General features: G+C 56.9%; 53 protein-coding genes and 1 riboswitch (2 of these 54 cut by a window edge). Of the genes, 34 read left to right on the forward strand and 19 right to left on the reverse strand.

Annotated features, from left to right (window positions below):
• Positions 1-375: the final stretch of an ROK family transcriptional regulator gene (locus tag FCN45_RS21610; RefSeq protein ID WP_137387222.1), read on the forward strand. It extends 795 nt beyond the left edge of the window; 375 of the gene's 1,170 nt are visible here — the last part of the coding sequence; the start codon falls outside the window, past its left edge; it ends in the stop codon at positions 373-375.
• A gap of 8 nt (positions 376-383) precedes the next feature.
• Here the strand turns inward: FCN45_RS21610 and FCN45_RS21615 are convergent, their stop codons facing one another.
• Positions 384-1,811: an amino acid permease gene (locus tag FCN45_RS21615; RefSeq protein ID WP_137387223.1), complete on the reverse strand. Its 1,428-nt coding sequence runs from the start codon at positions 1,809-1,811 to the stop codon at positions 384-386.
• Positions 1,812-2,303: 492 nt separating this feature from the next.
• Here FCN45_RS21615 and FCN45_RS21620 point away from each other — a divergent pair, with 492 nt between their 5' ends.
• A complete protein-coding gene (locus FCN45_RS21620) occupies positions 2,304-3,578 on the forward strand; it encodes a Glu/Leu/Phe/Val dehydrogenase (protein ID WP_110866711.1) in 1,275 nt (424 codons plus the stop codon).
• Positions 3,579-3,653: 75 nt separating this feature from the next.
• Here FCN45_RS21620 and FCN45_RS21625 read toward each other — a convergent pair whose 3' ends face one another.
• Positions 3,654-3,944 carry a hypothetical protein gene (locus tag FCN45_RS21625; protein ID WP_101761060.1) on the reverse strand — a complete coding sequence of 97 codons (291 nt, stop codon included), beginning with the start codon at positions 3,942-3,944 and terminating at the stop codon, positions 3,654-3,656.
• A 362-nt stretch (positions 3,945-4,306) separates the two neighbouring features.
• On the opposite strand from FCN45_RS21625, the gene FCN45_RS21630 reads away from it, so the two are divergent.
• On the forward strand, positions 4,307-4,519 hold the full coding sequence (locus FCN45_RS21630; protein ID WP_137387224.1) for a hypothetical protein: 213 nt from the start codon (positions 4,307-4,309) through the stop codon (positions 4,517-4,519).
• 81 nt (positions 4,520-4,600) lie between these two features.
• Positions 4,601-5,038: a tautomerase family protein gene (locus FCN45_RS23780; protein ID WP_246862569.1), complete on the forward strand. Its 438-nt coding sequence runs from the start codon at positions 4,601-4,603 to the stop codon at positions 5,036-5,038.
• A gap of 109 nt (positions 5,039-5,147) precedes the next feature.
• Here the strand turns inward: FCN45_RS23780 and FCN45_RS21645 are convergent, their stop codons facing one another.
• Genes FCN45_RS21645 through FCN45_RS21655 form a run of 3 tightly spaced genes read right to left on the reverse strand, consistent with a single transcriptional unit; the run spans position 5,148 to position 9,534 of the window.
• Positions 5,148-6,950: an ABC transporter ATP-binding protein gene (locus FCN45_RS21645; RefSeq protein ID WP_101761058.1), complete on the reverse strand. Its 1,803-nt coding sequence runs from the start codon at positions 6,948-6,950 to the stop codon at positions 5,148-5,150.
• On the reverse strand, positions 6,947-8,389 hold the full coding sequence (locus FCN45_RS21650; protein WP_137387226.1) for a M81 family metallopeptidase: 1,443 nt from the start codon (positions 8,387-8,389) through the stop codon (positions 6,947-6,949). The genes FCN45_RS21645 and FCN45_RS21650 overlap by 4 nt, the downstream gene beginning before the upstream one ends.
• Before the next feature lie 11 nt (positions 8,390-8,400).
• Positions 8,401-9,534 carry an ROK family transcriptional regulator gene (locus FCN45_RS21655; RefSeq protein ID WP_137387227.1) on the reverse strand — a complete coding sequence of 378 codons (1,134 nt, stop codon included), beginning with the start codon at positions 9,532-9,534 and terminating at the stop codon, positions 8,401-8,403.
• A 201-nt stretch (positions 9,535-9,735) separates the two neighbouring features.
• Here FCN45_RS21655 and FCN45_RS21660 point away from each other — a divergent pair, with 201 nt between their 5' ends.
• The 5 genes from FCN45_RS21660 to FCN45_RS21680 all read left to right on the forward strand — a co-directional run bounded on the left by FCN45_RS21660 (position 9,736) and on the right by FCN45_RS21680 (position 15,398).
• Positions 9,736-11,271 (forward strand): ABC transporter substrate-binding protein, encoded by a 1,536-nt coding sequence (locus FCN45_RS21660; protein WP_137387228.1) that lies wholly within the window; start codon positions 9,736-9,738, stop codon positions 11,269-11,271.
• An 18-nt stretch (positions 11,272-11,289) separates the two neighbouring features.
• Complete coding sequence (locus FCN45_RS21665) at positions 11,290-12,210, forward strand: ABC transporter permease (RefSeq protein WP_137387229.1); 921 nt, start codon at positions 11,290-11,292, stop codon at positions 12,208-12,210.
• Positions 12,210-13,076, forward strand: coding sequence for an ABC transporter permease (locus tag FCN45_RS21670; RefSeq protein WP_137387230.1), 867 nt, complete (start codon positions 12,210-12,212; stop codon positions 13,074-13,076). The genes FCN45_RS21665 and FCN45_RS21670 overlap by 1 nt, the downstream gene beginning before the upstream one ends.
• Complete coding sequence (locus tag FCN45_RS21675; RefSeq protein ID WP_137387231.1) at positions 13,073-14,017, forward strand: ROK family protein; 945 nt, start codon at positions 13,073-13,075, stop codon at positions 14,015-14,017. Before FCN45_RS21670 ends, FCN45_RS21675 begins: the two co-directional genes overlap by 4 nt.
• Positions 14,018-14,165: 148 nt before the next feature.
• Entirely contained in the window at positions 14,166-15,398 is a 1,233-nt protein-coding gene (locus FCN45_RS21680; protein ID WP_101761051.1) for an MFS transporter, read from the forward strand.
• 104 nt (positions 15,399-15,502) lie between these two features.
• On the opposite strand, the gene FCN45_RS21685 is transcribed toward FCN45_RS21680, so the two are convergent.
• Entirely contained in the window at positions 15,503-16,384 is an 882-nt protein-coding gene (locus tag FCN45_RS21685) for a LysR family transcriptional regulator (RefSeq protein ID WP_137387232.1), read from the reverse strand.
• 123 nt (positions 16,385-16,507) lie between these two features.
• Between FCN45_RS21685 and FCN45_RS21690 the strand changes: the two genes are divergently transcribed.
• Positions 16,508-17,233, forward strand: coding sequence for a pirin family protein (locus tag FCN45_RS21690; RefSeq protein ID WP_137387233.1), 726 nt, complete (start codon positions 16,508-16,510; stop codon positions 17,231-17,233).
• A gap of 129 nt (positions 17,234-17,362) precedes the next feature.
• On the opposite strand, the gene FCN45_RS21695 is transcribed toward FCN45_RS21690, so the two are convergent.
• Positions 17,363-17,800 carry a 6,7-dimethyl-8-ribityllumazine synthase gene (locus FCN45_RS21695; RefSeq protein WP_007891239.1) on the reverse strand — a complete coding sequence of 146 codons (438 nt, stop codon included), beginning with the start codon at positions 17,798-17,800 and terminating at the stop codon, positions 17,363-17,365.
• A 175-nt stretch (positions 17,801-17,975) separates the two neighbouring features.
• Positions 17,976-18,095: riboswitch (TPP riboswitch) on the forward strand.
• A 129-nt stretch (positions 18,096-18,224) separates the two neighbouring features.
• Here FCN45_RS21695 and FCN45_RS21700 point away from each other — a divergent pair.
• The 8 genes from FCN45_RS21700 (at position 18,225) to fepB (ending at position 24,608) form a co-directional block, all read left to right on the forward strand.
• Complete coding sequence (locus FCN45_RS21700; protein ID WP_137387234.1) at positions 18,225-19,169, forward strand: FAD-dependent oxidoreductase; 945 nt, start codon at positions 18,225-18,227, stop codon at positions 19,167-19,169.
• Positions 19,153-19,350 (forward strand): sulfur carrier protein ThiS, encoded by a 198-nt coding sequence (gene thiS, locus FCN45_RS21705; RefSeq protein ID WP_110866723.1) that lies wholly within the window; start codon positions 19,153-19,155, stop codon positions 19,348-19,350. Before FCN45_RS21700 ends, thiS begins: the two co-directional genes overlap by 17 nt.
• A gap of 3 nt (positions 19,351-19,353) precedes the next feature.
• Entirely contained in the window at positions 19,354-20,112 is a 759-nt protein-coding gene (locus FCN45_RS21710) for a thiazole synthase (protein ID WP_137387235.1), read from the forward strand.
• A gap of 11 nt (positions 20,113-20,123) precedes the next feature.
• Complete coding sequence (locus FCN45_RS21715; protein WP_137387236.1) at positions 20,124-21,089, forward strand: HesA/MoeB/ThiF family protein; 966 nt, start codon at positions 20,124-20,126, stop codon at positions 21,087-21,089.
• Positions 21,086-21,802 (forward strand): ABC transporter ATP-binding protein, encoded by a 717-nt coding sequence (locus FCN45_RS21720; protein WP_137387237.1) that lies wholly within the window; start codon positions 21,086-21,088, stop codon positions 21,800-21,802. Before FCN45_RS21715 ends, FCN45_RS21720 begins: the two co-directional genes overlap by 4 nt.
• A complete protein-coding gene (locus tag FCN45_RS21725; RefSeq protein ID WP_137387238.1) occupies positions 21,786-22,520 on the forward strand; it encodes an ABC transporter permease in 735 nt (244 codons plus the stop codon). Before FCN45_RS21720 ends, FCN45_RS21725 begins: the two co-directional genes overlap by 17 nt.
• A gap of 9 nt (positions 22,521-22,529) precedes the next feature.
• On the forward strand, positions 22,530-23,459 hold the full coding sequence (locus FCN45_RS21730) for an ABC transporter substrate-binding protein (protein WP_137387239.1): 930 nt from the start codon (positions 22,530-22,532) through the stop codon (positions 23,457-23,459).
• A 198-nt stretch (positions 23,460-23,657) separates the two neighbouring features.
• Positions 23,658-24,608 (forward strand): Fe2+-enterobactin ABC transporter substrate-binding protein, encoded by a 951-nt coding sequence (gene fepB, locus FCN45_RS21735; RefSeq protein WP_137387240.1) that lies wholly within the window; start codon positions 23,658-23,660, stop codon positions 24,606-24,608.
• Here the strand turns inward: fepB and entS are convergent.
• From entS to fes, 4 genes are all read right to left on the reverse strand, one after another.
• Positions 24,605-25,867, reverse strand: a complete 1,263-nt coding sequence (gene entS, locus FCN45_RS21740; RefSeq protein ID WP_137387241.1) for an enterobactin transporter EntS — start codon at positions 25,865-25,867, stop codon at positions 24,605-24,607. The two genes, fepB and entS, sit on opposite strands and share 4 nt — an antisense overlap.
• Before the next feature lie 105 nt (positions 25,868-25,972).
• Positions 25,973-34,366: a non-ribosomal peptide synthetase gene (locus tag FCN45_RS21745; RefSeq protein WP_137387242.1), complete on the reverse strand. Its 8,394-nt coding sequence runs from the start codon at positions 34,364-34,366 to the stop codon at positions 25,973-25,975.
• 161 nt (positions 34,367-34,527) lie between these two features.
• On the reverse strand, positions 34,528-34,749 hold the full coding sequence (locus FCN45_RS21750) for an MbtH family protein (RefSeq protein WP_137387243.1): 222 nt from the start codon (positions 34,747-34,749) through the stop codon (positions 34,528-34,530).
• Positions 34,742-36,100, reverse strand: a complete 1,359-nt coding sequence (gene fes, locus FCN45_RS21755; RefSeq protein WP_137387244.1) for an enterochelin esterase — start codon at positions 36,098-36,100, stop codon at positions 34,742-34,744. The genes FCN45_RS21750 and fes overlap by 8 nt, the downstream gene beginning before the upstream one ends.
• 278 nt (positions 36,101-36,378) lie before the next feature.
• Between fes and FCN45_RS21760 the strand changes: the two genes are divergently transcribed.
• Complete coding sequence (locus FCN45_RS21760) at positions 36,379-38,565, forward strand: TonB-dependent siderophore receptor (protein WP_137387245.1); 2,187 nt, start codon at positions 36,379-36,381, stop codon at positions 38,563-38,565.
• Between the two features lie 173 nt (positions 38,566-38,738).
• Complete coding sequence (locus FCN45_RS21765) at positions 38,739-39,224, forward strand: hypothetical protein (protein WP_101761737.1); 486 nt, start codon at positions 38,739-38,741, stop codon at positions 39,222-39,224.
• A gap of 69 nt (positions 39,225-39,293) precedes the next feature.
• On the opposite strand, the gene FCN45_RS21770 is transcribed toward FCN45_RS21765, so the two are convergent.
• Positions 39,294-39,923 (reverse strand): LysE family translocator, encoded by a 630-nt coding sequence (locus FCN45_RS21770; RefSeq protein ID WP_137387246.1) that lies wholly within the window; start codon positions 39,921-39,923, stop codon positions 39,294-39,296.
• 93 nt (positions 39,924-40,016) lie between these two features.
• A complete protein-coding gene (locus FCN45_RS21775) occupies positions 40,017-40,328 on the reverse strand; it encodes a PTS lactose/cellobiose transporter subunit IIA (protein WP_110866737.1) in 312 nt (103 codons plus the stop codon).
• A gap of 168 nt (positions 40,329-40,496) precedes the next feature.
• On the opposite strand from FCN45_RS21775, the gene FCN45_RS21780 reads away from it, so the two are divergent.
• The 4 genes from FCN45_RS21780 (at position 40,497) to FCN45_RS21795 (ending at position 44,447) form a co-directional block, all read left to right on the forward strand.
• Positions 40,497-41,831 (forward strand): PTS sugar transporter subunit IIC, encoded by a 1,335-nt coding sequence (locus tag FCN45_RS21780; protein WP_061719102.1) that lies wholly within the window; start codon positions 40,497-40,499, stop codon positions 41,829-41,831.
• A gap of 9 nt (positions 41,832-41,840) precedes the next feature.
• The gene (locus tag FCN45_RS21785) at positions 41,841-43,268 is read left to right on the forward strand and encodes a glycoside hydrolase family 1 protein (protein ID WP_137387247.1); all 1,428 of its coding nucleotides are present in this window, start codon (positions 41,841-41,843) and stop codon (positions 43,266-43,268) included.
• Between the two features lie 9 nt (positions 43,269-43,277).
• On the forward strand, positions 43,278-43,595 hold the full coding sequence (locus FCN45_RS21790; protein WP_008110135.1) for a PTS sugar transporter subunit IIB: 318 nt from the start codon (positions 43,278-43,280) through the stop codon (positions 43,593-43,595).
• Between the two features lie 78 nt (positions 43,596-43,673).
• Positions 43,674-44,447, forward strand: a complete 774-nt coding sequence (locus tag FCN45_RS21795) for an FCD domain-containing protein (protein ID WP_036650080.1) — start codon at positions 43,674-43,676, stop codon at positions 44,445-44,447.
• Between the two features lie 110 nt (positions 44,448-44,557).
• Here FCN45_RS21795 and FCN45_RS21800 read toward each other — a convergent pair whose 3' ends face one another.
• The 3 genes from FCN45_RS21800 to FCN45_RS21810 form a co-directional block, all read right to left on the reverse strand.
• Positions 44,558-44,857, reverse strand: coding sequence for a helix-turn-helix domain-containing protein (locus tag FCN45_RS21800; RefSeq protein ID WP_137387248.1), 300 nt, complete (start codon positions 44,855-44,857; stop codon positions 44,558-44,560).
• Complete coding sequence (locus FCN45_RS21805; RefSeq protein ID WP_137387249.1) at positions 44,799-45,212, reverse strand: type II toxin-antitoxin system RelE/ParE family toxin; 414 nt, start codon at positions 45,210-45,212, stop codon at positions 44,799-44,801. The genes FCN45_RS21800 and FCN45_RS21805 overlap by 59 nt, the downstream gene beginning before the upstream one ends.
• 149 nt (positions 45,213-45,361) lie before the next feature.
• Positions 45,362-46,282, reverse strand: a complete 921-nt coding sequence (locus FCN45_RS21810) for a LysR family transcriptional regulator (RefSeq protein WP_137387441.1) — start codon at positions 46,280-46,282, stop codon at positions 45,362-45,364.
• A gap of 142 nt (positions 46,283-46,424) precedes the next feature.
• Between FCN45_RS21810 and FCN45_RS21815 the strand changes: the two genes are divergently transcribed.
• Both FCN45_RS21815 and nfsB read left to right on the forward strand, forming a co-directional pair.
• Positions 46,425-47,426, forward strand: coding sequence for a zinc-binding alcohol dehydrogenase family protein (locus FCN45_RS21815; RefSeq protein WP_137387250.1), 1,002 nt, complete (start codon positions 46,425-46,427; stop codon positions 47,424-47,426).
• A 115-nt stretch (positions 47,427-47,541) separates the two neighbouring features.
• Complete coding sequence (nfsB, locus tag FCN45_RS21820; protein WP_110866742.1) at positions 47,542-48,195, forward strand: oxygen-insensitive NAD(P)H nitroreductase; 654 nt, start codon at positions 47,542-47,544, stop codon at positions 48,193-48,195.
• A 73-nt stretch (positions 48,196-48,268) separates the two neighbouring features.
• Here the strand turns inward: nfsB and FCN45_RS23785 are convergent, their stop codons facing one another.
• On the reverse strand, positions 48,269-48,544 hold the full coding sequence (locus FCN45_RS23785) for a HAMP domain-containing sensor histidine kinase (RefSeq protein ID WP_246862570.1): 276 nt from the start codon (positions 48,542-48,544) through the stop codon (positions 48,269-48,271).
• 447 nt (positions 48,545-48,991) lie between these two features.
• Here FCN45_RS23785 and FCN45_RS21830 point away from each other — a divergent pair, with 447 nt between their 5' ends.
• The 4 genes from FCN45_RS21830 (at position 48,992) to FCN45_RS21850 (ending at position 52,537) form a co-directional block, all read left to right on the forward strand.
• Positions 48,992-49,684: a hypothetical protein gene (locus FCN45_RS21830; RefSeq protein ID WP_137387251.1), complete on the forward strand. Its 693-nt coding sequence runs from the start codon at positions 48,992-48,994 to the stop codon at positions 49,682-49,684.
• A 224-nt stretch (positions 49,685-49,908) separates the two neighbouring features.
• A complete protein-coding gene (locus FCN45_RS21840) occupies positions 49,909-50,388 on the forward strand; it encodes a type VI secretion system tube protein TssD (RefSeq protein WP_137387252.1) in 480 nt (159 codons plus the stop codon).
• Positions 50,389-50,619: 231 nt separating this feature from the next.
• Entirely contained in the window at positions 50,620-51,390 is a 771-nt protein-coding gene (locus FCN45_RS21845) for a transporter substrate-binding domain-containing protein (RefSeq protein ID WP_137387253.1), read from the forward strand.
• A 73-nt stretch (positions 51,391-51,463) separates the two neighbouring features.
• Positions 51,464-52,537, forward strand: a complete 1,074-nt coding sequence (locus tag FCN45_RS21850; RefSeq protein WP_137387442.1) for a DUF2817 domain-containing protein — start codon at positions 51,464-51,466, stop codon at positions 52,535-52,537.
• Here FCN45_RS21850 and FCN45_RS21855 read toward each other — a convergent pair.
• The gene (locus FCN45_RS21855) at positions 52,532-53,302 is read right to left on the reverse strand and encodes a 2OG-Fe(II) oxygenase (RefSeq protein ID WP_137387254.1); all 771 of its coding nucleotides are present in this window, start codon (positions 53,300-53,302) and stop codon (positions 52,532-52,534) included. The two genes, FCN45_RS21850 and FCN45_RS21855, sit on opposite strands and share 6 nt — an antisense overlap.
• Positions 53,303-53,401: 99 nt before the next feature.
• On the opposite strand from FCN45_RS21855, the gene FCN45_RS21860 reads away from it, so the two are divergent.
• Genes FCN45_RS21860 through FCN45_RS21875 form a run of 4 tightly spaced genes read left to right on the forward strand, consistent with a single transcriptional unit; the run spans position 53,402 to position 56,979 of the window.
• The gene (locus FCN45_RS21860; protein ID WP_137387255.1) at positions 53,402-54,301 is read left to right on the forward strand and encodes a LysR substrate-binding domain-containing protein; all 900 of its coding nucleotides are present in this window, start codon (positions 53,402-53,404) and stop codon (positions 54,299-54,301) included.
• Between the two features lie 58 nt (positions 54,302-54,359).
• Positions 54,360-55,658, forward strand: coding sequence for an SLC13 family permease (locus FCN45_RS21865; protein WP_137387256.1), 1,299 nt, complete (start codon positions 54,360-54,362; stop codon positions 55,656-55,658).
• Between the two features lie 21 nt (positions 55,659-55,679).
• Positions 55,680-56,537 (forward strand): AraC family transcriptional regulator, encoded by an 858-nt coding sequence (locus FCN45_RS21870; protein ID WP_137387257.1) that lies wholly within the window; start codon positions 55,680-55,682, stop codon positions 56,535-56,537.
• A gap of 34 nt (positions 56,538-56,571) precedes the next feature.
• Positions 56,572-56,979 (forward strand): DUF2000 family protein, encoded by a 408-nt coding sequence (locus FCN45_RS21875; protein ID WP_101761723.1) that lies wholly within the window; start codon positions 56,572-56,574, stop codon positions 56,977-56,979.
• Between the two features lie 63 nt (positions 56,980-57,042).
• On the opposite strand, the gene FCN45_RS21880 is transcribed toward FCN45_RS21875, so the two are convergent.
• Positions 57,043-57,671, reverse strand: partial view of an amidase gene (locus tag FCN45_RS21880; protein ID WP_137387258.1) — the end only. The gene runs 694 nt beyond the window's last position; 629 of the gene's 1,323 nt are visible here — the last part of the coding sequence; its start codon lies off the right edge, out of view; it ends in the stop codon at positions 57,043-57,045.

The raw sequence follows: 57,671 nt of genomic DNA on the forward strand, positions 1-57,671 counted from the left end.
GTTTCACTGCAGGCGGCGTACGAGTTTTGCGGGCTCGATCCGATGACCGCTTTGCCGGAAGATTTGCTGGAAGTCGATCCGGCGCTGTTCGATAAATGGATCGATAGCGTGTTAACGCCGCTGCGTCAGGCGATTAACCTGCTGGAATGCATCTTCGATGCCGAGAGCGTGATAATCGGCGGCATGATGCCTGCGGTGCTGCTGGATAAAATCATGCGTCGCCTGCCGCCGCTCTATCAGTCAGTGCGCGGTCGCTACCTCACCGGAACACGCGTAAAGATCGGTATGACCGGCAGCGATACCGCCGCGCTGGGTGCCGCCGCGCTGCCGATTTTCGACGAGTTCAATCCACAGTTTAACGTGTTGATGAAGTAGCGGCCTAATCATGCCGCTACCTTCACTGCCGTTTTCCGCTTCTCCTTCATCTTCCAGCAAAGCCACAGCGCAATGAACCACACCGGCGAAGCGGCTAGCGCGGCGAGCGTGTCGGAATCAAATATCATGATCACTACCGAAAACAGGAAGAACATCAGCGTCGCCCACGCCATCATCCTGCCGCCGGGCATCTTAAATTTGGATTTTTGATGCAGATCCGGACGCTGCCGGCGGTACACCAGATAAGAGACCAGAATCATACCCCAGCAATAGATCACCAGAATGGCGGCCAGCGTCGAAACGATGGTGAACAGTGTTGTCACATTCGGCACCAGGAACAGCAGCAAGGTGCCGCTCAGCATGCAGAAGCAGGAGAACAGCAGGCTGCGCAGCGGGATACGCGTGGTACGTGAAAGAATACGAAACTGCCAGTGGGCATGCTTCTCGACGGACAAGCCGTATAACATGCGGGTGCTGGAGTAGACGCCGCTATTGGCGGAAGACATCGCCGAGGTGAGTGCGACGAAATTAATGATCGCTGCCGCCGCAGGCAAGCCGGCTTTGGCAAACAGCGTCACGAACGGGCTGGTATCCGGCGATACCCCTTGCCAGGACGTCACCGCGATGATCACCATCATCGAGAGCATGTAGAAAATCACGATTCGCAGCGGCAGGGAGTTGATCGCGCGCGGCAAAATTTTCTCGGGGTCGCGCGTCTCTGCCGTCATGGTGCCGAGCAGCTCAATGCCGGTGTAAGAGAAAATCGCGATCTGGAAACCAGCCAGAAAACCGGTGATGCCATGCGGCATGAACACCGCAGGATCGGTGAGGTTGTGCACCGAGGCTTTAACGCCATCCGGCGAGGTCCAGCCGGTAAATACCATCCATCCGCCGGTGATGATCAGCGCGATGATGGTGATCACTTTGATCAGCGCAAACCAGAATTCAGCTTCACCAAAAGCCTTCACCGACAACATGTTAAACAGACACAAAATACCGAGGGTAAATAACGCGGGTATCCACGCCGACATTTCCGGGAACCAATACTGCATATACGCGCCGCATACCACCACATCGGCGATGCAGGTCACCACCCAACTTAGCCAGTACGACCAACCGAGAAAGAAGCTGGCTTTGGGGCCGAGATAATCACTGACAAAATCGGCAAAAGAGCGATAGTCGAGCCGGCTAAGCAGCACTTCCCCCATTGCCCGCATCACCATATAGCTAAAAAAACCCACTAATAGGTAGATGATTAATATCGAGGTTCCGGCTACCGCAATATTGCGTCCCGCGCCCATAAACAGCCCGGTACCGATCGATCCGCCCAGCGCGATCATCTGAATATGGCGTTCGCTCAGCCCTCGCTGCAGTTTTTGCGGGGCGTCGTGAGCCCGAGCAGGCTGAATCTGCCCTTGTGTAGGTTTGTTAGACACAATGATTCCTTCAGTCTGGCGAAAAGACGCATGACGATGCCTGCCCGCAAGCATCAATGGCAAATATGGGTTGAACCTTAAAGAGGCACGTTTAAATAGATGAAAGAAAAGCGAAATTAATAAAACGCTAATTCATGATGGAGGTTTCCAGCTGGGTTTTACTCATCGTGGTGGCGAGTGTTAACAAAGTCAATGCGGAAAAATAACAGTTTATTCACTTTTTGATGACCATCAAAGAACTGAAAAATAGGGATAAAATCAAAATTTATGCAATTAAGTGCATAATTAATGCATGGATATGCGCCATATGTGGCTCTTTTTTAATGCTTAGTTATTCATTTATTCAGGCATTTTTGTGTCGAAAAAGTTAAACCCCTCTTATTTGGCCTGACCCGCTTGTCTGAAAAGGTGTTAAATTACTTTCCGTCTAGTGCAATGCATTACCTTTCCACGTCTTTTCAATATAAATAACTCTGAACCTACAGGCTTCTCATGGAAAAGTTATCTTACGCTTCTGAAAGCAGTACATCTCCCTGGACTACCTACCTGAGCCAAATTGACCGTGTTGCGCCTCATCTTGGTGAATTGTCTCGCTGGATAGAAACCCTGCGTCACCCCAAAAGAGCACTGATTGTCGACATCCCGGTGCAGATGGATGACGGCTCGATTCGCCACTTCGAAGGCTATCGCGTACAGCACAATCTCTCACGCGGGCCGGGCAAAGGGGGCGTGCGTTACCATCCTGCTGTCGACCTGAATGAAGTGATGGCGCTATCCGCCTGGATGACCATCAAGTGTGCGGCGGTTAACCTGCCTTATGGCGGCGCCAAAGGCGGCATCCGTGTCGATCCGCACTCGCTGTCTGAAGGTGAACTGGAGCGATTAACCCGCCGCTACACCAGTGAAATCGGCTTGATTATTGGCCCGCAGAAAGATATTCCCGCACCCGATGTCGGCACCAATGGCAAAGTGATGGCGTGGATGATGGATACCTACTCCATGAATCACGGCACCACCATCACCGGTGTGGTCACCGGTAAACCGATCCATCTTGGCGGCTCGTTAGGGCGTGAGAAAGCGACGGGGCGTGGCGTATTTATTACCGGTCGGGAAGTGGCACAACGCTCCAATATCACCATTGAAGGCGCACGCGTGGCGCTGCAGGGCTTTGGTAATGTCGGTAGCGAAGCCGCGCGTCTGTTCGCCGAAGCCGGTGCGCGTGTGGTGGTGATTCAGGATCACACCGCAACCTTACTCAATGAAGGCGGTATTGACTTAGCCGCGTTGACTGCATGGCAGATCGAACATAAACAGATTGCTGGCTTCCCTGGCGCGCGAGAGATCGACAGAGAGCAGTTCTGGACCACCGCCATGGATATTCTGATCCCGGCGGCGCTGGAAGGACAAATTACCCGCGAGCGCGCAGAAGTTATTAGTGCCAAACTGGTATTGGAAGGGGCAAACGGCCCAACTTATCCGGATGCAGATGATATGCTCGCGAGTCGCGGCGTGCAGGTGGTGCCAGACGTAATCTGTAACGCTGGCGGGGTAACGGTGAGTTACTTCGAATGGGTGCAGGATATGGCGAGTTTCTTCTGGAGCGAAGATGAGATTAACCAGCGTATGGACCGCATCATGACCGAAGCCATGGTTCACGTTTGGGACAAGGCCGCCGAAAAGCGCTGCTCGCTGCGCACTGCCGCTTATATCGTTGCCTGCGAACGTATTTTACTGGCACGTAAAGATCGCGGTATTTATCCGGGCTAATTAATTATATTTTAAGTTTATTTAAATTAAAGGATAAACGCCTTCGTAGTGGGCAGAGGGCGTTTATCTTCGCTATTAAGCGAGGTTTACGCCGCGTAAACCTGACCAGCACCTTGCGGCGGATTGAGTAATCATCACCGAAGGATCCTCACTGAACTCGCTCACCAAAGTCACCACCCGGTCGGTTAAACTCCTTATATTCTCGCTGCCTACATAAACGTATTCATTGGTGGGTAACACATAAGTGTAGCCTTTCTCGCACACCAAGCTACGCGCGAAACCATTCTCAAGCATCGCATAGAGCAATTCAATTTGCGCGCCAGCGGTGGGTTCTTTCAATTCGATACGGATAGTATAACTGAGCATGATATTATCTCCGGTGGTTTAATTTAAGTTTACTTAAGTTTAATTGACCAGAAATGAATTTCATTTTTTTAAGATAAATCTTAGCGCGAATTTATAAGTGATGACCGCCGTTAACAGTAAATACTGGCCCTATTAAGCGCAGCGACAAAAAGGGTTAAATAATAGTTATTAAATTACTCTTTTATTACGTTCGGCTTAAATAAGTTTATTTTTAATTAAAGACAGCCGACTCCACGAAGACTATAATTATTTTATGGCCCATTTTGGGCTGATTACTAAAAAGTGTACAAATAGTATCCGCAACGGGCGATTTTAAAGATTTTTATTAATTAGTATTTATCTCTGCCCATGAGGAGTAGCGGATGAACTTAAGCATCACGGATTTTTATGTCTTTAGTCAGGCAGATACAGAAGGGTGCTGCAATCTACACCGCGATAGTTGCCGCCTGGCTCCTGCCTATGATAATCGTGTGTTCATGGGATCATTTTATTCTCCTGACCATGCCTGGCAATATTTCCACACGCATTATCCCAACAGCCGAGCGGTATATTGCTTGTTATGCATGAAAGAATAATGTGTGAAAAACCTTCTGCCTGAAAAATAGCGGCAGAAGGTTGTATTTAACTTTAACGAGCAGGACAGAAACTGGCCAGCAATGGATGTTTTACCCGCTAGCACAACGCATCTAAGCCGTTCCAACCTCACTGTGATGAATATAGCCTGCCACCGCACGCCGCGTAAGCTGCGCCAGCATCTGCTGCGCACCATCTGCTGCATTGTGCTGACACAGTGCGATGCCCATATTTCCCGCCGCGGGCAGCAACGCATTCAGGTGATTGAATCGCTGGCGGCGCCGCGCTTTATCTACGATCGCCATTATCTCAGCGGTGGTCGTAGCGATCGCTATGTTTTGCTGAACATCGTGGCAGGCAAACCGCGCAGCGCGGAACAGAAGCGGGCAACCTATCGGGTGTTGAGTGAACGGCTGCAACAGCGGCTCAATCTCGATCCCAATGATTTAATGATCATCATCCAGCAAACCCAGCCCGAAGACTGGAGTTTTAGCGGCGGGAAGATGTTGGATTTGGGATGATAGTTTAGAGCCGCACAAATCGTAGCGGCGCGATATATCGCGCATTGGTGCATAAACTTCATGCGTAATAAATCGCGCCGCTACAGCGTGTACGCTTTGTAAAAAGCAGTCATTCCATTACCCAATGCCCCTCACTCACCTCACGATAACGTCGCGCTTCGGGCACAAATCCCAATGCACGCACCGGGCTTTTCAGCTCGCTGATGTCAATCTGGCGCTTCACATGACGTCGCGCCGGATCGGGCACCGGCACCGACGACAGTAATTTGCGCGTGTAATCATGCTGCGGATTTTCAAATATTGCCGCGCGCGGGCCGATCTCGACGATTTCACCCAGCAGCATCACCGCCACGCGATGACTGATGCGCTCAACCACCGCCATATCGTGGGAAATAAACAGATACGACAAGCCGAGGCTCTGTTGCAGGTCGAGCAGCAAATTGATGATTTGCGCTTTCACCGTGACATCCAGCGCCGACACCGATTCATCGGCGATGATCATTTTCGGATCGAGCATCAGCGCGCGAGCGATGCAGATACGCTGGCGCTGGCCGCCGGAAAATTCGTGCGGATAGCGTTTCATCATGTCAGCGGATAACCCGACGCGCTCCATCAGCGAGGCGGCTTTCGTGCGCGCCTCGGTTTTGCTGCCTAAACGATGTTGCAGAAAAGGCTCGGTCAGCGCTTCCAGCACCGACATGCGCGGATTGAGGCTGGCAAACGGATCCTGAAAAATCATCTGCATGGCGCGGCGCAAAGTGCGCAGCTCATGAACAGAAAGATTCAGTACGTCGTAACCATCAAAGGCCACTTCACCCGCGTCGGGTGTGACGAGGCGCGTCAGTGAACGTCCGGTGGTGGATTTTCCACAGCCCGATTCACCAACCAGCGACAAGGTTTCGCCCGGCATTAGATCAAATGAGATGTTCTCCACCGCATGTACCGCGCCGGTTTTGCGGCTGAATACGCCTTCGTGGATGCTGAAGCGGGTGCTGAGATTTTTAACCGACAGCAGCGGCTGCTGCGATGTCGATACAGCGTTGGTCTCAGATGCGTCGCGCTGGTCAAAGGAAAACTTACGCGGTCCAGTAATGCCGCGCATCGCACCAAGCTGCGGCACGGTCGCAATCAGCGTGCGGGTGTAATCCGCAGCGGGCGCGGAAAAAATCGCGGCGGTGGTGCCGGTTTCCATCACATCGCCTTGATACATCACCAGCGTGCGATCCGACACCTCTGCCACCACGCCCATATCGTGGGTGATAAACAGCACCGCCGTGCCTTCCTCTTCCTGCAACGTCTTGATCAGGTCAAGAATCTGCCCCTGAATGGTGACGTCCAGCGCAGTGGTCGGTTCATCGGCAATCAGCAGTTTTGGCCGCAGCGCCAGCGCCATCGCAATCATCACGCGCTGGCGCATGCCGCCGGAAAAGTGGTGCGGATAATCATTGAAGCGTTTCGCCGCGTTGGGAATACGCACTTTCTCCAGCAGCCGAATGGTCTCTTCACGCGCGACGCGTTTACTGATTTTGCGGTGATTGATCAGCGCTTCAGCAATTTGATTGCCGATGGTGAACGACGGATTCAGGCTGGTCATCGGCTCCTGAAAAATCATCGCCACCGCATTGCCGCGAATGTCACGCATGGCGGATTCGCTCAGCGTCAGCAGATCGACGCCGTTCAGCAGCACTTTGCCGCTGACGCGCGCGTGGCGCATGTTGAGTAAGCGCATGATCGCCATCGAGGTGACGCTTTTCCCCGAACCGGATTCACCGACAATCGCCAGCGTTTCACCGGCATTAACGGTGAGCGACAGGTTCTTTACCACCTCGCGCCAGTGATCCTCAACGCGAAAGGCGACGGTCAGATTTTCGATGCGCAGCACCGGTTCGACTGCTGAAGCGGGCGCGTTCATTTCGCTGCCATAAAGCGTGCCGATAAGTGGCTAACCGGCAGATAAGTGAAATCGGTATCGAACGGATAGGCGGGCTGCAATTTGCGCTTGCGAGTTAAGCGTTCCACATATTGATCAACCACGCCTTCCGACAGCGCCATCAGGTTGGGATTGGCCAGGGGTGCCAGCTCCGGCGACAGATAACCGGACTTCACTACCACGATTTTGGCCGCTGCGGGATCGAGGCCGAGCAGGGCGAAATCCGCCAGGTTGTGATAAGGACGGCGACGGTCGGCCACCACCAGCGTAATGCCGCCGGTTTGCAGCAGCGCCTGTTTCGCCAGCGAACGCGCATCATCGCTGAGATGTTTCACCACAAATTCGGCCTGCACTTTGCCGCCGGCCGGATCGAGTGATGCGCCGACATTCAGCGTTAAGCTTGCGCCAACGCCAGCAGCAAAGGCCGCGTCAGTGGCCGGTTTATCGGTGATACCAGCCACGATCACCTGCTGCGCACCCTGGCGAATCAGTTCCGCCAACACATCCGCGCGATCGCCGACGCCACCGCCGGTGGGATTATCCCCAGAATCAGCCAGAATCACCGGCGCAGTTTCGCTGGCGATGGCCATGCTGACGCACTCTTCAATGCTGCCGGTGACGCAGCCAAAACTGAATTCATCGCGCGCCTGCCAGTAAGCCAGCGCCAGTTTAGCCGCCTGTTCCGCCAGCACATCGGCATCGGTGCCGGTCATGATCGCGGCGGCGGTAGCGCGCGGTTCATCGGCCCAGACGTAACCGACCATCAGCGACGCATCCCAGATATGCTCCAGCTGGTTTATCGCGGGCAAACGGGCATACAAACTTTTGGCGGGTTCATCTTCGGTGCTGGTGCGTTCACCGGGTAACACCACCGGAATCGGCGCCCACACCACGCCGGGTTTGACGCCGGTTTGCAGGCTTTTCACCAGCATCGATACCGAGCGGCGCATGGTCTCTTCCACATCAATGTGCGGCGCAGTGCGATAGGTCGAGAACATATCGATGGCATCGATGATGCATTGCGTAACGTTGCCGTGCAGATCGTAGCTGACGGTGATCGGGCACTCCGCGCCGACCAGCTCGCGCGTGGCGCTGATCCAGTCGCCTTCGGCATCTTCCATACCTTCAACATAAACCGCACCGTGCATCGCGAGATAAACGCCATCCACCGGCAAATGTGCCGCGAGGCGCGTCAGGAAATCCTGCTTAAAATCGTCGTAGGTGACGCGCGCCACCGGACCACCGGCGATGGCGCGCGCGTGGAAGGTCGGCAGAAACTCGGCATCATAATCCTGCAAAAAGGCGAAATAAGGATTGGTGGTCAGTTCATCCCCGCGCACGATGCGGAAGTCGTCGGCATAATTCAGCACCGGATTATAAGTACTGCACTCAGTATGAATGCCACCAAAAGCAATGCGCATAGCAGCCTCCGCTAGTCGGGTAAGTGAATGATAAAACGATACGCCGCCACACTGGCTGCGGCTCTGGCCCAGCTCTCTTCGTTGATCACCATGCTGGCGATCGGTGTTTTGCCGATAATCGACGGCAGCACATGGCTGTCGATGGCCTGCATCACCACGGTTTTAAGCAATCCATCAAACGCATTGGGCTGATGCGCAATCACAATCAACTCGGGATCGTTCATCTGGATAATATTGGCGATGGATAAGCCCAGCGCATGACCGGCCTGATGCAAAATGGCAATCGCCGCGCTGTTACCTTTCACCGCCAGCGCTTCCAGTTCGGTAATCGATTCACACTCCAGCGCTTTATCACGCACGCTTTCGCGGATGGCGGTTAACGAGGCCAGCGTATCGAGGCAGCCGCGTTTGCCGCAGCGGCAGGGACGTCCGCCGGGCTCGATGGTGCAGTGGGCGATTTCACCGGCAGCGCCGTGTGCGCCCCGATGTAGTTGGCCCTGAAAGAAATGCGCCGATCCAATGCCGTCACCGTGCGAGATCAGGGTGAAGTTGCGCGTCTTTTTTGCCACGCCGAAAATCTTCTCGCTCACCGCCAGCGCTTTGGCATCGTTCTCTAACGACACTTCCAGCCCGGTTTGCTGTTTTAGCAGTTCCGCCAGCGGCACGTTCTTCCAGCCCAGCAGCGCCGACTGCACGCAAATCGCCTGATGTTCATCGACAAAGCCGGAAAGCGTCACGCCCAGACCAATCAGCTGATCCTGCGTAATTGATTTCTGCGCAATCAGGTCCGGGATCGCCGCCGCAATGGTTTTTGCCAGCTGCGGTGGATCGAGATTCAACGGCATCTGGGTGGCGGCCAGCGTGCGGCCGTGCATATCAATCAGCACTAATACCACGCGTTCGTCCAGCAGCGAGGCACCAAGAAAATAGGCGCTGTCGGCACGCATTTTTAATAACACCGATGGGCGACCCTGGCCGCTGGATTCCGGAATACTCTCTTCCAGCAATCCGGCCTGCAGCATCTCTTTCACCAGCGTGCTAATTGCGGCTTTGCTTAATTTCATTTTTTCCGCAAGCACGGTGCGGCTCATGCCATGCGACGCAATAAGTAAGCGCAGAATTTGTTGCTGGTGGGCATTGAGCATTAAGGTTCTCACAGCGTTAGCACTATGCGCTGACAATAATAAGGACAGAAAACAAATACAACGCTATTTAGTTAAATTTCTGAATGTAGATCTGATTATAAGTAAATTATATGAACCAACCTATTGGCTTTTGTTTAGTGAGTGTGGCTTATATAGCGTGGATATTTCACCGATCGTTTCAATGATTCATTGAGGGCCTTCATGGAAAGCATAAATAAGCATTTCAAGGTACTGACGCTGGCTGGCTGTTTACTGGCGTCGATGGCGAGCGCCTCCGTTTTTGCCAGCCAGCTGGTGATCATGCAGAACGAACCACCGCGCAGCATGGATCCTGGCAACCAAACCGCGACCTTTACCGGCACGGTGCTGGACCCAATGTACGAAGGCCTGACGCGTCTCGGTGATGACGGCAAAATCATTCCGGCACTGGCATTATCCTGGACATCCGATGACAGCGGACTTAACTGGACCTTTACCCTACGGCCCAATGTGAAATTCCACGACGGCACGTCCTTTAATGCCGATGCGGTAGTGGAAAACTTCCAGCGTCATTTAAATACGCAGCGCGGTTTAGCGGGTAGTGGGAAAATTCGCACCTTTATTCAGGACGTGAAGAAAAAAGACGATCTTACCGTCACGTTTCAGCTGAAAAAAATTAATCCGGCTTTTTTAACTGTTTTAGCCTCCGGCCCGGGTTTAATGGTGAGCCCAAAAGCGGACAAGGCGGGCAGTATTAACAATAAAGCCGACGGCACCGGGCCTTATAAACTGGTGCAGTACAAATCCGGGGAATATGTACTTGAACAAAAGAATCCCGATTATTGGGGGAAATCTTCCGGGCCGGATGAAATTAAATGGACGTGGAGCAGCGAGCCTTCAGTGATGAATATGGCGCTGCAATCGGGTCAGGTTGATATTATTAACCCGGTGCCGCCGCAGTTTGCCGGCATGTTAAAAAACAACGCCAACGTAAATCTTAAACAGTCGCCGGGCGCGGCGGTGTTCTGGGTCGATCTCAATACCCAAAGCAAAGCGCTGAGCGATGTGCGCGTGCGTCAGGCGCTGAATTTCGCCACCGACCAGCAGGCGCTGGTGAAAGCCATCATGTTTGGTTATGCGCAACCGGCAAACTCTGCGTTGGCACCGGTCGATCCCAACTACGACAAAAGCTTGCATGACTATCCGTACGATCTGCAAAAAGCCAAAGATTTGCTGAAAGCGGCGGGCTACGCCGACGGTTTCCCGATGTCGATTGCGGTGCAGGCGCCGGATACGCGTACCGCACAAGTGCTGCAGGGCATGTGGGGCAAAATCGGCGTGAAACTTAACGTGCGCCAGATGGAGAGCGGCGTGTGGACCAAAGCGGCATTTGCTGATGGCAAAGAGAAAGCCGCGCAGGGCACCGATGCGGTGCTGGCGTCCTGGTCTTCCGGTTTATATGGCTCGGATCTGCAGCTCCGTCCGCTGTATCACACCAGCAGCTTTGCGCCGGGCGGGGCCAATCTGGGCTTCTTCAGCGACAAGCAAACCGATGATCTGATCGATACCGCCGCATCCACACTCGACGATGCCAAACGCAAAGATCTCTACTTCCAGGCGCAAAAACAGATCAGCGGATTAGCGCCGCAGGTGCTGCTGTTCTATCAGGACGATCTCTATGCCGCACGTAAAAATATCAGCGGCGTGGTTATGCAACCGGGCGGACAAATCGTCGTGCGCGACGCAGTGAAGCAATAACCTCATGGCTGATGTGATATGAAAGCGTACGTCGCAAAAAAGGTGCTTTCGCTGCCGTTAATCATTTTCGGCGTGTCGATTATCGTGTTTATCGCCATCCGCGCGCTGCCGGGCGATCCGGCGCGGCTGATGGCGGGACCGGAAGCACCGCAGGAAGCGGTGGACAGTATGCGCGTGCGGCTGGGGCTCGATCAGCCGCTGCCGCTGCAATATGTCAGGTTCGCGGCGGAAGCGCTGCACGGTAACCTTGGCTTGTCGTTGCAGTCGCAGCGTCCGGTGATGACGGAGATCAGCGAGCGTTTGCCGTACACCTTATCGCTGGCGGCGCTGGCGTATCTGCTGGCGATTGCGATAGGTGTTCCGGCGGGCATGACCGGCGCCATTTATCGCCAGCGGATTCCGGATCAAATCGTGATGGTGCTGACCATTGCCGGTGCGTCGATTGCCAACTTCTGGCTGGCGCTACTGGCGATGAATTACTTCGCGGTCGAGTTGGGCTGGTTACCGCTGCTGGGCGCCGATTCGTGGAAAAACTACATCATGCCCACGGTTACGCTGGCAATCCTGCCGATGGCGATGATCGCCCGCATGACGCGTTCCAGCATGCTGGATGTGCTGAGTCAGGATTACATCCGTACCGCCAGAGCCAAAGGATTATCTTCCGCCAGCATTAACTGGAAGCATGCGCTGCGAAATGCACTGATCCCGATTGTCACCATTGTGGCGCTTAATTTCGGCAGCCTGATTGGCGGCGCGGTGGTCACTGAATCGGTGTTCAATTGGCCGGGTATTGGCCGCTTGCTGGTGGATTCGGTGCGCTACCGCGATTATCCGGTGATTCAGGGTGTGACGCTGGTGGCCGTTACCGGCGTGGTGCTGATGAATCTGGTAGGCGAAATCCTGATTGGCTTGCTCAATCCCAAAATAAGGTTCGACTGATGAACAGCATTGATACTTCCGTGCTGCCGCCGCGTTCGCGCAGCCGACACCTGATCAGCACTTTACTGGCAAACCCGTCCATTGCCATCGGCGGTGCGTTAGTGCTGCTGGTGGTGCTCGCCGCCGCGCTGGCCCCGCTAATTACCCATTGGGATCCGGTGGAGCAGGATCTGCTCAACACCTTGCAAGCGCCGTCGGCCGCGCACTGGTTTGGCACCGACGATTATGGCCGCGATATTTTTTCGCGCGTGATTTACGGCGCGCGTATCACGCTGTTTGAAGTGAGCCTCAGCGTCGCAATCTCCATGGTGATCGGTATTCCGCTCGGCATCATTTCCGGCTTAGCGGGACGCAAGATGGATGCGCTGATCATGTGGGTAATGGATATCATCTTCGCCTTTCCCGGCATCGTGCTGGCGATTTTGATCGTTAGCGTGCTCGGCGAAGGACTGACCAATATGCTGATCGCCATTTCGCTGTTTTCGATTCCGGTGTATGCGCGTCTGAGCCGCAACCTGACGCTGGGCCTGAAGAACATGGAGTACATCGAAGCGGCGCATATGCTCGGGGTGCGCTATCCGCGCATCATTACGCACTACATTCTGCGCAACTCAATTGGACCGCTGATTGTGCAATCCACGCTGACGGCGGGCGCGGTGGTGCTGTCCGCCGCCAGTTTGTCCTTCCTCGGTTTAGGCGTGCAGCCACCGATGCCGGAGTGGGGCACCATGATGAGCGATGGGCGCAACTTCCTCGGCCTGAATATTTATGTGTCACTCTTCCCCGGATTGGCGATTTTGATTACCGTGCTGGGCTTCAATGTGTTGGGCGACGGTTTGCGTGATGTGATGGATAAACGTTTATGAGAAGACAATCTGCGGTGATTTGCCTCGATCTGGGCGGCTCTTTTATCAAGCTAGGCGTGATGAATGCGCAGGATCAATTAATCCTGCTCGATCAGCACAAAATTCCGGCTACCAGCTGGGACGATTTCACCGCGCTGGTTAGTCGTATGATAGCCCAGCATCACCTGCAGTTTACCGCCAGCAGCCCGGTTGCGATCTCCACCGCGGGCATTGTGGCACCCGACTCTGGCGAGATATTTGCCAGCAATATTCCCGCGTTTCACCAGCGCAGTTTGGCGAACGAGTTGGGTGCGCTGCTGCAACGCCAGGTTATTGTGCATAACGATGCCGACTGCTTCACGCTGGCGGAAGCGCTGGCGGGCGCGGGAAAAGGTCACAAAGTGGTGTTTGGCGCGATTCTGGGTTCGGGCGTTGGCGGCGGATTGGTGGCAGATGGCCGCATCATCACCGGGCAAAACGGATTGACCGGCGAATGGGGACATGGGCCGATCACGTTAACCGAAGTGGAGATTGATGGCGTCACGCGACGACTGCCGCGTAAGGCGTGTCCATGCGGGCAAAAGGGCTGTCTCGACAGCTACGGCGGTGCGCGCGGGCTGGAAAATCTGCATCAGACGTTGCATGACCGCACGGCGAGCAGCGTTGAGATCATCGAATGCTGGCAGCAGCAGGATGCGCTGGCGCAGCAAACCGTTCAGGCATGGCTGCAAATTGTCGGTCAGCCGCTGGCATACACCATCAATATCACCGGCGCGTCGCGCGTGGCGGTGGGCGGCGGATTGGCATCGGTGGCTCCGCTGATCGCGGCGTTAGATGAGGTGGTGCAGGGTTACGTATTACGCCGCACCTCACATCGTCTGGTGGTGCCAGGTGAGTTCGCGCATCACGGCGGCATGATGGGCGCAGCGCTGTTGGCGCTGCAGAATACGCATACTCCGTAGCGGCGCGATTTATCGCGCAATGAATTGCGCCGCTACGGAAGCGGGATTTTGCGCTATCATAAGCCGCTCACTCTGCTCAGTCCTGACGATGATTGTTTAAGGCAATCACGATCCTGACTGAGTTCTTCACTTGCGGTTCGGAAAACTCATGTCATCAGTACAACCCCAACTTACTCAGCTGCCGGATGAGGCATCGCTGCCGCGTCAGAGCGTGCTAAAAGCTTTGTTCGCGCTCGGCACCGGCGGCTTTGCCATTGGTACCGGCGAATTCGTCATCATGGGACTGCTGCCCGATGCAGCCAAAGGTCTCAACGTATCGATCCCCTCGGCCGGGCATCTCATCAGCATCTATGCGCTGGGCGTGGTAATTGGTGCGCCGCTGCTGGCGGTGCTGGGCGCGCGCGCTTCACGTCGTAATTTCCTGATGACGCTAATGGGCCTGTTCGCCGCCGGCAACCTGCTGAGCGCCATAGCGCCGGGATACTACTCGATGCTGCTGGCGCGTTTCCTCGCCGGTTTCCCACATGGCACCTTCTTCGGCGTGGCGGCGCTGGTCGCAGCCGGTTTGGTTGAACGGCGCAAACGCGCGCAAGCGGTCTCGATGGTGCTGTTCGGCCTGACCATCGCCAACTTACTCGGCGTGCCCGCCGTCACCGCTATCGGCCAATGGTTTGGCTGGCGCGATGCCTTCGCCATTGTCGGCGGTCTGGCGCTGGTGACCTTGCTGCTGATCTGGCTGTGGGTGCCAAACGTGGCAGGCGACAAAAATGCCAGCCCGCTGCGCGAATTGTCGGCGCTGACGCGCAAACAGGTTCTGCTGACGCTGGCGATTGGCGCGGTGGGCAGCGGCGGTTTGTTTTCGGTGTTTAGCTACGTGAAGCCGACCATGACCGAACTGGCGCAGATGCCGGTGAGCTGGATCCCGGCGGTGCTGGCGTTGTTTGGTTTAGGCATGATCATCGGTAACATCGCCGGCGGTCGTCTGGCCGATCGCGGCATTGAAAAGACTATCCGCATTTTGCTGATCTGGTCATTTTTGGTGCTCAGCGCCTTCGTATTTGCCGCGCATTATGCGCTGGCTGGTGCCATCAACGTCATGCTGGTGGGCACCATGGTGGCGCTGGCGGCGGTGTTGCAGATCCGTTTGATGGATGTCGCCGGAGATGCGCAAACCATGGCGGCAGCAATGAACCATTCGGCGTTTAACCTCGCTAACGCGCTTGGTGCATGGCTGGGTGGCGTGACCATTTCCGCTGGTCTGGGATGGCAATCCACCGGTTGGGTAGGCGCGATTCTGGCGGTGTTGGGTCTGCTGATCCATGCGGTGGCGATGCGCGATGCACGTCGTAAATCGATTACCTTCGCGCACGAAAGTCATTAACACCCAACCTACCGTTGCGGCGCGATATATTACGTATTGCCGGGATGGGCACATTGCCGCCCTTGATATGCGCAATAGATCGTGCCGCAACGGGTAATTAATTTTTACGCCAACTTCTGCTGCAAAAATGTCATAAACACCCGATTGATCTCACTGCGCTGACGGTGCTGCGGATAGAGCGCATTAAGATGGAGCGAGGTCGGCTGCCACTCTTCCAGCACCTTCACCAGCTCACCGCTCGCCAGCGCTGGCGCCACAATAAACTCTGGCAGCATAATCAGACCCAATCCGGCCACTGCTGCGTCGCGCAGCATTTCCCCGTTATTACTCACCATCGGCCCATGCACACTAATCACTTTGCGCTGGTCGCCGTTAAACAGTTCCCAGCCGGTCTGGCTTTCGCGCCCGTAGCGCAGACATAAATGCTCGCTCAACTCCTCTGGCGTTCGCGGTGCGCCTGCGCCTGCGCCCTGCAGGTATGACGGGCTGCCGCAGATCACGCGGCGAAACTCGCCCAGTCGCCTGGCGATCAAACTCGAATCTGGCAGCGTACCGATGCGAATCGCCATATCAAATCCTTCACCCACCATATCGACATGCCGATCCGCCAGTTCAACCTGAAACTGCAAACCCGGATGCTGGCTGAGAAACTCGGCAATAAACGGCGACAAATGGCTGATACCAAACGACATCGGCACGCTCAGGCGGAAGCTGCCCTGCAGCACCTGACGACGCCCCGATACCGCCAGCTCGGCTTCCTGCACATCATCAAGAATGCGCTGCGCGTGCTGCGCAAACAGCTGGCCGTTATCGGTTACCGACAACTTCCGCGTGTTGCGATTCAGCAGGCGCGCGCCAAGCGACTCCTCCAGCGCGGCGATGCGGCGGCTGACATACTGCTTCGACAGCATCAGCTGTTCGGCCGCAGCGGTGAAGTTACCGGCTTTGATAACGGCAACATAAATACGGAGATCTTCAATCTGCATATTGTCCACTTATCGGTGACAGTCATTGTCATTATGACGCATTGTTAGGCAAATCAGTTTACGTATACTTGTTTGCAACGGGAAGGGCAATCGCCCCCCAACAGCAAATTTGAGGAGCAGACCATGATTGAACAACGCCTGTCAGAACAACGCGGAGTGGGTGACCACGGTTGGTTGAATTCGCATCATACGTTCTCTTTTGCCAGTTACTGGGATCCAAAACAAACCGGCTTCTCAGACTTGCTGGTGATCAATGATGACCGCGTTGCACCGGGTCGCGGTTTTGGTGCGCATCCGCACAACAACATGGAGATTATCTCCTACGTGCTGGAAGGCGCGCTGGAGCATAAAGATTCCATGGGCACCGGTTCGGTGATTGTGCCGGGTGATGTGCAGCTAATGAGCGCCGGCAGCGGCGTCACGCACAGCGAGTTTAACCACTCGAAAACGGACAACGTGCACTTCCTGCAGATCTGGATTGTGCCTGGCGAACGTAATTCGCCTCCCGGTTATCAACAGATTTCAGTGTCGGAACGTGACAAACGCGGTCAGCTGCGCCTGATTATTTCGCCGGCAGGGGATAACGGTTCACTCAGCGTGCGTCAGGATATTCGCGTTTATGCCGGATTGTTCGACGGTGTCGAGCAGCAAACCTTCGCGTTGGATGGCGATCGTTACGCCTATATTCACGTGGCACGCGGCAGCATCGAAGTGAACGGCGTGAAGTTCAAAGAGGGCGACGGTGCACGCGTTCGCAACGAAAGCGCGCTGCAGTTTGCTAACGGTGATGATGCGGAAGTGCTGGTGTTTGATCTGCGTCCGCTGGAAGTGAATCATCCACAGCGTTAATGACGAATAGCTGATACTTTATTCGTAAGACTATTTTACGAGATGATTAGCACTATTCTGAAAATGAGCCGTTGAAGGTCATCATAAATAAAAAGGGAGCGCCTGAAGAGGTGCTCCCTTTTTAATGCATCAATCAATCGACAAATTATGGATCGCTAACACCGCGCGTGCCGCTTCTTTGCCTTTCTTAATAAAATGCTCGGTATAGAAGTTTTCAATCACATCAACCGGCTGGAAGTTATGTGGCGTTAATGAAACGGAGAACACCGGTACGTTGGTGGTCAGCTGCACATTCATCAAGCCATCAACCACCGCAGCGGCAACGAAATCATGGCGATAGATACCGCCGTCAACCACCAGCGCAGCGCAGACGATCGCATCGTATTTGCCGGTTTCGGCCAGACGCTTAGCCAGCAGCGGCATTTCAAATGCGCCAGGCACTTCCAGCACTTTTAATTGTGCTTCTACGGATTGATCGGCTAATTCTTTTTCAAAACCCACCAGGGCATTATGGACAATTTCTTTGTGCCAGCCGGCTTTAATAAATGCAATTTTAATATTGTTCATGGTTATTCCGACATCACCTGTAATGTTTTCTTGCGCATAAAATAATGTGTTTGTATACCATATGTTACGTTTGTGATCCACAAAGCCTAAGTAGCGATAAATGCCGTGATGCTAAATGCCACGTAAAGCATCCGGTTATTCCGCGCTTGACGGCGACCATCGCCTGCAATACAAATAGACGCGTCGGGGGAGTCTCGCCAAAGAGACTGAGAGGCTAATAGCGCACTGCGCGGTTTAGCGACCCTTTGAACCTGACCCAGTTGATACTGGCGTAGGAAGACTGACAGTCTTGTTTTTTGGGCTGTCTGGCGCTCAAACAATCTCGATGGACGCGCCATTTCCCTTCTCCTGTATCTGCGGGTCTCAGCTAACACTGAGAGGCCGATGTGAATTCCCCCTGTTTGAACATCCTGGAACCGGCGCTGTGAGCCGCTGGAGCGTGCTTGGCTGCGGCGTGGCGGGCCTATGCGTAGCCACTTTGCTGGCGGAACGCGGTGAAGGCGTTGAGGTGATGGGCGATGACGCGCGCCGCCCGGCATCGTGGTTTGCTGGCGGCATGCTAGCGCCCTGGTGTGAAGCCGAAAGCGCGCCGCGCGATGTTATCACTCTTGGGCAACACGCCGCCGCGTGGTGGCAACAGCGCGTCAGCAGCGTCGAGCATCAGGGCACGTTGGTGGTTGCGCCGCCGCGCGATAGCCTGGAACTCAATCGTTTCGCCCGCATGACCGAGCAGCATCAATGGGTCGATCCCGCCAACATTGAACCGGCGCTGGAAGGGCGCTTTGCGCGCGGTCTGTTTTTCGCCGGGGAAGCGCATCTCGATCCGCGTCTGGCGTTGCAGGAGATGCGTGACGCGCTGATCGCGCGCGGCGTGTCATTCAGCAATCACGCGCCGAGCGGCCAGATTATCGATTGTCGCGGCATCCACGCCGCGCCGCATCTGCCGCGCCTGCGTGCGGTGCGCGGCGAGATGCTGATTTTGCACAGCGATGAAGTGCAGTTTTCCCGCCCGATTCGTCTGCTGCATCCGCGTTTTCCCTGCTATCTGGTGCCGCGTCGCGGCGGCCACTTTATGCTCGGCGCCACCATGATTGAGAGCGACGATGCCAGCGCCATCAGCGCGCGCGCCATGATGGAGTTACTCAGCGCCGCCTATGCCATCCATCCCGCCTTAGCCGAAGCGCGCGTGATTGAGAGCGGTAGCGGGCTGCGTCCGGCCTATCCGGCGAATCTGCCGGAAATCCACTATCACAATCACACTTTTTATCTCAACGGCATGTATCGCCACGGTTTTCTGCTGGCGCCAATGCTGGCAGAGCAGCTGATGCAACGCATTTCTGGGGAACTCAACAATGAATATTCAGCTTAACGGCCGCGCCATCAGCACCCAGGCAACAAGCCTGAGCGAATTGCTGATCGAGCAGCAAATTGATGTGGCCTGCGTCGCCACCGCCTACAACGGTGCGTTTGTGCCAAAAAGCCAGTACGACACGCAGCGGCTGGATGAAGGTTGCCAGCTCGAAGTGCTGTCACCGATGCAGGGAGGTTAAGCGATGTTTTACGATTTTGAACCGCAATCACGCTTCCTGCTCGGCACCGCCGGTTATCCTTCGCCCGCCATTTTGCAGCAGGCGATTGCCGCCTCCGGCACCGACATCATCACCGTCAGTTTGCGGCGCGAAGGCGCGGCGGGCGCGGCATTCCGCGAACTGCTGACTGGGCTCAACATCCGCGTGTTACCGAATACCGCCGGTTGTCACACGGTAAAAGAGGCCGTCACCACCGCGCACATGGCGCGCGAACTGTTCAACACCGCGTGGATCAAACTGGAAGTAATCGGCCATGCCGACACGCTGCAACCCGATCCTTTCGCGCTGGTGGAAGCCGCGCGCATCCTCAGCGCAGAGGGTTTTCAGGTATTTCCGTACACCACCGAAGATCTGATCGTTGGCGAAAAGCTGCTGGCGGCGGGTTGCGAACTGTTGATGCCGTGGGGCGCGCCGATTGGTTCCGGCCAGGGTTTGCGCAACATCGATGGCCTGCGCGCCATGCGTGCGTGGTTCAGCGACATCCCGCTGATCATTGATGCGGGCATTGGCGCGCCGTCGCAGGCGGCGCAGGCGATGGAGATGGGCTTCGATGGCATTTTGCTCAACACCGCCGTCGCCAAAGCCGGCGATCCAGTCGGCATGGCCCACGCCTTCCGGCTGGCGATTGAAGCCGGACAGGCCGCGCGCGCTGCCGGACTGATGGAGAAGCGCGATATGGCAGCCGCGTCCACGCCGATCTTCGGTCTGGCAAATCTGAGTTGAGGCAGCCAACTATGCAACGTTATCAACGCCAGATGATGCTGGCGGAAATCGGCGAGGCAGGGCAGCAGAAACTGCTCGACGCGCGCGTGCTGGTGGCGGGCGCGGGCGGATTAGGCGCCACACTCCTGCCGCAGCTGGTGGGCGCGGGGGTCGGCTATATTCGGCTGTATGACGACGATGTGGTGGCGCTGCATAACCTGCATCGGCAAACGTTGTTTACTGAGAAGGATATTGACCAGCCCAAAGTGCTGCGCGCGCAGCACGCGTTGCAGCAGCGCAATCCGCAGGTGCAAATCGAGGCGCTGCAGCAGTCGCTGAGCGCCAGTAATCTGCAGCAGGCGCTGGCGGGATGCGATCTGGTGATCGATGCCGCCGATAACTTTGCCGTCACCTACCAACTTTCCGATGCTTGCATGCAGGCAGGCATGCCGCTGATCAGCGCCTCGGTGCTGGGGCGGCAAGGTTACGTCGGCGGATTCTGTGGCGGCGCCCCGAGCTATCGCGCGTTGTTCCCGCGCTTGCCGTCATCGGCCGCGAACTGCAACACCGCAGGCGTGATGGGCCCGGCGGTGGCAACGCTTGGCGCGATGCAGGCGCAGATGGCGCTCAACGTACTGCTGGAATTACAGCCTTCACCGCTCGGTTGTCTGGTGAATTGCGATTTTGTGAACTGGCACTTCCGCCAGTTCCGCTTTGATGATGCTGAAGAGCCGGAATATGTGGTGCCGTTTATCGACCTGCAAATGCTGGCCGCCGATGACTGTATTGTCGAACTGCGCAGCTATGAAGAAGCGCCGGTCAGCGTGGCGGATGGCGTTGAGCGCATCTTGCCGCAGGCGATCGCCGCGTGGCAGCCGCCCGCCCAGCAGCGCATCGTGCTGGTGTGCGCCAGCGGCATCCGTGCCGCGCAGGCCGCTAACGCGCTGGCGCAGCGCGGATTTCACCAGTTGGCGATTCTGGCGGCCAATCGCCCATGAATCAGGACATTCTGTTCAACGATGTGAGCTTTAGCTGGGGCGATAAACCGCTGTGTCAGCGGCTGAATCTGCACCTGCGCGGTGGCAAAACCACGGTAATGCTGGGACGCAGCGGCATCGGCAAAAGTACGCTGCTGCGGTTGGTGGCCGGTTTACTCCAACCGCAGCAGGGCGCGGTGCGGGGCTTGAGCGGCAACGTGGCGTGGATGGGCCAGCAGGATCTGCTGTATCCGTGGCTGACGGTGCTCGACAACGTGATGCTGTCGGCGCGGCTCAGCGGCGACAAGCCGGATCGCCCGCGTGCGCTGGCGCTGCTCGAGCAGGTAAAACTCAGCGACGTGGCGCATGCACCCCCGCATCAACTCTCCGGCGGCATGCGGCAACGCGTGGCGCTGGCACGCACGCTTTATGCGCAGCGCGACGTGGTGCTGATGGATGAACCCTTCGCCACGCTGGATGTGATGACCAAACTCAGTTTGCAAACGCTGACCGCCGGATTACTGCGGGGCAAAACTGTGCTGCTGGTGACGCACGATCCGCTGGAAGCGTGCCGCATGGCCGATGACATTCTGCTGCTGCAAGGCCAGCCGCTGACTATCGAAAGCTGGCCGGTTGCTGGCGGTGACGTGCCGCGTCCGTTTGATCATCCCGACGTCCTGCAGGCGCAGGCGCAACTCTTCTCCCGACTGAATACCCATGAAAACAGTGTTTAGCGCGATCTACCTGATCGTGGTGCTGCTGTGCGGCTGGTTACTGGCGTGTCACAGCGGCGTGCCGAGTTTCCTGCTGCCCACGCCACAGGCGGTGCTGGAGGCGCTGTGGCAGCATCGTCAACTGCTGTGGCATCACGCGCTCTATACGCTGGCGGAAATCGTGCTGGCGCTGCTGTTGGGCGTCGGCGCGGGCGTGACGCTGGCGGTGCTGATGGCCGCCAGTTCGCTGCTGCGTCGCGTGCTGTTTCCGCTGGTCACCGCCAGCCAGGCAATTCCGGTGTTTGCCCTCGCGCCGCTGCTGGTGCTGTGGCTTGGCTTTGGTATCGCGTCGAAAGTGGTGGTGGCGGCTTTGATCCTGTTCTTCCCGCTGTGCTTGTCACTGTTTGATGGGCTGTGCCGTACGCCGGTCGGCTGGCTGGAGCTGGCGCAAACCTCCACGTCATCGCGTTTCCGCATCTTCTGGCGCGTGCGCTGGCCCGCCGCGTTACCGCAGTTTTTCTCCGGCCTGCAGATGGCGGTGGTGTTGGCCCCGATTGGCGTGGTGATTGGCGAATGGGTCGGCGCCAGCGAAGGGCTCGGCTATCTGATGATGCAATCCAACGCGCGACTGGAAACCGCCACCAGCTTCGCGGCGCTGCTGCTGTTACTGATTATGGCGCTGCTGCTTTCGGGCAGCGTGGCGCTGATGCGCAAGAAAATCCTCTGGCAATCTACATAAGGAAATACCGTGAAAACCCTACGAATGGCATTGACCGCGTTGCTGCTGCTGGCGACCGCTAACGTGCAGGCGGCGGAGAAAGTTCGCCTGCTGCTTGACTGGTTTATCAACCCCAATCACGCGGCGATTTTTGCTGCCCAGCATAGCGGCGCGTTTAAGAAAGAAGGGCTGGATGTCGAGATGATCGCGCCCGCCGATTCCGCTTCCGTGCCGCTGCTGCTGGCGGCGGGCAAAGTCGATCTCGCCATCAGCTATCAGCCGCAGCTCTACACGCTGGTGGATAAAGAGGTGCCGGTGATCCGCGTCGGCACCTTGATCAATCAGCCGCTGAACACGCTGACCACGGTGTCAGACGATATCCACTCGCTGAAGGATTTCGCTGGCAAAACCATCGGCTACGCGGTGCCGGGCACCGAAGACGTGGCGATCCGCAATATGCTAAAAGCGCAGGCCGTTGATGCTGACTCGGTGAAGCTTATCAACCTGAATATGGATGGCACCTCCGCGTTGCTAACGCACAAGATTGATGGCGCGATGACCATCTTTCGCAACTATGAGCTGCTGGATCTGGAAGACAAAGGCGCGCAGCCAACGGTGTTCAAGCCGGAAGATTACGGCGTGCCTGCTTATGATGAGTTGATCATCCTTGCAAACCAGAAAACTGCCGCGCAGGACAAACGCATTCCGGCGTTTTTACGTGGCCTGGATGCCGGCGTGGCGTGGCTACGCGCGCATCCGCAGGAAGCGTGGCAGGCGTTTATCGAAAAATATCCCGAGCTGGATACGCCGCTCAATCACGAGGCGTGGCAGGCCACGCTGCCATATTTTGCCGCGCACAGTGCGGCGTTTGATCGGACGCGCTATCAGGCGTTTGGTGAGTATATGAAGGGTAATGGTGTGATTAAGGCTGTGGCGCCGATGGCGCGATATTCGTTGTAGGTTGGTGTAGTTTGTCCCTCACCCCAGCCTTCTCCCGCGCGCGGGAGAGGGGGCCTAACATCCGCGCCATCTAACCATTCCCTCTCCCGCCTGCGGGAGAGGGTTAAGGTGAGGGGAAACCACGCACAATTTCCCTTGCACCTACACTTATTTTTGATAATGATATTTATTCTCAACTATCAAGTGATGGACAACCTGATGCGTTTCCCCGCTCTTTCTCTGCTGCTTAGCCTGTTTTTCATCTGCACCCATGTTCACGCCAACGCAACCTGGCCGCGCACTATCTCCACACCGAAAGGCCCCTTCACGCTGCAACAGCCGCCGCAGCGCATTGTCTCGACCAGCGTTACGCTGAGTGGCACTTTGCTGGCAATTAACGCGCCGCTGGTTGGCTCCGGCGCCACCAGTCGCAATAGCAGCGTATCGGATGTGCAGGGCTTTTTTACGCAATGGAGCGCGGTGGCCAAAGTGCGTCAGGTTAAACCGCTCTATATCTCGCAGCCGAATGCCGAAGCGATTGCCGCCGAAGCACCGGATTTGATCGTGATTGCCGCCACCGGCGGCGATTCGGCGCTGCGCCTCTACGATCAGCTGCAAACCATCGCGCCGGTGTTAGTGATCGACTATGGCGATAAGAGCTGGCAGGCATTGACCCTGCAGCTGGGCGAGATTACCGGCCATGAAGCTGATGCCAATAAGGTGATTGCAGCGTTCGAAAAACGGGTTGAAACAGTGCGTCACAAGATTACGCTGCCGCCGCAGCCGACCTCTGCGCTGGTCTATTACGAAGATGGACGTGGAATGAATTTGTGGACGCCAGCATCGGCGCAGGGCGCGCTATTACAGGATTTGGGCTTTACGCTGGCCGCGCCGCCCGCCAGTTTTCAGGGCAGCACCAGCATGGGTAAGCGCAATGACATTATTCAGCTGAACGGCGAAAACATGGCCGATGGCATCACCGGTAACACGCTTTTGCTATTCGCTGCTGATGAGAAAACCGTGCCGCAGGTGGCGAAGAATCCGTTCCTCGCCCATCTGCCGGCGGTACAGCAGCACGACATCTTTGCCGTGGGTAACGATACTTTTCGTCTCGATTACTACAGCGCCAGCAATATGCTCAGCAGCATCGAGCGGCAGTTTACCCGTTAAGCCTCTGCGGTGGCGGGCTGCGGCGCGTCCGGTTGTTCACTGAGGCGCGCCGAGCGCAGGCCGCGCGCCGCCAGCGACAACAGCACCAGCAATCCCGCCGCCAATCCGCCAAACCACAGCACGCTGCTCAACGGTGCCAGCACGCGTGCCAGCGCGCCTAAACCCAATGCACCGACCGAATCGCCGGTCACATCCTGCGCGGTGCCGAGGCTGTTGACGCGTCCCAGCAGCGCATCCGGCGTGTGGTGCTGCGTCAGCATAAACTGCAATAGCGAGGCGATGGCGTTGCTGTAGCCGTAACACACCAGCGCCAGCAGTGCGGGCAGCAGATGGCTGTAAAGACCGAGCGAGGCGATGCAGGCAAATGCCAGCAGCGCACAGCCCATCAGCACCCATCCCGGACGTGTTAACTGCCGCACCCAGCCGCTGGTAAAAGCACCGATCATCGCACCCAGCGGCACCGCCGAGTACATCAATCCTAATGCGGATGCATCGGCGTGATAGGTCAGCGCCAGCGCCGGGAACAGAATACGCACCGCGCCAACCATGCTGAGCAGCAAGCCAACCAGCACCACCGCGCCCACCACTTTATGCTGGCAGACAAACTGCATGCCGCTCGCCAGCGCGCGCAGCGGATGCTCCGGCTCCTGTTGTTCGGGCTTCATCGACGGTAAACGCACCAGCGGAATCAGCGTTGCTAGCGTACCAATCGCGGCGACCGCAAACGCCCACCCGACACCCGCCGCAACGATGATCATGCCGCCGAGCGCGGGCGACAAAATCGCGCCGAGGCGCACCGTTAGCATACTGAGCGCACCGGCTTCCGCCAGATGTTCACGTCCGACGATTAGCGGGATCACTGCCATTAGCGCAGTCATGCCGAGCGCGCCAAAGAAGCCATCCCAGAAGGCGAGGAAGTAGAGCGCCAGCAATGAAGGCGCTGGGCTGAAGGCGTTGAGGCTGAGCAGCACAAAGCCGATGCCGCAGGTGCCGCGCGCGAACAGGATTAGTTTGCGGCGATCGTAGCGATCGGCCAGCACGCCGCCGAGCAGCAGGCCGACGAACATGCCGATGCCGTCGAGCATTACCGCCACGCCAACCTGCAGCGTGGAGCCGGTCATCGCCTGAATTTGCACTGGTACGCCAACCGCCAGCATGCCAAGGGCGAATACCGAGAGCATGCGCGCGCAGAATATCGCGCGGAACGATGCATTGTTTTTAAGCAAACTGAAATCTAGGAATATCGAGGGCTTAGCCATAAATCTCCAACGGTGAATCACATTTGCATCACCCGTAGCGGCGCAACTTATTGCGCGTTTTTTGTCAAAACGCGATGAATCGCGCCGCTACGGTATGTGCCTTAATTAACGCCGAGCTAACAAACGGTTTATCAACGGTCCCAGCACCTGCAACGAATCTGCTGAAAGAATATCGGCGTGTTCGCAATCCAGCGGGAAGATCGTCAATTCATCAACGAACGGTGCCCAACTGGCGCGCACATCCATCTCCGGCGGCAGCGTTTTCTCGGCCATAAACAGCGTGGCGTGGCCGGCATAGCGCGGCGTTCGCGCTTCAGCCAGGCGTGCGACGGCGTCTTTGTAGTTCGCGACGATGGTGCTAAACATCGCTGCCTTCTCTTCACGCAGTAGCGGATCGCGCTCATCCTCGGTGGCAGCCATAAACTCGGCCTGCTCACGCGCCACTTCCTGTTCCGCTTCATCGGCATCCGGCGTGCGCCAGTCCTGACCTTCTGCCGGATAGGTATCCAGCAGGCCAAGAAATGACACCGTTTCACCCTGCGCCTGCAAACGTGCCGCAATGCCTTGCGCCAGCGTGCCGCCGAGTGAATAGCCGAGCAGGAAATACGGACCGCTCGGCTGCTGCTGGCGTATCGCCTGCAGATGGCGTTCGTACATCGCCTCCACGCTGTGACAGGCAGCAATCACGCCATTTGGCCGCGGCGATTGCAGGCCGACAATCGGGAAGTCGCCGTCGAGATAGTGCAGCAGGGCGCTGTACTGCCAGGCGAAGCCGGATGCCGGATGGATGCAGAACAGCGTCGGGCCGTGACCGGCGCGCAGCGGCAGCAGTTCGCCGTTGCCACCGCTTTCACTGTTGGCACCGCCGTCAAGCAGCGCCGCCAGCTTCTCCACGCTGCGCGCGGCGATGATCTGCCCGACGCTGAGCGGCGGCACCTCACGACGACGCAGTTCCGCCGCCAGACGCATCGCCAGCAGCGAATGACCACCGAGCGCGAAGAAGTCGTCATCGGCAAACACGCTGTCGCAACCAAGCAGCTGCTGGAACAGATCCGCCAGCAAACGCTCGTTGGCGCTGTGCGGCAGGCGGCCGCTGCGCGCGCTGAGCTGCGGCATCGGTAGCGCTTTACGATCCAGCTTGCCGTTGGCGCTGAGCGGCAGATGGTCGAGCAGCAGATAGCTGACCGGCTGCATATGCGCCGGCAGACGTTCGCCGAGCTGCTGCTTCACCGCGTCGATATCCAGCGCCACGCCCGTTTCGGCCACCAGCCAGCCGAGCAGCTGACGGTTATCGACGCCCGGCGTGGCGTGCTGCGTCAGCGCGCGCGCCGCCACCACCGCCTGCGCCACGCCCGGCAGCGCCACTAGCGCCTGTTCGATTTCGCCCGGCTCGATACGCTGTCCACGCATTTTTAGCTGATCGTCGCTGCGGCCGAGATACTCCACCGCGCCGTCGGCGCGCCAGCAGGCGATATCGCCGGTGCGATACATGCGCTCGCCTTCGGCAAACGGCGCGGCGACAAAGCGCTGTGACGTAAGGTCGGCGCGATGCAAATAGCCATCGGCCAACTGCACGCCGCTGAGATAGAGATCGCCCGGCACGCCAACCGGTACCGGTCGCAGCAGGCTATCGAGAATATGCAGCTGCGTGTTCCACACCGGACGACCAATCGGCACGCCCGGCCCGTTAAGGCCTTCCAGCGCGCTGCCGCTGGCCGGTTGCCAGGTGACATCGACGGCGGCTTCGGTTGGGCCATACAGATTGTGCAGCGGCGCGGCGATCATCTCCTGATAGCTGCGCGCCAGGTCGCACGCCAGCGCTTCACCGCTGCAGAATACGCGGCGCAGCGTTGGGCAAGCTTGCTCGGTTTGCGCGGCGAGATGGCCGACAAAGGCCGCTAACATCGAGGGCACGAAGTGCAGGGTGGTCACGCGATAATCGTCGATCAGCTGCCACAGCGCCTGCGGATCGCGATGCGCTTCCGGCGGCGCCATCATCAGCTGCGCACCGGTCATCAGCGGCCAGAAAAACTCCCACACCGATACATCAAAGCTGCACGGCGTCTTCTGCAACACTACATCGTCGGCGCGCAGCGGATAGCTGGCCTGCATCCAGCGCAGGCGGTTGACGATGGCGCGCTGATTCACCACCACGCCTTTTGGTTTACCGGTTGAGCCCGAGGTGTAAAGCACGTAAGCCGGGCGACTGGCGTCCGCCTGCGGCAAAGGATGGCGCGGCTGAATGTGTTCACCGGCTAAACCATCAAACATCATCAGCGTGCCAAACGTGGCAAAGCGGGTTTCCAGCGCGGATTCGGTGATCAGCACCCACGGCCGCGCATCTTCCACCATGTAAGCCAGACGCTCATCGGGATAACCGATATCCAGCGGCAAGTACGCCGCGCCCGCCTGCAGGATGGCAGTGAGCGCAATGCTGAGACGCACCGAGCGCGGCAGCGCCACGGCGACGATATCGCCTGGCATCACGCCCGCTTCAATCAGGCGATCCGCCAGCAGCGCGGCCTGACGCTGCATTTCGCCGTAGCTTAGACGATGATCCACATCCATTAGCGCCAGCGCGTCCGGCGTGCGCGCCGCCTGCTGGGCAATCGCCTGCTGCAGGGTTTCATTTTCCAGCTGAACGCCGGTGTTATTCACCCAGGCGAGCAGCGATTGCTCGGCCAGCGTTTGCAATTTCCACTGCGTCAGCGGCAGATCCGGCGTGCTGACCAACTGTTGCAGCAGCAGTAACAGCCGCTCGGCCAGACGTTCCGGCTCGCTAACGCAGTCGCGATACTCCATCAGCAGCGTCAGCTGTTCGCCCGGCAGCACCAGCAGCGTCAGCGGATAGTGCGTGTAACCGCGATTATGGATCGCTTCGCAGCGTACCGCGGCTTTGGCATCCAGCAGCGTTTGGTTGTCCGGATAGTTCTCCACCACCAGCAAGGTATCGAACAGCGTACCGGCGCCGACCAACTGCTGAATCTCGGCGAGACCAAGGCAATCCTGCTCAATCAGCTGGATTTGCTGCGCCTGATGATCGGCGAGCTGCGCCAGTAACGGACGCTGATGATCGAAGCGCACGCGCACCGGCAGCGTGTTGCTGAACAGGCCAACGTGCTGATCGATGCCGTCAATCTGACCAAAACGGCCAGAAACCGGCGCACCAAACACCACGTCTTGCTGGCCGCTGGCGACCGACAGCAGCAAGCCCCACAATCCCTGCATCACGGTGTTCAGGGTTAAGCCGCGCGCCCGGCATAGCGCATAGAGTTCCCGCTCCAGCGTGGCATCCAGCGTAATGCGCTTTTCGTTGACCGCGCTGTCGGCGGCCTGCGGATAAAGCAGCGTCGGACGCACGTCTTTCAGGCAAGCTTGCCACTGCTGACGCGCTTCATGGCTGTCGCGCTGGCTGAGCTGACGCACGATGTCGGCGTAGCTGCTGCTGTGCGCGGACAAAGTTTGCTGACGCAGCGCGCTGAGCAGATCGTTGAGGATCACCGGCGTTGACCAGCCATCCACCACCAGATGATGCGCGTTGAGCAGCAGCGTCCAGCGCGCGCCATCGCGATGGGCGATCAGTGTGGCGTGCAGCATGATCGGCTGGCTAAACAGATCCTGCGCCAGCGCCTGATGTTCCAGTGCCAGCATCTCCTCTTCCTCGCCCAACTGAAGCAGCGTCAGCGGCCAGTGCAATTCGCCTTCCGGTATCAGCTGCAGCGGTTGCAGGCTGAGTTCGGCGTCGAAGCGCGCCGCCAGCTGCGGATGACGCTGTAACACCTCGTCGAGCGCGGTTTGTACCGCTGCGGGGCTGATATCGCCGCTCAGTGTCAGGCGGGTTAACGAGTTATAGCTGCCTTGCTGCGCGGTGGTTTGCGCGTGGAACAGCAAACCTTTCTGCAGCGGCAATAGCGGCAGCGCATGGCTAAACGCACCGTGACGCGCATGCAGCTGTTGCAACAGCGCGTCATCGACACCTTCCAGCGCCACCTCGGCAGCCACCAGCGTGTTGGCGGCGTGCTGCGGTTGCTGCTGGGCCAGCACGATCAGCGCCTGCGCGGCAGCGGCCATTGCCTGATGTAAATCGGCAATCGCTTCGGCGTTGAGCACGCCGTTCGCCCAGCTCCAGTTCAGCGCCAGCTGCGCCGCGTTAGGCTGCTCCTCAACGAAGACGTTGAGCTCCAGCGCGTGTTGCAGCGGCAGCGCGTCATCCTGCAATACCGCGAAAGTGTCACGGAACTGTTGCGCGGTGCGCTGTGGCGTCCAGACACCGCTGCGTTGTGTGAAGCGCCCGAGGTAGTTAAACAACACCTGCGGCGCGTGTTGTGCCGCCAATTTTTCCAGCGTCACGCCGCGATGTGCATCGAGCCAGCGCAGCTGCCCGTAGCCAATACCGCGATCCGGCACCGCACGCAGTACCGCTTTCACCGCGCGTACGCACTCATTGAGCGGCGCATGTGGATTTTCTGGCAACGGCAGCAGCAGCGGGAATTCGGACGTCAGCCAGCCGACGGTGCGCGCCAGATCCTGCTGCGCATGTAGTTCGGCACGGCCATGCGATTCCAGCGTGACGCGCTGCTGTGCGCTGCCGTTGAGCTGGCGCAGAGCGAGGGTCAACAAGGTCAGCAGCAGCTCTTCGCTGGTGGCGCGATAGTACTGCGGCAGCGTGTTGAGCAGCGCGTGCGTGGTTGAGGCATCCAGCAGCGTGCGTTGATGCTGTTGGCGATCGCCGGACTGAATCGCCCGTTGCCCAACAAGCGGCAGCGGTTCCGTCAGCATCTGTTGCCAGAACGGTAACTCGCTGGCGCGCGCCGCAAGGTTCGCCAGCAGCGCGGCAGACCAGTCGTGCAGCGAGGTTTCCTCGGCGGGGATCACCAGCGGCGTGTTATTGAGCAGCGCGTCACCGGCCTGTTGCAGTTCTTCCAGCAATACGCGCCACGAGACGCCATCGACAATTAGGTGATGCAGCGTTAACACCAACCCACAGCTGGCGCCATCTTGCTGCAGCAGCGTGGCGTGCAGCAGCGCGCCGTTAGCCGGGTCGAGCGCCTCAGCATCCTGGCGGAACGCCCGTTCCGCTGCTTGGTCGCGGTCCTGCACCTCCAGCGCACGCACGCGGGCAGGGCGCGTCGTCAGCGCTTCGCCGACAATCAGCTGATCGCCGCGCGTAAAGGCGTTGAGCGCCGGATGCGCCTGCGCCAGCTGATCGATCAGTTGTTTTACCTGTGCGAGCTGCAACTGCGGCGGCACCGACAGCAGCACGCCGTGAGCAAAGCGCGCATTGATGCCCGCCTGGGCGTTGAACCAGTGCAGAATCGGCAAGCCGCCAATCGCGCCCTGTTGCGCGACGCGCGCGCCGGTGTGGTGTTGTGCCAGCGGCTGCAAACCCCGCGCCATGCGTGCAGCGGTACGTTCGGCAAAGATTTCGCGTGGACGCAACAGATAGCCAGCGCGACGCGCGGCGGTGCTGAGCCCCATTGCTGAGATGCTGTCGCCGCCGAGCGCGAAGAAATCATCTTCCGCGCCAACGCTCTCTAGCCCCAGCAGACTGGCAATCGCGTGGCAAATCAGCTGCTCCTGCGGCGTGCTGGCGGCGCGACTTTGACTTTGCTGCGCCTGTTGCGGCTTCGGCAACGCCTGACGATCAATCTTGCCATTAACGTTGAGCGGCAATTCGTCCAGCACCATCAACACCGCAGGCACCATGTAATCCGGCAGCTGCGTGGCGAGCTGCGCCAGCAAACGGGCGTTGAGATCGGCATCGGCGCGCAGCGCATCATCCTGCACCGAGCAGTAACCAATCAGGCGATGCGTGGCGCCCATTACTTCGGCGATCACCACGGCGGTGCTGACTTCCGGCAGCGCCACCAGCGCATTTTCCACTTCACCGAGTTCGACGCGGAAACCGCGCACTTTAATCTGGTGATCGGTACGGCCAATAAACGCCAGCTGTCCATCCTGACGCCAGCGCATCAGGTCGCCGCTGCGGTACATCACATCGCCGTCGCGGAAGGGATTAGCGACAAAGCGTCCGCTGGTGAGATCGGGACGACGCAGATAACCGCGCGCGATGCCGGTTCCGGCGATATACAGCTCGCCAGCAGAACCAATTGGCACCTGACGCAACTGGTTATCCAGCAAATAGACTTCGCTGTTGCCCACCGGACGACCAATCACCGGCTGCGGTGACGCCATGACGCTGGCACCGAGCGTATCGATGGTGTATTCCGATGGGCCGTAATAGTTGTGGATCTCCATCTGCTGCTGTTGCTGCATCAGCTTCCACAACGTTGGCGTGGCCGCTTCACCACCAATCATGACGAAAGAGGGACGATGGTTATCGGCTTCCAGCAGGCCGCTGTCGATCATCTGCGAGAAGAACGACGGCGTGATATCCAGCAAATCGACCGGCACCGCGTTCATCTGCTGAATCAGGCCCCACGCGTCGCGGCGCAGCTCTTCGTCGAAGATATTCAGCTCGCAGCCCATCAGCATGCAAAACAGCGGTTCCCATGAAGAATCGAACGAGAAGGAGGCGGTGTGACCGGCGCGCATGCGGCGCGGGCTGCTGGCGCTAAAGCGCGCAATCGCCGGGCCAAACAGATGCTCGCGGTGCGAAAGGAACAGATTGAGCAAACCTTGATGGGTGCTCATCACGCCTTTCGGGCGGCCGGTCGATCCTGAGGTGTAGATCATGTAGGCCAGATCGTCGCCGCACAGTTGGGTATCGGGTCGTGCGGTGGAAAGGGTGCTCAACGCAATCTGATCGATCAGCAGATGCGTTAACTCCGGCATTTGCGCCAGCGTGCTGGAGTGCGTCAGCAGCAGCTTCGGCTGCGCGTCATCGCACATCAGCGCCAGGCGTTCGCGCGGATAGTCGAGATCGAGCGGCATATAAGCCGCGCCGCTCGCCAGCACGCCGAACATCGCTACCAGCGAATCCACCGAGCGCGGAATGCCAATCGCCACCACGTCGTCTGCTTGTAAACCGCGCGCAATCAGCAGATGCGCCAGTTGCATCGCGCGATCGGCTAACTGGCGATAGCTCAGGCTGCGATCGCCGCACACCACCGCGGTTTGCTCGCCGTAGTGCTCAGCGGCTTGCAGCAGGATATCGACGATGGTGTGGGTATCGGCGGGCGGCACGATGGTTGGTCCGGTCGACCAGCGTTGCAGATCGATCTGTTCCTGTGGCGCCAGCAGTGACAGCGCGCCGATTTGCGTGTTGGCATCCGCCGCGAATTGCGTGAGCAAGTAGCTGATGCGCTCGGCGTGACGTTGTAGCGTTTGTGCCTCGTAGCGGCGCGGGTTTGCCACCAGCGTCAGCTGCAATGCGCCAGCGCGGAAGCCAACTTCGAACTCGAGATCGTCGACCGGGCCCATCGCCAGCGTGTGCGTTGGGGCTGCATGGCCATCGAATTGCAGATCGTCGTGGTAAACCTTGACGTTTATCACCGGACCATACAGTGCCTGGCTGCTGCCGACCAGACCAAGATCGCGGCGCAGCTGTTCCGCTTCATAACGCTGATGACGGCGCGCTTTGCGGATTTCGCCTTGCACCTGCTGCACCAGCATCGGCAAGGTCATCTCATCGCTGACGCTGAAAATCAGCGGCAACACGTTGACCACCGGACCGAGGGCAGAAATCGCCGCCGAACCCATGCGGCGCATAAACGGGAAGCCAATCGACAAACGTTGGCAATTACTGAAGCGCGCCAGATAGGCCACCAACAGCGCGCTGACGATATCGCCTTCGCTGCTGTCGGCGAGTGGTTGCTGCTGACGCAGCGTGGTCAGTTGCGGCAGCGTTACCTGACAGCTGATCGGGCGATCGCCGGGATCGCTGATGTTTTCACTGGCAAGCGTCAGGGTTTCCGGCAAATCCGCTGCGTAACTTTGCCAGTGGCTGGCGGAGCGGGCAAAAGCTGGCGAATCCTGCCACTGCTGAATCTCTTCAATCACCGTGGTGAACGGGGTAAACGGCGAGGGCGCGGGCGCTTCGCCGGCGCAAAGGGCGGCGTAGATCGCTGCGACGCGTTGAGTCAGCGCTTCAAAGCTGAAGCCATCTACCAGCAAATGGTGATAGCGCTGATACCACAGCCAGCTGCCGTCGCCGATGCGCATCAGCGCGTGACGATAGAGCGGTTTGTCGCCGTCGGCGGGCAGATCGGCAGCGAGATCGGCCTGCATCAGTTTGTGCGCCTGGCTGCTGGCATCGCCGCGCTGGCTGAAATCGTGCCATTCCGGCGCGACCGGCGCTTGTGCACCAAACCACTGCGCCGGATTGCCCTGCTCATCCAGGCCGAAGCGCGCCTGCACGGTATCGGCTTCCGCCATTGCCTGCTGAATGGCGCTGTCCAGCGCCGCGCGATTGATGTCGCCGTGCAGCACGCTGTAGTGCGCCACGGTAAATTGATTGCGCTGCTGCGCAATGCTGTCAGCGATCCAGATGCCGGGCTGCGCCGCGACTAACGGATAAGGTTGGTTGAACGTTGCCAAAGGACAATTCCTGTCTAATTCCCGTCATCCTTCAAGCTGCAGCCGCGTTGGCTGCATGCGTTCACCCCAGTCACTTACTTCAGTAAGCTCCTGGGGATTCGCGCACTTGCCGCCTTGCTGCAGCTCGAATGATTTGGGAATAAATGATTGAAAGAAAAAAATTAAGCTGCGGTAGACGACGTCTGTTGCGTCGCTGGCCGCATGTCGTGCCAGTTTGCTTCGATAAACTCAATGGCAGCGCTGCGCGTCAGCGGTCCCGCCACGTTGTGCCAACCTGCCGGAACCGAAGCAAAAGCGGGCCACAGGCTGTATTGCTGGCGCGCGTTAATCAGCACCAGAAAATCGAGCGCATCGTTATCAAACGGATTCTGTTGTTCAGACATGGTGGTTACCTTCAGAGGTTGATGTAGGGGAGAGAAAATCGGCCAGCAGCCAGCGGCAGCCGTCGATCAAACCGCCACGCCAGCACAACGCATCGTGCCCTCCGGCGAAGCGGCGAAAATGTAATTCATGGCCTGCGGCTTGCAGCGCCGGGACGATCTGCTGGTTGACGTACACCATGTCCGCCTCGCGATCGCCCACTTCCTGGAAAATCTTCAGCTTGCCCGGCGGTAAGTCGCCCTGTTGCAGCTGCTCCAGTAGCAAGCCGGGCGCGTGCTGCTCGCGGTTGGCGTAGTCGCGGATGTATTGCAGATGCGGCCACCAGAAGGAGCCGGATTGTGTAAGAATGCGGCCAAAACGCTGCGGCCAGTGCAATCCGGCATAGAGCGCGGCGAGTCCGCCATAGCTTTGCCCGGCCACCAGCGTGCGGTCGGCGTCGCTGCTGAACGCCGCGTGCTGGCGTGCCAGCGGCAACAGTTCCTGCTGCACCGCCTGCCAGAAGGTTTCATTGCACGGCAGTTCGGCTTCGCGGTGCTGGCTGTTGATGACATCGATAAACAGCCAGCAGGCAGGCGGCAGTGTGCCATCGGCGGTTACCTGATCCAGCGCGCTGAAAATCGGTTGACCGTAGACCCAGTTTTGTCCATCGAGCAGGATTGCCAGCGGACGCTGTTCGGGCTGAGCGGTTGCACCGGTGCTATAAAGCCAGACGTTGCGCGTGACGTTGAGCAACGCGCTGTGCCACTGCAGGGTTTGCAGCGTATCCGGCCAGGTTTCGGCCATGCCGGCATCCAGCGCGCGCCAGGCCGATTGATCCGGCGCATACGGCATGTGCGCGTTGCTCAGCGCAAAACGGCGGCTGCTGAGAAACGGCGGCGTGGGATTGAATTTGTCGGGGATCGCTAGCGGCATCAGCGAGATCCACCACTTACGCTGCAGCGCGCGGCATTCGGCATCATCGCCACAAAACAGCGGCGGTAACTGCTGCGCGGTGGCGGGGATCAGGCTGTAACTGCCGCGCCAGTCAGATTCAATGGCTGTTGACCAATGCCAGACGTTGCTGTCGCCGACACGCACCAGACTTTCTGGCGCTTCGCTGTGGTGATCGGTGACGCCGTTAATATCGACATAAACTCGTTCAGTGGAAGAACGTGCGGAATGCCCTTCGGGATCGCGCCAGAAGAAGTGCATGGTCGTTTGACCGCTTTCGTCTCGCTCCACCAGCGGCGTACCGACCGCATAAAGCCGCTGCCACCAGCTTTCGCTTCCTATTTCGGCCTGCTGCAACCATTGCGCAACTGTTCCGGCGGGCAACCACGTCTGCGTCGTATTTTCTGCGCTTGTTAGAAACATCCTGCAACCCATCTCCACATTTTGTTCACTGTCTTTACTTAATCAAAGCTAATGCAAATGCTATTGATAACGATTTACATTTGCAATATGATTTTTCGTGCCTGATAAACCTCCGTAATTTCAGTGGATTATTTTGTGAAGGACGTCACGCAGGGAGATTAGGACCGTCAATAACGCAAGAGACTAATATTTCAATCCGTTACAGCCATTATCGTTGGGTGAGGGCGACTGAACGGATTATTTCATCTACAAGGCAGTTTGAAATAGAGATGGCAACTATGTCTGTTAAAGCTAAAAATTCAGCAATACCTGCTGTGGCACGGCAGTTCAGATTCAATCCTCTGTACCTTTCTCTGGCCTCAATTTTGATGGTGACACCAGCCGCCTTCAGCGTGGCTGCCGAAGAGACCCTTACCGTAAACGCCGACACGCGTGAAAGCGTGACCTCGCCGCTGCAGGGCTACTTGGCGAAAGAGAGCGCGGCAGGCACCAAAACCGCGACGCCGCTGCGCAAAACCCCGCAATCCATTTCGGTGATTACCCGCGAGCAGATGGACGATCTGGCTGCGGCCTCCGTTGCGGATGCGCTGAGCTACAGCAGCGGCGTGTTGACCAACTATCGCGGTAACTCCAACCGTAATGATGAGATCATCGCGCGCGGTTTCCGCTATGCGCCGAAATTCCTCGATGGCCTGAGCTACGGTTTATCCGGCCAGACGGGCGCAGCGGGGCAGATCGATCCCTGGTTGCTGGAGCGCGTAGAGATGATCCACGGCCCAGCTTCTGTGCTGTACGGCCAGGTGAATCCGGGCGGTATCGTGGCCATGACCAGCAAGCGCCCGACCGCGCAGAGCATTCACAAAGTGCAGCTCAGCACCGGCAACCAGCATTTGGGTGAAGCGGCGTTTGATTTTGGCGGCAAGCTGAATGATGACAACACGCTGTTTTACCGCCTGAACGGTATTGCCAGCACCAAACATGAGTTCGTTAAGGACAACAAACAGCAGCGCATGGCGATTGCGCCAGCGATAACCTGGCTGCCGAACGCAGACACCAGTTTCACGCTGCTGACGATGTATCAAAACGAGCCGAAAGCGGGATACCGTAACTTCCTGCCGGCCAGTGGTACGTTGAAAGAGAGCAGTGCGGGCTTTATCCCTTACGATTTCAACGTCAGCGATCCGAGCTTCAACGAAGCCAAGCGCGAACAGACGTCGATTGGCTATATCTTCGAGCACAATTTAAGCGATAACATCAGCTTCACGCAGAATCTGCGCTACAGCAACATGGACGAATCGTACAAATATCTGGTGTATACCTTTGATGCGGATAACGATCACTCGATCAACCGTCGTCCGCAGCATGACAAGATCAAGTCGAAAGAGTTGGGTCTCGATAACCAGCTGAAAGCCACCTTTGAAACCGGCAACATCGCGCACACCGTGCTCGGCGGGCTGGATTACAAGTGGAGCGACGTGGATAACAAACTGTGGCGCGACAGCGGCGATCAGTACATTCTCGACTGGGCGAATCCGACACGGATCAGCATCAACGAGAGCGATTTGACGCTCACTACCAGCACGCGCAAGAAGCTCGATCAGGTGGGTGTTTATCTGCAGGATCAGCTGGAGTGGAATCAGTGGAACCTGCTGCTCTCCGGACGTCACGACTGGAGCGAAGTGCGCACGCAGGATCGCACCGACGACAGTGAAACCCAGCAGAATGACAACAAGTTCACTGGCCGCGCGGGTCTGCTGTATGCCTTCGATAACGGCATTTCACCGTACGTCAGCTACAGCACTTCCTTCGAGCCGAACCTCAACAGCGGCGCGCCAGGCACCGATCCTTTTAAACCGACCACCGGCGAACAGACCGAAGTGGGCGTGAAGTATCAGCCGGTAGGTTGGGATGCGGTGTTTACCGTGTCAGCGTTTGATATCACGCAGAAAAACATCACCGCTTATAACAGCGTGACCGGCTACAACGAGCAGATTGGTAAAGTGCGTTCGAAAGGCATCGAAACCGAAGCGCATGCGCAGATCACGCCAGAGATCAAACTGTTAGCGGCCTATACCTACACTGATGCGGTGACCAAAGAGAGCAGCATCACGCAGCGCATCGGCCATTCACCGTCGAGCATTCCGCGTCATGCGGCGTCGGCGTGGGGCAGCTATACCTTCCTTGATGGCGTGCTGAGCGGCTTAACGCTAGGCAGCGGCGTACGTTATACCGGCACCGCGCCAGCGGATGAAATTGGCGTCGACAAAGTACCGCATTACACCTTGTATGATGCGATGGCGAAGTATGAGCTGGGCGAAGCGGCGAACTCGCTGCGTGGCACCACGCTGCAGCTCAACGTCAATAATCTCGCGGATAAGCACTACGTGGCGTCATGCAGTAATGAAAGCGCCTGCTTCTACGGCAGCGGTCGCACCATTGTGGCTTCCGTCAGCTACAGCTGGTAATTCCCTCCGGCGGCCTGCGTGGCCGCCGTTTCGTTTCGCATTCCGTGCGACGCGCTTTTCAGCCAGGTATTTATTAAGCGGTTTTCGGAAAATACTGTATTTGTGTGACTGTCATCACTCTGCAAGGCACGTTAAAATACGCGCTTCTCATTTAGCAGGGGTTTTTCGTCACGATGTTATCGCGCTTCACTTTAGCCACTTTGATGGCAACAATCATGCTCACCGGCTGCGCCCGCCTTGCCGCCGTTACTGGTACATCTCATGACAGCACTGCGACTGCGGACGCATCCGCCGCTCAGCCTGCAACCGGCGCGCCAATCGACAATAATGATTCGCCTTCTCCATTCGAGACCGGCCCAACGGTGATTAACGTTTCGCACCTGGTGACGCGTACCGATGACGGTTCTTCTGTCTATGTGACGGTAGATGGTCAGGATGCGGGGTTGCTGAAGAAGGGTGAAAAACGAGAAATTCGTGTTGCGCCAGGTAAACACCAGATTGGTGGTTACGTGCAGACGCTGTTTGGTTTTGGCAAAGTGACCATCGCATCCGTGGATGTCACCACCGATCCGAACAGCCCGAAAAACGTGGTCTATTCTGTAACGCGCCAGAAGCCCGCGTTCAGCGAAACCGACGCCACGCCGCCGAATAATTCCTGATGTATGGGTGCGCATAAATGCGCACCAGTATGGTTTTTTCAGGTCGCCATTGATGGCGACCTCCCCACATCAACTCCGGCTAAACACCAGCTTCAATCCCGCAACTGTGAAGCAGCAAGCCAGCAGCGCATCCAGCCCACGACGGATGCGGCGATAGAAAGCCGCCATCACCGCGGTGGAAAACAGCAGCACGTAACCGCCAAACACCAGCACACAAATTGCCGCGCAGCCTGCAATAATCATCGGCAAGGTTGATGCCGCCGCACCCGGTTTTAACGCCACCGACATGATCGCCACCCACGTCAAAATCGCTTTAGGATTGCCGACGTGCATCAAAATGCCCTGACGAAACATTCTGCCGAAGCGCGCTTTTTCGCTGACCGGTGCGAATTCACTGGCATCTGGCCGACGCAGCGCCGATTTCCCCGCCTTAAACGCCAGCCACAGCAGATACAATCCGCCGCCAATCTTTAGCACAACCAGCAGTTGCGCAAAGGTGGCCAGCACGGTGAGAACCCCGCAAGCCGCCAGCAGCGCCCACATCATTGAACCGCCAATCACGCCGCTCGCTAATGCCAGCGCCGCGCCGCGTCCCTGTTTCATCGCCGTACCCATAATCGCCATATTGCTCGGGCCGGGACTGGCGGTCGCGACGAAATAGGTGGTGTAGATCAGAATCAGTTCATGTGACAGCGCCATAGGTTCCTCTGCGATGGCGGAAGTGAACCAATGTTATATCGCCTGAAGCTGCATTCTTCCAGAATGGTTTAACTATTCATCCTTGCTGCATCCTTACTCCCCATGCAACTCCTTCCTTAACAGCACCAACTCGCCCGCCAAATCGCGGCACAGCATCGCCGTCATCAGATGATCCTGCGCATGCACCAAAATCAGCGTGACCGGCACTTTGCCGCTGCCTTCATCGGCGCCAATCAACGCGGTCTGGATTTTATGCGCGGCTTTCGCGGCCTCGTCGGATGCCGCTAAAGCCTCGTCCGCACCTTGCCAGTCAGCTTTACGCGCTTGCTGGATCGCCATCATGGCTTGCGATCGCGCCTCACCGGCATTAATCAGCAACTCCATCATCGTTTGTTCAAAATCCATATCCGCCTCACTTATTGGTATGCCAAATTGGTAATATCGATGCTACCGGAATACCAAAAAGGAGTTCCGCGAGCATGATCACAGAAATTAACGGCGAATATCGCCATTTTGGTATGCCACGAACCATCAAGCTGATGCATAACACCTAAAACCGCTGAGGGTTGACCAATGTCTCTACAGGAACGTCTTATCGATTCACTGGGTAGCTTTGCCACGCGATTCAACAGCTACCGCTACATCATGGCGATCAAAGCCTCGTTTATTACGCTGATGCCGGTGATCATCGTCGGCGCGTTTTCGGTGCTGATTTCCAACATGGTGCTGGATCCGAAAAATGGCCTCGCCAGTTTCTCTGCGCTGTCGTTTCTCGCCGATCTGAAACCGATCACCAGCAGCATTAACTACGCCACGCTGAGCTTTCTGAATATCGGCGCGGTGTTTCTGATTGGTATCGAACTGGGCCGCATTAACGGCATTAAAACGCTGTTTCCCGGCCTGCTGGCGATCATCTGCTTCATCTCGGTGACGCCCACCACGCTGCAAATGCTGGTGGATGGCCAGATGCACGTGGTAACCGATGTGCTGGCAAAACAGTTCTCCGATACCAAAAGTCTGTTCCTCGGCATGTTTATCGCCATTCTGTCGGTGGAGATTTACTGCCGGCTGGAGCAGGTTGAACGGCTGAAAATCAAAATGCCGGATACCGTGCCGCCGAACGTTGCCGCGTCATTTTCTGCGCTCATTCCGTCGATCATCACCGTCACGCTGGTCGCCACCTTTGGCTTTATCTTCCATCAGATTACCGGCATGTACCTGTACGACGCGGTGTACAAAGTGGTGCAGCAGCCGCTGGAATCGGTGGTGCAGAGCTTGTGGGGCATTCTGCTGCTGATGTTTGTTGCCCAGCTGTTCTGGGTGATTGGTATTCACGGCAACCAGATGGTGAAACCGATTCGTGAGCCGCTGCTGCTGGGGGCGATTCTGGTCAACATGAACGCCTTCGAGCAGGGTAAGGAAGCGCCAAACATCATCACCATGCCATTCTGGGACGTGTACATGAGCATCGGCGGTTCCGGCCTGACTATCGGGCTGTTAACTGCGGTGATGATTGCCACCAAACGCAAAGAGATGCGTGAAATCGCCAAACTGTCGTTTGGACCTGGCTTATTCAACATCAATGAGCCGGTGATTTTTGGTATGCCGATCATGCTCAACCCCATTCTTGCCATTCCCTTCATCATCACACCGTTGGTAACCGGTTCGATTGGCTACTTCGCCACGGTGATGGGCTTTGCCGGCAAAGCGGTGGTGATGGTTCCCTGGACTACACCACCGATCATCAATGCGTGGCTTTCTACCGCCGGTTCGATGGGCGCGGTGGTGACGCAAATCATCTGCATCGTAGTTTCGGTGTTGATTTATCTGCCTTTTGTCAAAGTGGCTGCGCGTCGCGCTGAAGCGGCGGAAGCGAAAAATCTGCAGGCCGAACTGGCACAAAATTAAGGAGGATCTATGAGTAAGCACACTATTGCGCTGCCGCAGGGTTTTATTCTCGGCGCGGCGGCATCGGCCTGGCAAACCGAAGGCTGGAGCGGCAAAAAAGCCGGCCAGGATTCGTATCTGGATGCCTGGTATCAGCAGGATCGCCACGTCTGGCATAACGGCTATGGACCGGCGGTAGCAACGGATTTTATCAACCGCTTCCGCGAAGACGTGGCGCTGATGAAAGCGGCGGGGCTGACGCACTATCGCACTTCCATCAACTGGTCGCGTTTTCTCACCGATTATGAAAACGCGGTGGTTGATGAGGAGTACGCGGCCTATTACGACCAGTTGATTGATGAGATGCAGCGACAGGGCATTGAACTGATGTTGTGTCTCGAACATTACGAACTGCCGCTGCAGTTGCTGGAGGAGTACGGCGGCTGGCAATCAAAACATGTGGTTGAGCTTTTTACTCGCTATGCCGAGAAGGTGTTTGCCCGCTACGCCGGAAAAGTGACGCGCTGGTTTGTTTTCAATGAGCCGATTGTGGTGCAGACGCGCGTCTATCTTGATGCGCTGCGCTGGCCGTATGAGCAGAACACCCATAAGTGGATGCAGTGGAATCACCATAAAAATCTCGCCACGGCGAAGGTGGTTAAGCTGTTCCGTCAGCAGGGTTATGCCGGCACGGTGGGCACCATTCTCAATCCGGAAGTGACCTATCCGCGCTCTTCGGCGGCGCACGATGTTAAAGCCGCAAAAATCTACGATCTGTTCTACAACCGGGTGTTTCTCGATCCGGCAATCAAAGGCGTCTATCCAGCGGAATTACTGCAGTTGCTGGATAAACATGAGGTGCAGTGGGATGCGACCGAGGAAGAGCTGGCGATCATCGCCGCCAACACCGTCGATGAAGTGGGGCTGAATCTTTACTATCCGCATCGTGTTAAAGCGCCTTCACGCGCCTGGCACCCAGAGACGCCATTCCATCCCGCTTTTTACTACGAACATTTTGAGTTGCCAGGCCGCCGCATGAACAGCTCGCGCGGTTGGGAAATTCAGCCGCGCATTGTCTTCGACATGGCGCAGCGTATGAAAGAGGAGTACGGCAATCTGCCGTGGTTTGTGGCCGAGAGCGGCATGGGCATCGAGAACGAATCGCAGTTTAAGGATGCGCAGGGCGAAATTCAGGACGACTACCGCATCAACTTTATTGCTGAACATCTCTACCAGGCGGTGCGTGCGCGTGAAGCGGGCAGCAACTGTCAGGGCTACATGCTGTGGGCGTTTACCGACAACGTTTCACCAATGAACGCCTTCAAAAACCGCTACGGACTGATCGAGATCGACCTCGACAACCAGCGGCAGCGGCGGATGAAGAAATCCGCGCACTGGTTCCGTCAGTTGCGCGATACCCAACAATTGACCCTCAACATTGACGATGCAGCCAAATAAGGACCACCAATGAAACGCATTATTCTGGCCTGCGCGGCAGGCATGTCGACTTCGATGTTAGTCACCCGCATTGAGAAAGAGGCGGTAGCACGCGGTCTTGAGTATCAGATCTACGCTATTCCGGAACAAAACCTGCGTGAAGAATTACAAAACTACGGTCAGGACGTGGTGGTGGTGCTGCTGGGACCGCAGGTGCGCTTTAAGCTGGAGGAGAATAAAAAGCTGACCGACAGCTATCAGCTGCCGATTGCGGTGATCGATACCGTGGCTTACGGCACGTTGAATGGTGCAAAGGTACTCGATCAGGCACTGGCTTTGGTACACTAGCGCCCAGATAGCAGTCAGGCTCCGGCTCGCACAGGACGCGGCCGGGCCGAATGCACCATGATGCAAAAGGGTGAGAGCGTGGAAAAAGCCGAAGCGCCACAAGAGAAAAAGCAGTATCAGGAAATTGGTCAGCATCTGCGTCAGCAAATCCTTGATGGTCATTATCCGGTTGGCTCACGACTGCCGCCAGAGCGTCAGTTGGCCGAAACCTGGGGCGTGAGCCGCACCATTGTGCGTGAAGCGTTGCTAATGCTGGAGCTGGAAGGCACGGTGGATATTCGTCAAAGTTCTGGCGTTTACGTGATGCGCATTCCTTCGGAAAGCGAGGATGCGGAAGAGGCCTTTTTCCGCAGCGATGTCGGCCCGTTCGAGATGTTGCAGGCGCGTCAGCTGCTGGAGAGCAACATCGCGGCCTTCGCCGCCAAAATGGCCACCAAAGCCGATATTGAAAACCTGCGCCGCACGCTGGAGCAAGAGCAGCGCGCCATCGCGCTCAACGACAGCAGCCAGGATAACGACAAGTTATTTCATCTGCTACTGGCAGGCGCGACGCAAAATCAGATGCTGCTCGATACCGTTACCAGCGTCTGGCGTCATCACGAAGCCAGCCCGCTCTGGCAGCAACTGCGACCGCAGTATGAAACCCGCGCCTATCGCCTGAAGTGGCTGGGCGATCATCAAACCATTCTGGCCGCGCTGCGACGCCGGGATGTGATGGGTTCCTGGCAGGCGATGTGGCAGCACCTGGAAAACGTCAAGAATACGCTACTGGAGTTATCCGATGCCGATGCGCCAGACTTTGATGGCTATCTGTTCGAATCAGTGCCGATTTTCCAGGGTAAGTTGATGTGATGAGGTCGCCATTCATGGAGTGACCCCGGGACCCGCTTTCGTAGGGTGCGCATTCATGCGCACCTGCATACCTATGCATTTTAATGCTTTAGTGACTGCGAGGTATAAAATCAAACTATCAAATCAACGTGTTCGCCGCCCGGCATTTTTACACCCAGTGTTAGTTCGCCGCCCAGCGCTTCAACGTAGCGTTTCAGTGTAGAGATTTTCAGCTCAGCACCGCGCGACTCCATCGCTGCCACAGAGGATTGTGCAATATTCATAGCTTCCGCTTGCTGGCGCTGGGTGCGCTGTAACTGTTCGCGTAACTTATACAGCTGAGTTTCCAGTCGCATCTGCGTAACACGCTCATCAACCTTTTGCTGCTGTTCCGGCGTCAGCGTCGCCAGCATCTCTTTTAACGTTTTCATGGTGACTCTTCTTGAGTGAGTTCAGATGAAGTTGGTATTCATGCTCAGCAAGATTGAGCATCTCTTTGTAGAATCGTTTTTTGTTCTTTCCTGCTTTGTTTCCCGCACAGAGCACAATGGCTTTGCGATGCGGATCGAAGACAAAGAAGCCACGAATCGGGCGCCCATTGCTTTGAACACGCAGTTCTTTCATATTGGAAATCTTTGAAAAATAGAGCGTGTCAACATACGGACGACCCAAGTGCGGGCCTTCCTGGGACAGTAATTTCAATGCAGCGAGCATATCAATGCGCAGCGCTTCATCTTGCATTGTGAGCCATTGCCAAAATCGATCCGTAGCTTCAACATTCCACACGGTATTCGTCCTTGATAGGTTACAGTCTATTTTATAGACTGCAGTCTATCAAGAAATAATGCGTGATAATTGCTTTGTATAGAGATTATTGCGGTTCCTGAATCCAGCGCGCAAAGTTCATTGGCCAGCTTGGGCGATAAATCGCGACGCTACTCATGCTGGGTGAGCTTCGCGGTTAACGCACGCAGAGGCGTACGCAGCACCTCATGCAGCGCGCGAATCGCGGGGGAAAACTGTTTGCGATGAGGGCAGATAAGGTGCAGCGGCGTGCTTTCGCCCGGCATTTCTGGCATTACGCGTTCCAGCCTGCCGGCCAGCACATCGTCACACACATCAATCCACGATTTATAGGCGATGCCCATGCCGGCGATGGCCCAGCGGCGCGCCACTTCGGCGTCATCACACAGCATGCGGCTTTTCACCGTGATCTGGCGGCGCATGCCATCCTGCGGGAAGGTCCATTTGTCGTACACGTGGCCGCCCATCATAAACAGCAGGCCATGATGGTGCTGGCCGATATCCTCCAGCTGTTGCGGGCGACCGTGACGATCAAGATAATCCGGCGACGCCACCATCACGCGGCGATTATCCTCCGCCAGCGGCAACGCCACGTAGCTGCTGTCTTCCAGCTTGCCGTAGCGAATGGCGATATCCACCGGATCGCGGAACACATCGCTGATCTGGTCGGAAAAGGAGAGCCGCACCGCCAGCGCCGGATGCGCGCGGCAAAAGTCAGTGATCAACGGCAGCAAAATATTGCGGCCAATATCCGAGGGCAGCGCGATTTTTAGCTCGCCGCTCAGCGCATCTTCATCGCTCTGCAAGCTTTCGGCACCGGCATGCATCAGCGCCAGCATCTCCTGCGCAAAGGGCAGATACTTTTCCCCTTCGGCGGTTAAGCGCAGGCTGCGGGTAGAACGGGCGAACAAGCGGCGATCCAATTCCCGCTCCAGCCGCTGAATTGCCGCGCTGACCTGTCCGGGCAGTAAATTCACCTCGCGCGCCGCGCGTGAAAAGCTGCCGAGTGCGGCTGAACGCACAAACAGAGTGACATCTTCCAGTCGGATCATCTTCTTATTCATCATGGTAGTCAGCAGGGATTTTCACTCTAAGAGTGAAAGTGTTCACCTGCAACTGGCATTTTTCATTGCGCTGCGGACCGCTATGCTGAATTTACTTCACCAAACCTGCTGATGAATAAGGATCTGCCTGATGAAAGCCATTGTTTATAGCCAAAACGGTTTACCGATTTCCGATGAAAATGCGCTGTATGAGCTTGAGGTTGATAAGCCAGTGCCGGGCGCGCGCGATCTGCTGGTAAAAATTCACGCCATTGCGGTGAACCCGGTGGACACCAAAGTGCGCGCCGGTGCGCCAACCGATAAGCCGCGCATTCTGGGTTGGGATGCGGTGGGCGTGGTGGAAGCGGTGGGCGCAGACGTCACGCTGTTCCAGCCGGGCGACGAGGTGTTTTACGCTGGTGATATCACGCGCGCCGGCAGCTATGCCGAATATGGGCTGGTGGATGAACGCATCGCCGGGCACAAACCGCGTTCGCTGAATGACGCCGATGCCGCCGCTCTGCCGCTGACCTCGCTGACCGCGTGGGAACTGCTGTTTGATCGTCTTGAGGTTCAAGCCGAGGACAACGCTGCGCTGCTGATTATTGGCGCAGGTGGCGGCGTCGGTTCCATATTGACGCAACTCGCCAGCAAACTAACCAAATTGACGGTGATCGGCACCGCTTCCCGCCCGGAAACGGCGGATTGGGTGCGTTCGCTGGGCGCGCATCATGTGATTGATCATTCTCAACCGCTGGGCGAACAGCTGGCGGCGATTGGACATAAAGAGGTGCGCTATGTCGCCTCGCTGACGCATACCGACAGCTATTACGATCAGCTGATTGATGCGCTCGCGCCGCAGGGCAAGCTGGCGTTGATCGATGATCCTGAGACGCTGGATGCGGTGCCGCTGAAGCGCAAAGCGATTTCACTGCACTGGGAATTGATGTTTACGCGCTCGCTGTTCCATACCGCCGATATGCAGCGCCAACATGAGATTCTGCAGCGCGTGAGCCAGCTGATTGATGACAACACGCTGCAAACCACCGCCGGCGAACATCACGGCATGATCAATGCCGCCAATTTGCGCAAGGCGCATGCGCTGATCGAGAGCGGTCGCGCACGCGGTAAGATCGTGCTGAGCGGGTTTTAACCAACCTTACGCAATAAATGATGCAAACCACCCGCAATAAATTGCGCCGCTACGGATATCCGCACACTTGTGTAGCGGCGCGATTTATCGCGCTACAAAGAAAAAGGATTAAGCCATGACACTCAATGATGCAGTCGCTCGTCGTCACACTGTGAAAGCCTTTGAACAGGGTAAAAGCCTGCCGCAGGATGAAATCGAAACCCTGCTGAACGTGCTGCGCAACAGCCCGTCATCAGTGAACTCCCAGCCGTGGCATTTTGTGGTGGCGTCCACCGAAGCGGGTCGCGAGCAAATCGCCGCATCCACCGATGGCGCCTTTGCCTATAACAGCCCGAAAGTGCGCAATGCCTCGCACGTTATCGCGCTGTGCATGCGCACCGATCTGGATGAAGCGCATTTGCAGAACGTGCTCGATCAGGAAGATGCTGATGGCCGTTACGCCAAGCCGGAAAGCAAAGCGAACAATGACATGGTGCGTCGCAGCTATGTCGATATGCATCGCTATGAATCACGCGATGTGCCGCAGTGGATGGAAAAGCAGGTTTACCTGGCGTTGGGCGGATTGTTGCTGGGCGCAGCGATGTTGGGCATTGATGCCACACCGATGGAAGGTTTTGACCAGCGCGCGCTGGATCAGGCACTGGGCCTGCGTGAGAAGGGCTTTACCAGCGTGGTGCTGGTGTCGCTGGGCTATCGCAGCGATGCGGATTTCAACGCCGCGCTGCCGAAATCACGTTTGCCGCGTGACGAGATTTTTACCTTTATTTAAATATTTCGCGCAATAAATTGCGCCGCTACGGATGGACGCACGTTTCTGTAGCGGCGCGATTTATCGCGCAAGATCAATACTGAAACCGCAACGTAAAGCGGTTCACACCCTGCTCGCTATGCATCTCACAACTTCCCTGATGCAAACGCATAATGCTGCGCACAATCGATAAGCCCAAACCGCTGCTGCCCTGATGATGTGACGCATCGGCGCGCCAGAAGCGATCAAAGATGCGTGCCTGCTGTTCCGCGCTCATTGCCGGGCCCTGATTCTCCACCATCAAAGCGCTGCCCCGATTGAAAATGCGCACGGTGGAATCTCGTTCGCCGTAGCACAAGGCGTTGGCCATCAGCTTCGCCAGCGCGCGTTGCAGCAGTTGCGGATCGGCGTGCGCAGATCGTGCGCCTTATCAACATAAACCTGGCTCAACTGTTGATAACCCCGTTCAAGGCGCCCCAGCATCTAATTGAAAGCCGCCACCAGCGGCTGCAGTTCCGCTACCGCCTGTTTAGGCATTCGCTGCGACAAAAGGCGCACGTCAATCGCATCCGCCTGCGATAGCCAGCAGCATACCCGCTGCAAGGGTGAGTTTGTTCAATTTCATCTTAATACTCCTGATTTGAAGGTAGGCCATCAGGATATGAAATCGGCTCTGACATCAGCGTGAGCGAGTTATGACAAAAGAATGACATGCGCACTTGTTATATAGAAATGACCTAACGTAATAGGTGGATCTAAAATTTGATAATCAGTATCGTAGACCACAGTTACTATAAGGATATAGGATGCTAAAGTTATGTTTAACAACAGTGAAGTCATCAGTTATCTTCAAGCAAATAAAATTCTCGCAATGAAACTTGACAATGCCGTTGATGCCGTCGGAAAACAGGTAGCGGAACAGGTTAAATCAATCGGTGCTGGTGCTACCCGAGCGTTGTTTTACACGTCCTGTTTCACTGATGAATATAACGATGTATGCCTGCGGCAAAAAAATGAAGATATCCGTTTTCGGGATGGGGTTTACCGACTTCTCAGGCATGGAGATATTGGCTTTGAGATGCTTAAAGTATATTTTGAAGAACTGCTAAAATATAAAACTGCACAGCAATTAGAATACATAAAGAAAAAGCTTGTGACGGTTAATGTTCATATTGCTGCAAGTTCACTGACTAACGCAGGTTTTGCTATGGCGGCAGCCAGCGCCGTTCGCATGGGATTAAACCTGAGTATGGAGATCAGCGCGCTGACAGGGCGAATAGCCGGTGGTGTAGTGGGAGCAGCAGCTTTGTATGGTATTGTTCAGAGGGCAGCAGATAGTGCGCACCGCCTTCAAACTCAATATCCCGTCTATTATTCAGCGCTCTATTTACAGAATCTGGAAATGATGTATTTCCTAATTGAACCCGTAATGCAACGCGCGAGTGCCCTGGATGCTCAGTGGGCAACTGAAGAAAATATTGCAGATATCATTACCCGGTTGATTAGGTAACTATGATTAAATTTATAAAAGACTCAATGTGTTCATTAGTTAGGTCGTTAGTATGGATATACGGACCGGCAATATTGACCATTGTCTTTGCATTACTTCAGGCTCATTTTTTTCCAGGAAGTCCAGTTTGGCCTATTGCGGTTTTCTTTATATTCGCGCTGGTCATCGTGGCTCGTTACATAAAATGATGAAGTTAAAAAACTGTTAACAGATAAGGATATTGTATGTCGACACCCGCACATTTATGGCTAGAAGATGAAAATGGCTCGCCTATTGTTGGAAGTTGTTTAATCCCACTGAGGTTAGGTTCTATCGAATTAAAATCATTTTCACACGGCATAACCATCCCAGTAGATCCAAATAGGGGAAAATTGACCGCAACGCGAGTCCATCAACCTATCGTGATAGTAAAAGAGTTCGACAAGACAACACCAATTCTTTATCGCGCTGTATGTGAAGGGCGCACACTTAAAAAAGCTACGATCAAGATGTATCGGATTCTTGAATCAGGCATTGAGTCCGAATATTTCAATATCATTTTGGATAACGTTAAAATCACCACGGTTTCGCTTTACCTTGCCCCAAATGGTCAGAGCAACACTCATGTTGAAACATTAGAGTTGCGTTATGAGGCGATCACCTGGAAGTACACGGAAGGAAATATTATTTACCGCGATAGATGGAATGAATACGCTTGCGCGTGACACTATTTCAGTGACCAAAGTTATAAAGTGTATCCAAACTAAGTTTGTTTCCGCATAACGTTCATCTTCGGCATTAAGATTCTCTTACTGCCGAAGATAAAATCGCTTAACTCCTTCTGTTTAATAAGTATTCCCTCTGCATTAAATCCGTAATTTCTGTAGTGAGATCATGTCCACCATGTTATTAACTCTGTATGACGTTGTGAATTTAGCTACCTGCCGGAGATAACAATGAAGAAAAGTTTGTCCTTTGCCTTACTGCTTTCGCTGAGTGCTTTCAGCCACGCTTCATTTGCCCAGCAAACCTTGCGCTTCGGCGTTGATCCGACGTTCCCGCCGTTTGAATCCAAAGCCAGCGACGGTTCTTTGCAGGGCTTTGATATCGACCTCGGCAACGCGATCTGCGCCCAGGCCAAAGTGACGTGCCAATGGGTGCAGATTGGTTTTGATGGCAGCATTCCGGCGCTGCAGGCGAGAAAGTTTGATGCGATTCTTTCGGCGATGTCGATGACGGAGAAACGCCGCGAGCAGGTCGCCTTCAGCGACATGCTTTACGTCACGCCGAGCGCGTTGCTCACACCCGCGAAAGCTATGCTAACGGGAGACATTAATGCGCTGCGCGGCAAAAGAATCGGCGTCGCGCAGGGCACCATTCAGGAAACCTACGCCAAAGCGCAGTGGGCAACCAAGGGCGTGAGTGTGGTTTCTTACCCTAATCAGATGGAGATCTATCCTGACCTGGTGGCGGGACGGCTCGACGCCAGCCTGGCCAATGCGGTTTCGGCAGAACAAGGTTTTCTTAACACGCCAGCCGGCAAAGACTACGTCATCAGCGCCACGCTGGTGGATAAAGAGGTATTGGGCAATGGCGTGGGCATTGGATTGCGTAAAGACGATGCGGCCAATCTGAAGTTGATCAACAGCGCGCTGGCCGAACTGCACAGCAACGGCACTTACGACCAACTGGCGAAGAAGTACTTCAAATTCAAGGTCTATCCGTAAAATTCATCTGCACGCAAGGTCGCCATTGATGACGACCTTGCCCACCAACCGCACCCACACTCACTCAAAAATCATGACGAACTTACCGCACTACCCAACTCAACGCGCCCGCTTTCTCGCCGCCGTCAAACGGCAAAACGGCGCATTAACGTCCTACGCGCATCCGTTATCCGGCCCGCAGGGCGAGGAACTTTTCACTGACGTAGCGGTAATCGGCGATGTCAACGCATCACGGCTGATGCTGGTGATCTCCGGCACGCACGGCGTAGAAGGCTATTACGGTTCCGATTGCCAGATCGCCTGGCTGGATACCTTCAACCTCACGGCGCTGCCGGCGGATACCGACATCGTGATGTTGCATCTGCTCAATCCGTGGGGCGCGGCGCATTTACGCCGCGTCAATGAAGACAACATCGACCTCAATCGCAACTTTATCGATTTTTCACAGCCCACACCCGCCAATCCCGATTACGCTGCGTGGCATGGCATTTACCACGGGGAACGTGCCCGCGCCGATAAGCTGTTAGCTGACGCGCTCAACAGCGCCGGTTGGCCGGCGATAAAACGCGTGGTGGAAGCGGGGCAATATGGCGCGGCGGACGGTTTCTTCTTCGGCGGCCAACAGCCAGGCTGGTCGTACCGCACGCTGCAAACCATCATCGCCGATCACTTGTCGCAGGCCAAAACCATCATCAGCTTCGATCTGCACACCGGCGCGGGCGCGTGGGGACATCCGATGCTGCTGTCGATTGCCGAGCAGCATTATGCCGCGCATGACTGGGGCAAGGAGATTTATGGAGAATGGTTAACGCTGCTGTTCACCGGCGCAGGGCGCGACAGCGAAACCGGCGTGACCGCGACGGCTACCGGCTATGTGTCGCAATTTCTGCTGACGTCGCTACCGAAGACGCAGATTTTGCCGCTGGTGGTGGAGTGCGGCACCTATCCTGGCGAGGAGATGCATCGCCGCGTGCGCGACGATCACTGGCTGCATCTGCAAGGCGATCCAGCCAGTGAAAGCGGGCGGGCGATTAAGCAGGAGCTGGTGGAAGGATTCTGGCCCGCCGACGCTGACTGGCGCGCGCTGGTGGCTTTTCGCACCCAGCAGATTTTTGTGCGTGGCTGGCGGGCGTTAATCGATTTATAAGCGTCCGTAAAAGGTCATGCGGGCGGTTTCCGACAGGGCAATGCCTGGCTCGGTGTTATACGCCAGCACCGCCAGCATGCGGGTGATATCGCCTTCGGTTGGCGTAACGCGATGCAGTGAATTGCGCCCACGGAACAGCACCAAATCCCCGGCATCAATCGCCAGCGCTTCTACCGGCTGGCGCTGATCCAGCACCGCCGCCACACCGTCGAAATTCATCTCACCGGCATCGGCATCGCGCAGATCTTTCACATACTGGAACACGGCGCCGGCGCGCGGTTTCTGCACCAGCAGCGTGATGGCGAACGACGAGTTATCAAAGTGCCAGCCCAGTTCCTGGCCGTCGGGCGCGTAGTGCAGATTGATCGACGAAAGCGGATCGGCATACGGATAGAGCGCCTCTTCACCCAGCACATCGCACAGGAAGCTTTTGAACAGTTCATCGTTGTAAAGCTGGCGCAGCGGCGAATCGGCGGCAATCACATCATCGGTGATGCAGCCTTTGGTGCTAATGACATCGCGATTACGCGGATGATCGGCGCTGAAGGCCTCATCTTTTTTCATCAGATAAACGTTGTGTTTGCTGGCGGTGTGATACGCCAGATGGCGTTGCGCATCGCCTTCGGCAATGATGGCCCGTAGCGCAGCGGGCTGCAGGAACTGACGCAAAACTAAAGCGCCGTGCTGATTAAGTTGCTCACGGCAGGTGCGACGCCAGTCGGCATCGGCCAGCGGATGCAGATCGAAACGAATCAGGGCAGACATAGTTTTACTTCTCATGTGTTACAGGTGTGTAAAGACTGTAACTCGCTGATATGTTAATACGTAACGATAAAAATTTAACACCTTGCTAAGGAAACCTTAATGCCCGCGCCATCACCACGTTTGCCCAAAATCAGCGTCATTCAATCCTTCAAAGTGGCGGCGGAACTGGGCAGCCTGGCGAAAGCGGCTGCGCAGCTGGCGTTAACGCCCGCCGCCGTGAGCCAGCAAATTCGCCAACTGGAAGAGCAATTGGGCAGCACGCTGTTTGTGCGCACACAAAGCGGCGTGATGCTGACGGAGATGGGCAAAGAGTATCTGCGTTATGTCACTGAGGCGTTCGACATTCTGCACCTCGGCCAGCAAAACCTGCGCCATGCGGCGTCGGCACCGCGATTAACGCTCTATTCGCTGCCGGCGCTGGCCTCAAAATGGCTGCTGCCGAACATTGCGCAGTGGCGCGCGCACTGTCCGGAAATCGATCTATCCCTGCACGGCACCCATACGCAGGTGGATTTCAATGCCACGCCGGCCGATTTTGTCATCTGTTTCGGCGAAGATCGCTATCCGCAGCTGGACAAGCAGCTGCTGTTTCTCGATGAGGTGTTGCCAGTGGCGAGCCCGGCGCTACTGCATCGTTTTGCCGGTATGGATGTGTTGCAGCATGCGCCGCTGATTCAGCTCGACTGGGGCAACGAAGGACGTTTCTTACCTGACTGGCGCAGCTGGTTTCAGACCAAAGGCATTGACGATGCGCCGCCGCAGCCGTCGTTCAGTTTCAATCTTACCTCACTGGCGATTGATGCCGCCGTGGCAGGCGCGGGCTTGCTGCTCGGTCAGCGGCGTTTGATTGCCAACGAACTGGCGCGCGGCGAGCTGGTGGTTGTCGATCCGCTTAGCTTGCCGCTTAGCAAACCCTATTTCCTCGCCTGGCCGCAGCGCTCGCTCAGCCAGCCGGGCAGCGCTGCGCTAATCCACTGGCTCACGCAGCTGGCGGGATAACGTATCCACTCGTAGCATCGCCCTTTATGGCGACCTGGAAAAGAAAGGGAGTTCATCAATGACCGCCGATCTCAACTTCTGGCTCACCGCGCTGGTGGTGGGCAGCACCATTTTGCTATGGGCCAGCGCGCGTTTGCCGGAATACGTTACCGCTTTGCTGTTTTTCACGGCGGCGATGTTGCTAAAGTTGGCTCCTGCCAGCAGCATATTCAGCGGTTTTGCCTCGTCGGCGTTTTGGCTGGTGCTCAGCGGATTTGTGCTGGGCGCGGCGATCCGCAAAGTTGGTCTGGCGCAGCGCTGGGCGAACTGGCTGGTGGTGCCGCTTAGCCAAAGCTGGCCGCGTATGATTGCGGGAACCGTGCTGCTGACTTATCTGCTGGCGTTTGTTATGCCCTCAAATATGGGACGCATCGCGCTGCTGATGCCGGTGGTGCTGGCGATGGGCGAACGCGCAGGAATCAAAGCGGGCAGCCGCGGCAGTATTGGCCTGGCGCTGGCAGTGGGATTTGGCACCTTCCAGCTCTCCGCCAGTATTTTGCCCGCCAATGTGCCGAATCTGGTGCTGAGCGGCGCGGCGGAGAGCGCGTATCAGCTGCATCTGCAATGGTTGCCGTGGTGGTTGCTGCATATGCCGGTGGTGGGCGTCGTTAAGGGCTTGTTGTTGATAGGTTGCCTGCTGATTCTGTTTCGCGCGCAGCCCAAAGCGGTCCACCAGCGCGACAGCTTAACCGCGCTTAGCCGCAGCGAATGGCGCTTGATTGGTCTGCTGGCGATCACTTTGCTGCTGTGGATGACCGACAGCGTGCACGGCTTACCGGCTGCGTGGGTGGGATTGGCGGCAGCCTGTATCTGTTTATTGCCGCGCGTAGGTTTTATCTCCAGCGAGGACTTTGCCAGCGGGGTAAATTTCCGCACCTGCATTTACATTGCCGGGATTCTTGGCGTCGCCACACTGGTAGTGGATTCAGGCCTGGGACGGATGATCGCCAATGCGTTGCTTAACGTGTTGCCGCTGCACGAACACCCATCTTTCAGCAATTTCGCGGTGCTCAATGCGCTGGTGTCGCTACTGAATTTCGTGCTCACCGCCAACGGCGTACCGGCGATGGTGACGCCGATGGCGCAAGAACTGGCGAACGCGTCTGGCTTTCCGCTGCTCACCGTGATCATGTTGCAGGTGTTTGCCTACGCCACGCCGCTGCTGCCGTATCAGGCATCGCCGGTGGTGGTGGCGATGGGACTCGGCAACGTTCCGGCGAAGGCCGGTTTACAGCTGTGCGCACTGATTTTTCTGCTTAGCGCGGTGTTGCTGTTACCGCTGGATTATCTGTGGTTTCGGCTGCTAGGCTATGCCTGATGTCTTTGCCAGAGATTGCCTATGCCAGCCAATAATGATTGGGTTGATTTTCGTCGTGATGATGAGACCGGAATTGAAAGCGTCAACGCGCACTTTCGCGGACACGCTTACGATCCGCACGATCACGACGAACTGCTGGTGGGCGTGACGCAACAAGGTTTACAGCGCTTCAACTGCCACCGTTCGCTGCACACCAGCACGCCGGGCCGGGCGATTCTGATTGAACCGGGTGCGGTACATGATGGCCATGCGCCGGACGCCGAGGGTTTCACCTACGTGATGCTCTATCTGCCGCAAAGCTGGGTGGCGGAAATGATGCAGCGTCGCGGCTTGGGCGATGTATCGAATATCGAAGGCGCTTTCCGCCACACGTTGACTGACGATGCGCTGTTAGCCAGCGCCATTCAGCAAGCCTGGTTTGCCGTACATCAGGGCGAAGGGCGGTTGGCGCGCGATCAAAGCCTCGATCATTTGCTCACCCTGCTGTCACGCCATCTGGATACCAAACCCAGCCTGCAGCACAGCGAAGCGATGCGTCAGATGCAGCTGCTGCGCGACTATCTGCACGATTTTATGGCGCAGGATATTGGTCTGGATGAGCTGTCGCGCCTTTCCGGCATTGATCGATTTCGCCTCACGCGCCAGTTCAAACAGGCGTTCGGCCAATCGCCACATGCCTATCTGGTGCGTTTGCGTTTGCGCAGCGCGCGCACGTTGCTGGCGCAGGGCATTGAGCCGGTGCAGGTGGCGGCGCAGGTAGGATTTGCCGATCAAAGTCATTTGGGCCGTTGGTTCCAGCGCGCCTATCGCATGACGCCCGCCGCTTATCAACGTCAGTGCACAAACGTTCTATACGCTTCCCCGCCTGCTCTTAGATGATGAGGTTTTCGTTGTCATTGGAGAGTTGTTGCAGATGTTTGATACCAAAATCGCCCTGATCGTACGTGATGATTTAGCCACCTGGCAGCGCCTGAATGTGGTGGCGTTCCTCGCTACCGGCGTGGCGTCCGCCGCCCCCGAGATGATGGGCGAACCCTATGTTGATGCCAAAGCGCGACAATACGGCAACATGGCGGGACAGCCGATGCTGGTGTTTGCCGGGGATTTAGCCGGTTTACAGCGTGCGCACCGCCAGGGACTGGAGCGCGAGTTAACCATTATTCCTTACGTGGAAGCGATGTTTTCCACCGGTCACGATGCGGCGAACCGCGAAGTGTTTATGGCGGAGGATGCTGATCATTTGAATCTGGTCGGCATTGCGCTGCGCGGCCCGAAGAAGGCGGTGGATAAGGCGATTAAGGGATTGGCGTTGCACGGGTAAAGCACGTTTTCCCTCACACTAACCCTCTCCCGCGGGCGGGAGAGGGTCAGGGTGAGGGCGCTATTAAACAAACTTATCCGCCGCGCTCAGCAACAAATCTTCCCGCCCACGCAGCGCCAGCAGCTCCAGCCCAATCGGCAAACCTGCGGCGCTGAATCCCGCTGGAATGCTGATCGCCGGTGCGCCGGTCACCGCTGAAATCAGCGCGTTGCTGCCTTCCTGCATCTCACCGTGCTTAACCGGCGCACGGCGCACCACCGGATAAGCCAGCAGATTGATCTGCTGCGCGGCAAAAAAGTCTGCCAGCTGCTGATACAGATCGCGCTGACGCTGCTGCACCTGCCGGTAACCTTCACTCTCAACGCCCGGATGCTGGGCCCGCGTGGTAAACACCGTTTCCAGCTGAGGATGATAGCGCCCGGACGCCACCACTTCCGCCAGCGTGCGGACCTGCGCCTGCGATTTATCCGCCAGATACGCCGCCAGCGCAGCGGCAAATTCGTAGCCGATGATATTGGCGTCGGCGGCCAACGTCTCCAGCTGCGGATAACTCACCTCACGCGGCGCGAAATCCGCCAGCGCCGCGCGCACCGCCTGATTAATCTCGCCTTCATCGGCAGCAAACCCTTCCAGCCAGATGCCGATGCGCAGCGGCTCATCGCTCTCCGCAAACTGTTGTCCGCTGAGAATTT

Source organism: Pantoea sp. SO10, assembly GCF_005281435.1.
GTDB classification, from domain to species: Bacteria; Pseudomonadota; Gammaproteobacteria; order Enterobacterales; family Enterobacteriaceae; genus Pantoea; species Pantoea leporis.

Coding starts and splice junctions, on each gene's coding strand:
- FCN45_RS21750 (WP_137387243.1), bottom strand. CDS start 34,749: ATGTCTGAACAACAGAATCCGTTTGATAACGATGCGCTCGATTTTCTG.
- FCN45_RS21775 (WP_110866737.1), bottom strand. CDS start 40,328: ATGGATTTTGAACAAACGATGATGGAGTTGCTGATTAATGCCGGTGAG.
- FCN45_RS21645 (WP_101761058.1), bottom strand. CDS start 6,950: ATGAACGCGCCCGCTTCAGCAGTCGAACCGGTGCTGCGCATCGAAAAT.
- FCN45_RS21650 (WP_137387226.1), bottom strand. CDS start 8,389: ATGCGCATTGCTTTTGGTGGCATTCATACTGAGTGCAGTACTTATAAT.
- FCN45_RS21790 (WP_008110135.1), top strand. CDS start 43,278: ATGAAACGCATTATTCTGGCCTGCGCGGCAGGCATGTCGACTTCGATG.
- FCN45_RS21780 (WP_061719102.1), top strand. CDS start 40,497: ATGTCTCTACAGGAACGTCTTATCGATTCACTGGGTAGCTTTGCCACG.
- fepB (WP_137387240.1), top strand. CDS start 23,658: ATGCGTTTCCCCGCTCTTTCTCTGCTGCTTAGCCTGTTTTTCATCTGC.
- FCN45_RS21855 (WP_137387254.1), bottom strand. CDS start 53,302: ATGTCTGCCCTGATTCGTTTCGATCTGCATCCGCTGGCCGATGCCGAC.
- FCN45_RS21845 (WP_137387253.1), top strand. CDS start 50,620: ATGAAGAAAAGTTTGTCCTTTGCCTTACTGCTTTCGCTGAGTGCTTTC.
- FCN45_RS21680 (WP_101761051.1), top strand. CDS start 14,166: ATGTCATCAGTACAACCCCAACTTACTCAGCTGCCGGATGAGGCATCG.
- FCN45_RS21660 (WP_137387228.1), top strand. CDS start 9,736: ATGGAAAGCATAAATAAGCATTTCAAGGTACTGACGCTGGCTGGCTGT.
- FCN45_RS21860 (WP_137387255.1), top strand. CDS start 53,402: ATGCCCGCGCCATCACCACGTTTGCCCAAAATCAGCGTCATTCAATCC.
- FCN45_RS21675 (WP_137387231.1), top strand. CDS start 13,073: ATGAGAAGACAATCTGCGGTGATTTGCCTCGATCTGGGCGGCTCTTTT.
- FCN45_RS21620 (WP_110866711.1), top strand. CDS start 2,304: ATGGAAAAGTTATCTTACGCTTCTGAAAGCAGTACATCTCCCTGGACT.
- FCN45_RS21725 (WP_137387238.1), top strand. CDS start 21,786: ATGAAAACAGTGTTTAGCGCGATCTACCTGATCGTGGTGCTGCTGTGC.
- fes (WP_137387244.1), bottom strand. CDS start 36,100: ATGTTTCTAACAAGCGCAGAAAATACGACGCAGACGTGGTTGCCCGCC.
- FCN45_RS21815 (WP_137387250.1), top strand. CDS start 46,425: ATGAAAGCCATTGTTTATAGCCAAAACGGTTTACCGATTTCCGATGAA.
- FCN45_RS21810 (WP_137387441.1), bottom strand. CDS start 46,282: ATGATCCGACTGGAAGATGTCACTCTGTTTGTGCGTTCAGCCGCACTC.
- FCN45_RS21710 (WP_137387235.1), top strand. CDS start 19,354: ATGTTTTACGATTTTGAACCGCAATCACGCTTCCTGCTCGGCACCGCC.
- FCN45_RS21760 (WP_137387245.1), top strand. CDS start 36,379: ATGTCTGTTAAAGCTAAAAATTCAGCAATACCTGCTGTGGCACGGCAG.
- FCN45_RS21715 (WP_137387236.1), top strand. CDS start 20,124: ATGCAACGTTATCAACGCCAGATGATGCTGGCGGAAATCGGCGAGGCA.
- FCN45_RS21850 (WP_137387442.1), top strand. CDS start 51,464: ATGACGAACTTACCGCACTACCCAACTCAACGCGCCCGCTTTCTCGCC.
- FCN45_RS21875 (WP_101761723.1), top strand. CDS start 56,572: ATGTTTGATACCAAAATCGCCCTGATCGTACGTGATGATTTAGCCACC.
- FCN45_RS21685 (WP_137387232.1), bottom strand. CDS start 16,384: ATGCAGATTGAAGATCTCCGTATTTATGTTGCCGTTATCAAAGCCGGT.
- FCN45_RS21840 (WP_137387252.1), top strand. CDS start 49,909: ATGTCGACACCCGCACATTTATGGCTAGAAGATGAAAATGGCTCGCCT.
- FCN45_RS21800 (WP_137387248.1), bottom strand. CDS start 44,857: ATGAAAACGTTAAAAGAGATGCTGGCGACGCTGACGCCGGAACAGCAG.
- FCN45_RS23780 (WP_246862569.1), top strand. CDS start 4,601: ATGGATGTTTTACCCGCTAGCACAACGCATCTAAGCCGTTCCAACCTC.
- FCN45_RS21695 (WP_007891239.1), bottom strand. CDS start 17,800: ATGAACAATATTAAAATTGCATTTATTAAAGCCGGCTGGCACAAAGAA.
- FCN45_RS21665 (WP_137387229.1), top strand. CDS start 11,290: ATGAAAGCGTACGTCGCAAAAAAGGTGCTTTCGCTGCCGTTAATCATT.
- FCN45_RS21830 (WP_137387251.1), top strand. CDS start 48,992: ATGTTTAACAACAGTGAAGTCATCAGTTATCTTCAAGCAAATAAAATT.
- FCN45_RS21870 (WP_137387257.1), top strand. CDS start 55,680: ATGCCAGCCAATAATGATTGGGTTGATTTTCGTCGTGATGATGAGACC.
- FCN45_RS21865 (WP_137387256.1), top strand. CDS start 54,360: ATGACCGCCGATCTCAACTTCTGGCTCACCGCGCTGGTGGTGGGCAGC.
- FCN45_RS21770 (WP_137387246.1), bottom strand. CDS start 39,923: ATGGCGCTGTCACATGAACTGATTCTGATCTACACCACCTATTTCGTC.
- FCN45_RS21655 (WP_137387227.1), bottom strand. CDS start 9,534: ATGCTCAATGCCCACCAGCAACAAATTCTGCGCTTACTTATTGCGTCG.
- FCN45_RS21765 (WP_101761737.1), top strand. CDS start 38,739: ATGTTATCGCGCTTCACTTTAGCCACTTTGATGGCAACAATCATGCTC.
- FCN45_RS23785 (WP_246862570.1), bottom strand. CDS start 48,544: ATGGCCAACGCCTTGTGCTACGGCGAACGAGATTCCACCGTGCGCATT.
- FCN45_RS21630 (WP_137387224.1), top strand. CDS start 4,307: ATGAACTTAAGCATCACGGATTTTTATGTCTTTAGTCAGGCAGATACA.
- FCN45_RS21785 (WP_137387247.1), top strand. CDS start 41,841: ATGAGTAAGCACACTATTGCGCTGCCGCAGGGTTTTATTCTCGGCGCG.
- FCN45_RS21670 (WP_137387230.1), top strand. CDS start 12,210: ATGAACAGCATTGATACTTCCGTGCTGCCGCCGCGTTCGCGCAGCCGA.
- FCN45_RS21625 (WP_101761060.1), bottom strand. CDS start 3,944: ATGCTCAGTTATACTATCCGTATCGAATTGAAAGAACCCACCGCTGGC.
- FCN45_RS21690 (WP_137387233.1), top strand. CDS start 16,508: ATGATTGAACAACGCCTGTCAGAACAACGCGGAGTGGGTGACCACGGT.
- FCN45_RS21720 (WP_137387237.1), top strand. CDS start 21,086: ATGAATCAGGACATTCTGTTCAACGATGTGAGCTTTAGCTGGGGCGAT.
- thiS (WP_110866723.1), top strand. CDS start 19,153: ATGAATATTCAGCTTAACGGCCGCGCCATCAGCACCCAGGCAACAAGC.
- entS (WP_137387241.1), bottom strand. CDS start 25,867: ATGGCTAAGCCCTCGATATTCCTAGATTTCAGTTTGCTTAAAAACAAT.
- nfsB (WP_110866742.1), top strand. CDS start 47,542: ATGACACTCAATGATGCAGTCGCTCGTCGTCACACTGTGAAAGCCTTT.